The organism is Streptomyces sp. NPDC056296 (assembly GCF_042268605.1).
GTDB lineage: Bacteria > Actinomycetota > Actinomycetes > Streptomycetales > Streptomycetaceae > Streptomyces.
In genome coordinates this window covers 1-56947 of sequence record NZ_JBHJRX010000056.1, presented here as the reverse complement: position 1 = coordinate 56947, position 56947 = coordinate 1, and the positions used below count along the sequence as shown (strand labels likewise).

The 56947-nt window shown below is 70.0% G+C and carries 50 protein-coding genes, 1 tRNA gene, 2 pseudogenes and 1 riboswitch (1 of these 54 cut by a window edge); of the genes and pseudogenes, 28 read left to right on the top strand and 25 right to left on the bottom strand.

Going from position 1 to position 56947, the window contains the following annotated elements:
* Both ACFCZF_RS32465 and ACFCZF_RS32460 read left to right on the top strand, forming a co-directional pair.
* Positions 1-41 carry the 3' end of a Gfo/Idh/MocA family oxidoreductase gene (locus ACFCZF_RS32465; protein ID WP_376674679.1) on the top strand. 1063 nt of this gene lie to the left of the window's left edge, so only the last 41 of its 1104 coding nucleotides appear in the window; its start codon lies beyond the left edge, outside the window; the stop codon is at positions 39-41.
* Positions 38-520, top strand: a complete 483-nt coding sequence (locus ACFCZF_RS32460; protein WP_376674678.1) for a heme-degrading domain-containing protein — start codon at positions 38-40, stop codon at positions 518-520. The genes ACFCZF_RS32465 and ACFCZF_RS32460 overlap by 4 nt, the downstream gene beginning before the upstream one ends.
* 57 nt (positions 521-577) lie before the next feature.
* On the opposite strand, the gene ACFCZF_RS32455 is transcribed toward ACFCZF_RS32460, so the two are convergent.
* A complete protein-coding gene (locus ACFCZF_RS32455; protein WP_376674677.1) occupies positions 578-1801 on the bottom strand; it encodes an RNA-guided endonuclease InsQ/TnpB family protein in 1224 nt (407 codons plus the stop codon).
* A gap of 294 nt (positions 1802-2095) precedes the next feature.
* Between ACFCZF_RS32455 and ACFCZF_RS32450 the strand changes: the two genes are divergently transcribed.
* The gene (locus ACFCZF_RS32450; protein WP_376674676.1) at positions 2096-2968 is read left to right on the top strand and encodes an LLM class F420-dependent oxidoreductase; all 873 of its coding nucleotides are present in this window, start codon (positions 2096-2098) and stop codon (positions 2966-2968) included.
* Between the two features lie 86 nt (positions 2969-3054).
* Here ACFCZF_RS32450 and ACFCZF_RS32445 read toward each other — a convergent pair whose 3' ends face one another.
* From ACFCZF_RS32445 to ACFCZF_RS32435, 3 genes are all read right to left on the bottom strand, one after another.
* The gene (locus ACFCZF_RS32445) at positions 3055-3912 is read right to left on the bottom strand and encodes a fumarylacetoacetate hydrolase family protein (RefSeq protein ID WP_376674675.1); all 858 of its coding nucleotides are present in this window, start codon (positions 3910-3912) and stop codon (positions 3055-3057) included.
* Positions 3913-4086: 174 nt separating this feature from the next.
* Positions 4087-4809, bottom strand: coding sequence for a YidC/Oxa1 family membrane protein insertase (locus ACFCZF_RS32440; RefSeq protein ID WP_376674674.1), 723 nt, complete (start codon positions 4807-4809; stop codon positions 4087-4089).
* 100 nt (positions 4810-4909) lie between these two features.
* Positions 4910-5224, bottom strand: coding sequence for a DUF6412 domain-containing protein (locus ACFCZF_RS32435; RefSeq protein ID WP_376674673.1), 315 nt, complete (start codon positions 5222-5224; stop codon positions 4910-4912).
* A 178-nt stretch (positions 5225-5402) separates the two neighbouring features.
* Here ACFCZF_RS32435 and ACFCZF_RS32430 point away from each other — a divergent pair, with 178 nt between their 5' ends.
* The 7 genes from ACFCZF_RS32430 to ACFCZF_RS32400 all read left to right on the top strand — a co-directional run bounded on the left by ACFCZF_RS32430 (position 5403) and on the right by ACFCZF_RS32400 (position 14511).
* Complete coding sequence (locus ACFCZF_RS32430; RefSeq protein WP_376674672.1) at positions 5403-6449, top strand: SEC-C domain-containing protein; 1047 nt, start codon at positions 5403-5405, stop codon at positions 6447-6449.
* 97 nt (positions 6450-6546) lie between these two features.
* Positions 6547-6999 carry an SRPBCC domain-containing protein gene (locus tag ACFCZF_RS32425; protein ID WP_376674671.1) on the top strand — a complete coding sequence of 151 codons (453 nt, stop codon included), beginning with the start codon at positions 6547-6549 and terminating at the stop codon, positions 6997-6999.
* A 175-nt stretch (positions 7000-7174) separates the two neighbouring features.
* Positions 7175-8755 (top strand): ATP-binding protein, encoded by a 1581-nt coding sequence (locus tag ACFCZF_RS32420; RefSeq protein ID WP_376674670.1) that lies wholly within the window; start codon positions 7175-7177, stop codon positions 8753-8755.
* Between the two features lie 121 nt (positions 8756-8876).
* Positions 8877-11753: a Z1 domain-containing protein gene (locus tag ACFCZF_RS32415; RefSeq protein WP_376674683.1), complete on the top strand. Its 2877-nt coding sequence runs from the start codon at positions 8877-8879 to the stop codon at positions 11751-11753.
* A gap of 54 nt (positions 11754-11807) precedes the next feature.
* On the top strand, positions 11808-12218 hold the full coding sequence (locus ACFCZF_RS32410) for a very short patch repair endonuclease (protein ID WP_376674682.1): 411 nt from the start codon (positions 11808-11810) through the stop codon (positions 12216-12218).
* Positions 12206-13201: a DNA cytosine methyltransferase gene (locus ACFCZF_RS32405; protein WP_376674669.1), complete on the top strand. Its 996-nt coding sequence runs from the start codon at positions 12206-12208 to the stop codon at positions 13199-13201. The genes ACFCZF_RS32410 and ACFCZF_RS32405 overlap by 13 nt, the downstream gene beginning before the upstream one ends.
* An 11-nt stretch (positions 13202-13212) precedes the next feature.
* Positions 13213-14511 (top strand): DNA cytosine methyltransferase, encoded by a 1299-nt coding sequence (locus tag ACFCZF_RS32400; RefSeq protein WP_376674668.1) that lies wholly within the window; start codon positions 13213-13215, stop codon positions 14509-14511.
* Positions 14512-14526: 15 nt separating this feature from the next.
* On the opposite strand, the gene ACFCZF_RS32395 is transcribed toward ACFCZF_RS32400, so the two are convergent.
* Genes ACFCZF_RS32395 through ACFCZF_RS32385 form a run of 3 tightly spaced genes read right to left on the bottom strand, consistent with a single transcriptional unit; the run spans position 14527 to position 18533 of the window.
* The gene (locus ACFCZF_RS32395) at positions 14527-15390 is read right to left on the bottom strand and encodes a DUF6339 family protein (RefSeq protein ID WP_376674667.1); all 864 of its coding nucleotides are present in this window, start codon (positions 15388-15390) and stop codon (positions 14527-14529) included.
* Complete coding sequence (locus ACFCZF_RS32390) at positions 15387-16382, bottom strand: hypothetical protein (protein WP_376674666.1); 996 nt, start codon at positions 16380-16382, stop codon at positions 15387-15389. The genes ACFCZF_RS32395 and ACFCZF_RS32390 overlap by 4 nt, the downstream gene beginning before the upstream one ends.
* 3 nt (positions 16383-16385) lie before the next feature.
* Positions 16386-18533, bottom strand: a complete 2148-nt coding sequence (locus ACFCZF_RS32385) for a helix-turn-helix domain-containing protein (protein WP_376674665.1) — start codon at positions 18531-18533, stop codon at positions 16386-16388.
* A 498-nt stretch (positions 18534-19031) separates the two neighbouring features.
* On the opposite strand from ACFCZF_RS32385, the gene ACFCZF_RS32380 reads away from it, so the two are divergent.
* The 5 genes from ACFCZF_RS32380 to drmB all read left to right on the top strand — a co-directional run bounded on the left by ACFCZF_RS32380 (position 19032) and on the right by drmB (position 31170).
* Positions 19032-19238, top strand: a complete 207-nt coding sequence (locus ACFCZF_RS32380) for a hypothetical protein (protein WP_376674664.1) — start codon at positions 19032-19034, stop codon at positions 19236-19238.
* Positions 19239-19395: 157 nt separating this feature from the next.
* A complete protein-coding gene (locus ACFCZF_RS32375; RefSeq protein ID WP_376674663.1) occupies positions 19396-24162 on the top strand; it encodes a DEAD/DEAH box helicase in 4767 nt (1588 codons plus the stop codon).
* Positions 24159-26063 carry a UvrD-helicase domain-containing protein gene (locus ACFCZF_RS32370; protein WP_376674662.1) on the top strand — a complete coding sequence of 635 codons (1905 nt, stop codon included), beginning with the start codon at positions 24159-24161 and terminating at the stop codon, positions 26061-26063. The genes ACFCZF_RS32375 and ACFCZF_RS32370 overlap by 4 nt, the downstream gene beginning before the upstream one ends.
* Positions 26060-29305, top strand: a complete 3246-nt coding sequence (locus ACFCZF_RS32365) for a helicase-related protein (RefSeq protein WP_376674661.1) — start codon at positions 26060-26062, stop codon at positions 29303-29305. Before ACFCZF_RS32370 ends, ACFCZF_RS32365 begins: the two co-directional genes overlap by 4 nt.
* Positions 29302-31170 carry a DrmB family protein gene (gene drmB, locus ACFCZF_RS32360; protein ID WP_376674660.1) on the top strand — a complete coding sequence of 623 codons (1869 nt, stop codon included), beginning with the start codon at positions 29302-29304 and terminating at the stop codon, positions 31168-31170. Before ACFCZF_RS32365 ends, drmB begins: the two co-directional genes overlap by 4 nt.
* Before the next feature lie 16 nt (positions 31171-31186).
* Here drmB and ACFCZF_RS32355 read toward each other — a convergent pair whose 3' ends face one another.
* On the bottom strand, positions 31187-31825 hold the full coding sequence (locus ACFCZF_RS32355; RefSeq protein ID WP_376674681.1) for an ATP-binding protein: 639 nt from the start codon (positions 31823-31825) through the stop codon (positions 31187-31189).
* A gap of 214 nt (positions 31826-32039) precedes the next feature.
* Here ACFCZF_RS32355 and ACFCZF_RS32350 point away from each other — a divergent pair, with 214 nt between their 5' ends.
* The 3 genes from ACFCZF_RS32350 (at position 32040) to ACFCZF_RS32340 (ending at position 33487) form a co-directional block, all read left to right on the top strand.
* On the top strand, positions 32040-32888 hold the full coding sequence (locus ACFCZF_RS32350) for a helix-turn-helix domain-containing protein (protein WP_376674659.1): 849 nt from the start codon (positions 32040-32042) through the stop codon (positions 32886-32888).
* A complete protein-coding gene (locus ACFCZF_RS32345) occupies positions 32885-33124 on the top strand; it encodes a DUF397 domain-containing protein (protein ID WP_376674658.1) in 240 nt (79 codons plus the stop codon). The genes ACFCZF_RS32350 and ACFCZF_RS32345 overlap by 4 nt, the downstream gene beginning before the upstream one ends.
* A gap of 66 nt (positions 33125-33190) precedes the next feature.
* Entirely contained in the window at positions 33191-33487 is a 297-nt protein-coding gene (locus tag ACFCZF_RS32340) for a DUF6247 family protein (protein ID WP_376674657.1), read from the top strand.
* A 394-nt stretch (positions 33488-33881) separates the two neighbouring features.
* Here ACFCZF_RS32340 and ACFCZF_RS32335 read toward each other — a convergent pair whose 3' ends face one another.
* Positions 33882-34370 carry a hypothetical protein gene (locus tag ACFCZF_RS32335; RefSeq protein ID WP_376674656.1) on the bottom strand — a complete coding sequence of 163 codons (489 nt, stop codon included), beginning with the start codon at positions 34368-34370 and terminating at the stop codon, positions 33882-33884.
* A 157-nt stretch (positions 34371-34527) separates the two neighbouring features.
* Between ACFCZF_RS32335 and ACFCZF_RS32330 the strand changes: the two genes are divergently transcribed.
* Together ACFCZF_RS32330 and ACFCZF_RS32325 are read left to right on the top strand one after the other, a co-directional pair.
* Complete coding sequence (locus ACFCZF_RS32330) at positions 34528-35124, top strand: TetR/AcrR family transcriptional regulator (RefSeq protein ID WP_376674655.1); 597 nt, start codon at positions 34528-34530, stop codon at positions 35122-35124.
* Positions 35125-35218: 94 nt separating this feature from the next.
* On the top strand, positions 35219-36439 hold the full coding sequence (locus ACFCZF_RS32325) for an MFS transporter (protein ID WP_376674654.1): 1221 nt from the start codon (positions 35219-35221) through the stop codon (positions 36437-36439).
* Between the two features lie 49 nt (positions 36440-36488).
* On the opposite strand, the pseudogene ACFCZF_RS32320 reads toward ACFCZF_RS32325, so the two are convergent.
* Positions 36489-36834: pseudogene (locus ACFCZF_RS32320) on the bottom strand (SAM-dependent methyltransferase); the annotation flags it as partial.
* Positions 36835-36874: 40 nt separating this feature from the next.
* Here ACFCZF_RS32320 and ACFCZF_RS32315 point away from each other — a divergent pair.
* From ACFCZF_RS32315 to ACFCZF_RS32305, 3 genes and pseudogenes are all read left to right on the top strand, one after another.
* On the top strand, positions 36875-37546 hold the full coding sequence (locus ACFCZF_RS32315; RefSeq protein ID WP_376674653.1) for a pentapeptide repeat-containing protein: 672 nt from the start codon (positions 36875-36877) through the stop codon (positions 37544-37546).
* A 55-nt stretch (positions 37547-37601) separates the two neighbouring features.
* A pseudogene (locus ACFCZF_RS32310) lies at positions 37602-37778 on the top strand (cytochrome P450); the annotation flags it as partial.
* Between the two features lie 11 nt (positions 37779-37789).
* A complete protein-coding gene (locus tag ACFCZF_RS32305) occupies positions 37790-39016 on the top strand; it encodes a cytochrome P450 (protein ID WP_376674652.1) in 1227 nt (408 codons plus the stop codon).
* Positions 39017-39082: 66 nt separating this feature from the next.
* Here ACFCZF_RS32305 and ACFCZF_RS32300 read toward each other — a convergent pair whose 3' ends face one another.
* From ACFCZF_RS32300 to ACFCZF_RS32290, 3 genes are all read right to left on the bottom strand, one after another.
* The gene (locus ACFCZF_RS32300) at positions 39083-39910 is read right to left on the bottom strand and encodes an SAM-dependent methyltransferase (RefSeq protein ID WP_376674651.1); all 828 of its coding nucleotides are present in this window, start codon (positions 39908-39910) and stop codon (positions 39083-39085) included.
* 194 nt (positions 39911-40104) lie between these two features.
* On the bottom strand, positions 40105-40578 hold the full coding sequence (locus ACFCZF_RS32295) for a carboxymuconolactone decarboxylase family protein (RefSeq protein WP_375909992.1): 474 nt from the start codon (positions 40576-40578) through the stop codon (positions 40105-40107).
* Positions 40579-40719: 141 nt separating this feature from the next.
* Positions 40720-41601, bottom strand: coding sequence for an alpha/beta fold hydrolase (locus tag ACFCZF_RS32290; RefSeq protein ID WP_376674650.1), 882 nt, complete (start codon positions 41599-41601; stop codon positions 40720-40722).
* A gap of 228 nt (positions 41602-41829) precedes the next feature.
* Between ACFCZF_RS32290 and ACFCZF_RS32285 the strand changes: the two genes are divergently transcribed.
* Positions 41830-42132, top strand: a complete 303-nt coding sequence (locus tag ACFCZF_RS32285) for a hypothetical protein (protein ID WP_376674649.1) — start codon at positions 41830-41832, stop codon at positions 42130-42132.
* 9 nt (positions 42133-42141) lie between these two features.
* Here ACFCZF_RS32285 and ACFCZF_RS32280 read toward each other — a convergent pair whose 3' ends face one another.
* From ACFCZF_RS32280 to ACFCZF_RS32270, 3 genes are all read right to left on the bottom strand, one after another.
* Positions 42142-42501: a VOC family protein gene (locus tag ACFCZF_RS32280; RefSeq protein WP_376674648.1), complete on the bottom strand. Its 360-nt coding sequence runs from the start codon at positions 42499-42501 to the stop codon at positions 42142-42144.
* Positions 42502-42571: 70 nt separating this feature from the next.
* Positions 42572-44062: an MFS transporter gene (locus ACFCZF_RS32275; RefSeq protein WP_376674647.1), complete on the bottom strand. Its 1491-nt coding sequence runs from the start codon at positions 44060-44062 to the stop codon at positions 42572-42574.
* A gap of 162 nt (positions 44063-44224) precedes the next feature.
* Positions 44225-45613, bottom strand: a complete 1389-nt coding sequence (locus ACFCZF_RS32270) for a DUF445 domain-containing protein (protein ID WP_376674646.1) — start codon at positions 45611-45613, stop codon at positions 44225-44227.
* A gap of 196 nt (positions 45614-45809) precedes the next feature.
* Between ACFCZF_RS32270 and ACFCZF_RS32265 the strand changes: the two genes are divergently transcribed.
* Positions 45810-47174, top strand: coding sequence for an SGNH/GDSL hydrolase family protein (locus ACFCZF_RS32265; protein ID WP_376674645.1), 1365 nt, complete (start codon positions 45810-45812; stop codon positions 47172-47174).
* 356 nt (positions 47175-47530) lie between these two features.
* On the opposite strand, the gene ACFCZF_RS32260 is transcribed toward ACFCZF_RS32265, so the two are convergent.
* From ACFCZF_RS32260 to ACFCZF_RS32245, 4 genes are read right to left on the bottom strand one after another with little or no spacing between them, the layout of a single operon-like run.
* Positions 47531-48283: a DUF1707 domain-containing protein gene (locus ACFCZF_RS32260; protein WP_376674644.1), complete on the bottom strand. Its 753-nt coding sequence runs from the start codon at positions 48281-48283 to the stop codon at positions 47531-47533.
* Between the two features lie 33 nt (positions 48284-48316).
* Positions 48317-49330 carry an ATP-binding cassette domain-containing protein gene (locus ACFCZF_RS32255; protein ID WP_376674643.1) on the bottom strand — a complete coding sequence of 338 codons (1014 nt, stop codon included), beginning with the start codon at positions 49328-49330 and terminating at the stop codon, positions 48317-48319.
* Between the two features lie 12 nt (positions 49331-49342).
* On the bottom strand, positions 49343-50194 hold the full coding sequence (locus tag ACFCZF_RS32250; RefSeq protein WP_376674642.1) for an ABC transporter permease: 852 nt from the start codon (positions 50192-50194) through the stop codon (positions 49343-49345).
* A complete protein-coding gene (locus ACFCZF_RS32245) occupies positions 50187-50993 on the bottom strand; it encodes an ABC transporter permease (RefSeq protein WP_375914685.1) in 807 nt (268 codons plus the stop codon). The genes ACFCZF_RS32250 and ACFCZF_RS32245 overlap by 8 nt, the downstream gene beginning before the upstream one ends.
* Positions 50994-51233: 240 nt before the next feature.
* Here ACFCZF_RS32245 and ACFCZF_RS32240 point away from each other — a divergent pair, with 240 nt between their 5' ends.
* The gene (locus ACFCZF_RS32240) at positions 51234-53693 is read left to right on the top strand and encodes a transglycosylase domain-containing protein (protein ID WP_376674641.1); all 2460 of its coding nucleotides are present in this window, start codon (positions 51234-51236) and stop codon (positions 53691-53693) included.
* Between the two features lie 21 nt (positions 53694-53714).
* On the opposite strand, the gene ACFCZF_RS32235 is transcribed toward ACFCZF_RS32240, so the two are convergent.
* From ACFCZF_RS32235 to ACFCZF_RS32225, 3 genes are all read right to left on the bottom strand, one after another.
* Positions 53715-54035, bottom strand: coding sequence for a DMT family transporter (locus tag ACFCZF_RS32235; RefSeq protein WP_375914679.1), 321 nt, complete (start codon positions 54033-54035; stop codon positions 53715-53717).
* Positions 54036-54065: 30 nt separating this feature from the next.
* A riboswitch (guanidine-III (ykkC-III) riboswitch) is annotated at positions 54066-54132 on the bottom strand.
* Between the two features lie 77 nt (positions 54133-54209).
* Complete coding sequence (locus tag ACFCZF_RS32230; protein WP_121747202.1) at positions 54210-54566, bottom strand: co-chaperone GroES; 357 nt, start codon at positions 54564-54566, stop codon at positions 54210-54212.
* A 23-nt stretch (positions 54567-54589) separates the two neighbouring features.
* Complete coding sequence (locus ACFCZF_RS32225; RefSeq protein ID WP_375914676.1) at positions 54590-54922, bottom strand: DUF3618 domain-containing protein; 333 nt, start codon at positions 54920-54922, stop codon at positions 54590-54592.
* A gap of 93 nt (positions 54923-55015) precedes the next feature.
* Between ACFCZF_RS32225 and bcp the strand changes: the two genes are divergently transcribed.
* Together bcp and ACFCZF_RS32215 are read left to right on the top strand one after the other, a co-directional pair.
* Positions 55016-55483 (top strand): thioredoxin-dependent thiol peroxidase, encoded by a 468-nt coding sequence (gene bcp / locus ACFCZF_RS32220; RefSeq protein WP_376674640.1) that lies wholly within the window; start codon positions 55016-55018, stop codon positions 55481-55483.
* A 42-nt stretch (positions 55484-55525) separates the two neighbouring features.
* Positions 55526-55612 (top strand) — tRNA-Leu (locus ACFCZF_RS32215).
* Between the two features lie 17 nt (positions 55613-55629).
* Here ACFCZF_RS32215 and rdgB read toward each other — a convergent pair.
* On the bottom strand, positions 55630-56232 hold the full coding sequence (gene rdgB, locus ACFCZF_RS32210) for an RdgB/HAM1 family non-canonical purine NTP pyrophosphatase (protein WP_376674639.1): 603 nt from the start codon (positions 56230-56232) through the stop codon (positions 55630-55632).
* Positions 56233-56287: 55 nt separating this feature from the next.
* Positions 56288-56695, bottom strand: coding sequence for a hypothetical protein (locus ACFCZF_RS32205; protein ID WP_310873149.1), 408 nt, complete (start codon positions 56693-56695; stop codon positions 56288-56290).
* Positions 56696-56947 lie beyond the last annotated feature (252 nt).

Sequence of the window (56947 nt, the reverse complement as noted above, 5' to 3'; positions counted from 1 at the left end):
CCCGCCGGTCCGCCCGCGACGGAGTGGTGGTGACCCTGTGAGCCCCGCCCCCGACGCGGCGGTCCCGACCGTGGAGGAACTGGAGGAGCAGGAACGCCGCCTGGTCTTCCGCCGGTTCACGAACGACGACGCGTGGGCGCTGGGCTCCCTCCTGGTCGAGCTGGCCCGGGAGCGCCGGGCGCCGGTCGCCGTCGACATCCACCGCGCCGGCCAGCAGCTCTTCCACGCGGCCCTGCCCGGCTCGACCCCCGACAACGACGCCTGGATCGCCCGCAAGCGCCGGGTGGTGGAGCGGTACGGCTCCGCGTCGTACCTGGTCGGCTCGCGCTTCCGCGCCAAGGGCACGACGTTCGAGGAGTCCTCGCGGCTCGACGCCGACACGTACGCGGCGCACGGCGGCTCGTTCCCGATCACCGTGGCCGACGTCGGTGTGGTCGGCTCGGTGACGGTGTCCGGGCTGCCGCAGGTGGAGGACCACCGGCTCGTGGTGGAGGCGCTGGAGCGGTTCCTGGGCGATTGACTTGCTCCTCGGGCTGAAGCCCGAGGGTTCTGGCCTTCTCGACCTGTTGCTGTGCCGCTACGCGGCACGGGCATCGGTCGGGAATCCGTGGCTTCCTGTTTCTTCGCGCTGTGCCGGGATTGCTCCCGGTCTTACCGGCGCTCCGCAGGCCGATGCCGCCAGTCCGGCGGCCTGTTTGACGTTGATCGCGGCGTTGTGGTCCCGGTCGTGGACGGTGCCGCAGGCGGTGCAGGTCCATTCCCGGACGTTCAGGGGTTTGGGTCCGTCCACGGTGCCGCAGGTGGAGCAGGTCTGGGAGGTCGGTTCGAACCGGCCGATCGTGACCAGGGTGCGGCCGTACCGTTCTGCTTTGTACTTGAGCATGCCGGTGAACGAGGACCATCCGGCGTCGTGCACCGACTTGGCCAGCCGCGTGCGGGCCAGTCCCTTGACCGACAGGTCTTCCACGGCGATCCCTTGGTTCTCGGAGATCAGCTTTGTGGAGAGCTGGTGGTGGAACTCGCGGCGCGCGTCGGCGACCTTGGCATGGGCGCGGGCGGCCTTCAGGCGGGCCTTGTCACGGTTCTTCGATCCCTTCTGTTTGCGGGACAGCTCCCGCTGGGCCTTCTTCAGCTTCTTCTCCGCGCGCCGCAGGAAGCGCGGGGAGTCGATCTTCGTGCCGTCGGAGAGGACGGCGAAGTGTGTGAGGCCGAGGTCGATGCCGACGGTGCGGTCGGTTTCGGGCATACGTGCCTGGTCGGCGGCGGGATCGGTGTCGATGACGAAGGAGGCGAAGTACCTGCCGGCCGCGTCCTTGGTCACGGTGACGGAGGTGGAGGTGGAGGGCAGGGTGCGGGACCATTTCACCTTCACTGCGCCGATCTTCGGCAGGCACAGACGGCCGTTGCCGGTGATGCTCCAGCGCGCGTTGGCGGTGAACCGAACCGACTGCCGGGTACCTTTGCGTGACTTGAAGCGGGGCGCGCCCACCTTCGGTCCTTTGCGGGTGCCCTTGAGGGAGGCGAAGAAGGTGCGGTACGCGGCCTCAGCGTCCCGCAGGGACTGCTGGAGCACCACTGCGGACACCTCACCCAGCCAGGATCGCTCGGCTGTCCGCTTCGCCTCGGTGATCAGCTTCCGGGACAGTTCGGCGGCCGTCGGGAACGGCTGTCCGGCCTTGCGGGCGTCCTCGCGGGCACGGACCGCGTCATTGAACACGACACGGGCACACCCGAACGCCCTCGCCAACGCGACCCGTTGACCGGCATCCGGGTACACCCGAAACGCGTACCGAAGCTGCATGCGAAGACCGTACAAACAAGCCACCCCAGCCGTAACCCGGAACATGCGTTCCCCATCTCACCCCACCGATGACAGTCCTGACCTGCCCGGCTCCGCCGGAACGCCACTGCGGCGCTCCGCGCTGCAGTCCCGAGATTCGCTTCACCACCGGGCTGAAGCCCGACGCACTGCGAATGAACCTTGGTAGCCCGACCGGCCCCGAACGGGCGCGCTCGGGGAATCACCGGTGGGTACCCGTGGTTGGCAGGCAGGTACGCAGGATGATCACGGCGCCCACCGGAGGGATCGCAACCGATGAACGACGCGACGGCTTCTCTGAAGGAATCGGTCGGACGGTACGGCGTCTGGAGCGCGCAACTGCGCGCCGAGGACCCTGACCGGGCCGGCGAACGCGCCGAGGCCGCCGCCGAGTTGGAGCAGCTCGGGTTCGGCGCCGTATGGCTGGGCGGCAACAGCGCCGCCCGGCACGCCGCCCCGCTGATCGAGGCGACCTCGCGGATCGTCGTCGGCACCAGCATCCAGAGCATCTGGGAGCACGAGGCGTCCTCGGCGGCGGCGAGCTTCGCCGAGCTGGAGGTGTCCCACCCCGGCCGCTTCGTGCTCGGCCTCGGCGTGAGCCACGGCCCGCGGGTCGAGGGGTACAGCCGCCCGTACTCGACGATGGTCGGCTACCTCGACGACCTGGACAAGGCGGGCATGCGGGCCGGCCACCGGCTGCTCGCGGCGCTCGGCCCGAAGATGCTGGAGCTGTCCCGGGACCGGGCGGCCGGCGCGATCCCGTACCTGGTCACCCCCGAGCACACGGCGCAGGCCCGCGAACGCCTCGGCGAGGGCCCGCTGCTGGCCCCGGAGTTCAAGGTCGTACTCGACTCCGACCCGGCCCGCGCCCGCGCGACGGCCCGCGCCTACCTCGCCATGTACCTGAAGCTCCCGAACTACACCAAGAACTTCATCAACCTCGGCTTCACCGAAGCCGACGTCACCGGCGGCGGCAGCGACCGCCTCATCGACGCCGTCTTCGCCTGGGGCGACGAGGCCACGATCCGCACCCGCATCGACGCCTTCCACGCCGCGGGCGCCGACCACGTGGCCCTCCAGGTGGTGGAGGACGACATGACCCACCTCCCGAGGGAGGGCTGGCGCCGGCTGGCTTCGCTACTGGGCTGAGCGGAAACGCCCCTCAGGGGCGCGGGGAACTGCGCGAGCAACCACAGCGCACGCGCAGCCGCCGGACAACCCGCGCCCCCCACCCCTTAGGCGTCCTTGAATTCCTGCCGCTGGCGCCCCAGCCCCTCAACCTCCAGCTCGACCACGTCACCGGCCCGCAGATACGGCTTCGGCTCGGGCTGCCCCATCGCCACCCCCGCGGGCGTCCCCGTGTTGATGACGTCACCGGGCCGAAGCACCATGAACTGGCTGACGTACCGCACGACCTCCCCCACCGGGAAGATCTGGTCCGCCGTCGTCCCGTCCTGCTTCAGCTCCCCGTTCACCCACAGCCGCAGCGACAGCCGCTGCGGGTCGGGCACCTCGTCGGCGGTCACCAGCCACGGACCCAGCGGGTTGAACGTCTCGCAGTTCTTGCCCTTGTCCCAGGTCCCGCCCCGCTCGATCTGGAACTCCCGCTCGGACACGTCGTGCGCGACCGCGTACCCGGCGACACACGCGAGCCCCTCCTCCGCCGACTCCAGGTAGCGGGCAGTACGCCCGATCACGACCGCCAGCTCCACCTCCCAGTCGGTCTTGACGGAGCCGCGCGGCACGAGCACCGTGTCGTCCGGCCCGACCACCGTGTCCGGCGCCTTGAAGAAGACGACGGGCTCGGCGGGCGGCTCGGCCCCGGTCTCGCGGGCGTGGTCGTGGTAGTTGAGCCCGATGCACACGATCTTGCCGATGCGCCCCACGGGCGGTCCGACGCGCAGCCCCGTGCCGTCCAGGGCGGGCAGCTCACCGGCCTCGGCGGCGGCCCGTACCCGGTCGAGCGCGGCGTCGTCGCCGAGCAGCGCTCCGTCGATGTCCGACACCACGCCCGACAGGTCTCGCAGGGTCCCGTCGGCGTCGAGCAGCGCGGGTCGCTCCGACCCCGCCGTACCGACTCGCAACAGCTTCATGATCCCCAACTCCTCGATCGCGGGCAGCCCGCCCGATGAGCTGCGACCTGGGTGCGGCAGGGACGCAACGAACCATCGGAGGACTGTTCGATCGTCCAAGGTCGGGGTCCACTCCGCAATACCCCGTTCACGTACTGGACCGTAGCCAGGCGCCGGCCGGCCCGCTCACCGGTGTCAGCGGTAGAGGACGGCCCGCTCCACGGCACTCCAGGTCGTACTGGTGACGACGTACAGCGCGGCGGCCAGCGGCACCACGGCCACGGTGACGAGTGTGAAGAAGGACATGAACGGCATGACCTTCGTGATCGCGCCGAGCCCGGGCACCTGCTCCCCACCGGCGCCCGCACCGGCCGGCAGCATCGGCCGTTCGGCCATCGTCCGCTTGGTGAGCCGGTAGCTGAAAACGGCGACCCCGGCGACGAACGCGAACAGCACGACGTACACGAGCCCGGCACCGCCCACCGGCCCGCCGTCACCGAGCGCGTCGGCCCACCGCCCGCCGAGCGGGGCGGCGAGGAGCTGGTGCGAGAGCAGTTCGTTGGGCTGCCCGCCGATCGATGAGCTGGAGAACAGGTAGTAGAGGAGGAAGAAGGCGGGCACCTGGCACAGGCTGGGCAGGAAGCCCGACAGCGGCGACACCTTCTCCGCGGCGTGCAGTTCGAGCACGGCCCGCTGGAGCTTCTCGGGGTTCCTGGCGTGCTTGCGGCGCAGTTCGGCGATCCTCGGCTGCAGCTCGGTGCGCGCCTTCTGCCCGCGGGCGGCGGCCCGGGACAGGGGGTGGACGAGGAGCCGTACGAGGGCGGTGAACAGGACGATGGCCGCGGCCGCGGCGGAGGCGCCGAAGAACGGCTGGAGCAGGTCGGCGAGGTGCTCGACCAGGCTGGCGAAAACGGACATGGGTGGGTGAGCCCTCCGGGGGTCTCGTCGTGCCGGGGTGAGGGGAATGACGGCATGACGACACGACCGGCGCGGGGCCAGGTGGAAAGGAAGCTGTGCCCTACGCGGTGGTCGCCGGGAGGGCGTGCCCGGGTGCTCGGGGCCGGCGACGGCCAGGGGCGTCGGGGTCGCGTTGGGGCAGGAAGGCCGTACGCAGGTCCCGGTCCCTGATCGCCGTACGGACCCGGGTGGGCGGCACGGCGGGCGCGCAGCGCGCGGCGATGACGGCGCACACGGCGAGCGCGGAACCGACCGCGGCGGTCGCGGCGAGCGCGACGGTGGCGGAGAGGAGGCTGCCGACGTCGACGAGCGCGACGGGAAGGAGCACGAGCAGCAGCACGAGCAGAGGGCGCAGGGCGCCCCGACCCCGTCTCATCGGCCACTCCCCCTCTCGCCCTCTCGTACGCGCGTTTGCCCCAGTTATACAGGAGCCGTACGACACCCGGTATCGGCATCGCGAGGCCATCGGCCCCCTCGGACGCCCGCACGGTGGCCCGGGTCGCCGCCCAGCGGGTACCTCACCTTCGTCACCTCTCGGCAGTACGGTGTCCACCATGCGCCCCGACACGCCCGCCGAAAACGTCGACCACACCGCCGAAGCGGCACGCCTGGAGCGGACCGCCGGCCTCTACCCCGAGGACGCCGAGGCCCTGCTCCTGCGCGCCGCGGCCCACCTGGAGCTGTCCGGCGACCGCCCCGCCGCGACCAAGCTCTACGACCGCCTGCTGTCGCCCTCCGACACCGGCCCTTCCGGTCTGGAGAACCCGTCCCTGGTCCGCGCCCTCAAGGCGTCGAACCTCTGGGAGTACGGCCACGAGGCGGAGGCCAGGGCGATCATCGACGGCGTCCGCGCCGCGTCACCGCGCGACCCGGCCCCCTGGGTGATCGTCGCCGAGGCCCTGGAGGCCCACGACGAGCTGGAGGCGGCGCACGAGACGTTCACGGAGGGCGCCCGCCTGCTCCTGACGGACGTGGCGGAACCCCCGTACTCGACCCACCCCCTCCTCTACGGCCGCCACCGCGTCCGCAGGATGCTGGGCCTCCCCCACGACGAGTGGGACACCTTGGCCGACACCCTCCACACCATGCCGGTCTCCCTGGACGAGCTGCACGACCCGAAGCGCGTGTGGTCCCTGGGCTCGGACAACCCGGCGGACCTGGAGGCGGAGATCTCCCGCCTGCGCGCCGAACTGGGCGCCTACCGCGAGGCCCTGTCCCGCCCCTTCCCGGTGGCCATGCTCCACTGGCCGGCCGACGAACTGACGGAACTGCTCGACGCGTACCCGCCCCTCGCCGCCGAGTACCCCTCCTACGACGACCACCTGGCGACCATAGAGTCCGCACTGCGCGAGCTGGCGTCGTCCGGCACCCCGAACCTTGGCGTGGTCCGGGGCACGGTCCCCTCGTACGAGGCCTTCGCGGCCTCGGAGGGCGCGTCCCCGGCCGACCCTTCCCTCCTCCCCCAGTACGCGACGACGCTGGCCGCCCGGGGCCGCGCGGTGGCCTGGCCCCCGCAGCGCGGAGCGGCGTGCTGGTGCGGCTCGGAACAGCCGTACGCGCAGTGCCACGGCCTCGGAGGGCCCGCCGCGACGGACCGATGAGTTTCCGCCCCGCCGGACGTCTACAGGTGCAAGAGCCTTACGAACCCACGAGGAACGCAAGGCGTCGAGCCAAGTCACCCCGAGGAGACAGGACGACATGACCACCGCGCAGACAACCCCGGCGAACGGCTTCTCCTACACCCTGACCCGCGCCCTGGACGCCCCCGCGGCACAGGTCTGGCAGGCCTGGACCACCCCCGACCAGTACGCCCAGTGGGCTCACGCCGCCCCCGGCTCCGTCGAACTGGACGTCCGCCCGGGCGGCGCCTGGAAGGCCACGATGGTCACCCCCGACGGCGCCGAGTTCCCCCTGACCGGCACCTACGTGGAGGTGGACGAGCCCACCCATCTGGTCCTCGGCATGGACATCCCCGGCCGCCCCACTCCCGAGACGATGACCATCGAACTCACCGAGCAGGGCCCCCGCAACACCGTGATCGTCCTCCGCCAGACCTGCGACACGGCAGAGGCCCGCGACATGGCGGAACAGGGCAGCGGGATGCTGCTGGACGGGTTGGAGGGGTTCCTGGCGGACGGGGGGAAGGGCTGAGCCCCTCCCCGTACCGTCGGTTTCGCCGCCCGGTACGGCTTTCGGCAGGGCTGGAGCCCTTTCTTCCGATCCCGCTACTCCTTCACAACCCGCACGCGCTAACGTCACACGCGACCAGCTGAACTGGCATGCCCACTCGCCCCGGGCATGTCCCGGCCCCGCGAGGAACACCTGCATGCCGCCCTACCAGCCGTCTTCCGACTGGCAGTTCGACGTACCCACCAGCGGAAGCAAGCGGCTTCCTCCGGCGGCCAGGTCGTTCGAGTCGCTCGCGCACCAGGGCTACAGCTTCGAGGCGGCCATCGCCGACCTGATCGACAACTCCATCGACGCCGGTGCCCGCAACATCGTCGTGAGCTTCCTGCGGGACACCGGCGAGCGAGGCGGCCGTGACCGCCTCGTCGGACTGCTCGTCATCGACGACGGCCACGGAATGGACGAGGCGGGCCTGGACACGGCGATGACCGTGGGCGGACGTGAAGGGTACGCCGAGGGAGCCCTCGGACACTTCGGCGCCGGCCTGAAGGCCGCCTCGCTCTCGCACGCCGACGCCCTCACTGTGATCAGTCGGACCAGGCGCAGTCCGTCGGCAGGCCGCCGTTGGCTCACGGCCCGGGCGCAGGCGGATTTCACCTGCGACATCGTCGATGCGACGTACTGCCAGAACCTCGTCGACCGCTACGACGGTGTCATCAGCTGGCAGGGCACCATCGTGCGCTGGGACCAGGTACGCGCGTTCGAGACCATCACGGACGGCCAGACCGACCGGTATCTCAATGACGCGATCGAACGACTCGAGACCCACCTGGGTCTCCACCACCACCGCTTCCTCGCCCGCGAAGGTTTCCACGTCGACATAGTCGTCGAGGACGTTCACACCCGTGAGGAACTGGATCACCGGGGTGTGGAACCCATCGACCCGTTCGGCTACCGGGTGCCCGGCCGAGTCGGTTACCCCCGTACCTACGTGGCGCCCGTCGAGGGCGTCGGCGATGTCCCGCTCGTCGCGCACATATGGCCGCCCAAGTCACCGCTCGTCGCCTACCGCGGCATCGGGGCGCTCGCCGAGCGCCAGGGCTTCTACCTCTACCGGAACGACAGGCTCGTGCAGGCCGGCGGCTGGAACGACACCCGGAGCCCAGAGGGCCACCTCGCTCTCGCGCGCATCGCCGTCGATCTGCCGCCCGAGCCGAACGACGTGTTCGCCCTGACCGTGAAGAAGGACGGCGTCCAGGTGACCCCGGCCTTCGCCCGCGGGCTCGAGAACGCGACGCACTCGGCGACCGGCCACTCCTTCGCCGCCTACGTCCAAGAGGCCGAAGCCACCTACCGCGAAGCCGCCCGACGTCGGACGGAGGTCCAGCGCAAGGCCGTCATCCCTCCAGGAAAGGGTGTCGACCCGAAGGTGAAGCGGACCTTGCGGGACGAGCTTCCGCAGTTGGAGGGCGAAGAGCCGATCACCTTCACCTGGGCCCGGCTCGATGTGCCGAACGGCGTCGAACCCGCCGACCTGCTCTTCACGATCGACCACAAGGAGCGCCACGTCGTTCTCAACAAGGACTACCGGCAAGTCTTCAACGGCACCCGCCGTGGCGGCTCCAACGACGCACCCGTCCTCAAGAGCCTCCTCTTCCTGATGCTGAACGAGATCTTCCAGAAGGAGCGGGTCTGGGCCAACCAGACCGACCGGATCGCCATGTGGAACAGCGTGCTGGTCACCGCGGTGCGCGCGGAACTCGCCCGCTCCGAGGAATAGCTACTGCCCCCCGCCCCCGCTCCCGTCCACCCACCGAAGAGAGCCCCGCACGCCTGTGACCTCCGAGAACCAGCCCGCTTGCGACCACGTCACCGACCTCCATGGCGCGATCCTCGACGCGATGAGTCGGCGCGGTCCCAAGCACTTCGCCAAGCTCGCCTTCATGCTCGCCGACAGTGACGAACCGGCGGACACGGACCTGTCCCACTTCAGGGACCGCTTGCTGTCCGCGGGCCCCGGCGACGAGCTGCTCGACCTCTGGCGTCGCAAGTTGACCGCTTGGGATTTCGAACAGGGCCCCGCATGGTCGGCCACCGCTGCCCGCACGCCGGAGCGCCGGGCGGAGATCTACGACAAGCTCGCGTTCGGACCCGAGCTCCGCAAGGTGCTCGATACCGCCGTTCCCGTCCACACGGAGACGGGCCCGGTCACCATCAGCCGCGAATTCCAGCCCTGGTACACCCGGGAGGGCGCGGCCAACCGCTCCTTCTACTGGGCCTCGTACGAGCGGCTGCTGCGCCGCAAAGGATGGAGCGCCGCGGCGGTCGCCGGACTGGACGAGGCCGCCCACGCCGTGGTGGAACGGCTCGCCGACCCGACCCGCGAGGATCCCTACGGCGCACGCGGGCTGGTCGTCGGCTACGTACAGTCCGGAAAGACGGCCAATTTCACCGGCGTCACGGCCAAGGCCGTCGACGCAGGCTATCGACTGGTGATCGTCCTCGCCGGCACCCTGAACCTGCTGCGCGGCCAGACCCAGCGCCGGCTCGATATGGAGCTGATCGGCCAGGAGAACATCCTGGGCGCCGCGGACCCGAACGACCCGGACGCACTGGTCGGCATCGACTACCAGGACGACGAGGACTGGCCCTCGAAGTTCGTCTCGTTCGGTGCCCGGCCCTCCACGCTCGGCGCCTTCGACATCGAGCGCCTGACCTCCCGCGACCGTGACTACATGGCGCTGGAGCGCGGCATCAGTGCTCTGGAGTTCGACAAGGCGGACCGTACCCGCCCCCTCCACGACCCGGCGAACCTGCACGCGTCCCGCGCCCGCGTCATGGTCGTGAAGAAGAACAAGTCGGTGCTGGAGAAGCTCGTCAACGACCTCAAGAAGATCGGTCCGATCCTCGGCGAGATCCCGACACTGATCATCGACGACGAGTCCGACCAGGCATCGGTGAACACCACGGATCCGAAGAAGTGGGAGGCCGACACGGTCACCCGCACCGCGATCAACGGTCAGATCACCAAGCTGCTCGAACTGCTGCCGCGCGCGCAGTACATCGGCTACACCGCGACTCCCTTCGCCAACGTCTTCGTCGACCCCGGCGATGAGGCGGACATCTTCCCGCGCGACTTCCTGATCTCCCTGCCCCGTCCCGCCGGGTACATGGGTGTACAGGACTTCCATGACCTGGACGGTGCCGGCGAGGCCGAGAAGAGGCACGTCCGAGGCATCTACGAGTCCACCGACGACCGCCTCCAGGAAGCCCTGGACTCCTTCGTCCTCACCGGAGCGCTGAAGCTCTACCGCGCCGAACGCGGTGTCCCCGAAGGTCCGTTCCGTCATCACACGATGCTCGTGCACGAGTCGGTCCGCATGGCCGAGCACGACGCCCTCGCGCAACGCATCACCACCATGTGGCACAACGCCGCGTACACGGGCCCGCAGGGCCACACCCGTCTGGCGTCCCTCTTCGAGAAGGACTTCCACACCCACGCGGACGGCCCCCTGCCCACCCCCACGACGTACGCCGAGCTGAAGCAGTACGTCGCCGGATCCCGCCGTCTCATCAACCAGGGCGGTAGCCCGGTCATCGTCGTCAACGGAGACAGCGAGCGCGATTACACCCAGCCCGCCCTGGATTTCGATCGCACCCCGAACGTATGGAAGATCCTGGTCGGCGGCACCAAGCTGTCCCGCGGTTTCACGGTCGAGGGTCTGACCGTCACCTACTACCGCCGTACGACGCAGCAGGCCGACACCCTGATGCAGATGGGCCGCTGGTTCGGGTTCCGCCCCGGGTACCGGGACCTGGTCCGGCTGTACATCGGCCGGGAGGAGCAGCTCGGCAAGGGCCGTACCGCGAAGACGGTCGATCTGTACGAGGCTTTCGAGGCCATCTGCCGGGACGAAGAACTCTTCCGCGCCGAACTGGCCCGCTACGCCCCCTTGGTGAACGGCCGCCCCCAGGTCACCCCTGCCCAGATCCCGCCCCTTGTGGCCCAGCACCTGCCGTGGGTGAAGCCGTCGGCCCGGAACAAGATGTTCAACGCCGAGCTGGTGGAGGTGAGGTCACCGGGCGTCTGGGAGGAGCCCACGGCCTACCCCGAGGATCCCGATGCCCTGCGTCACAACACGGAGTGCTGGGCGCCGGTCCTCGAAGCCCTGTCGTACACTCCGGTCCCGCTCGGCGTGGACGGCGGTGTCCAGTACGACGCACGGGTGGGCACGGTGTCGCACAAGGATCTGCTCGCGGTCCTGTGCGACCTGCGTTGGTCCGCGCCTGCGCAGTTCTCTCCCCACCTGGAGTTCCTGCTGGACGCCGGGCGGGAAGCGGACACGATCGACGACTGGTGCGTGATCGCTCCGATGCAGACGTCCGCCCGCCGGAACGAGGCGCGCATCCTGGGGCACGGCCCCTTCTCCCTCGCTCGACGTACGCGTCGACGCGGGCCCCTCTTCGGTGCCATCCGGGACCCCAAGCACGTCGCGGCGGCGAGGCGCCTGGCAGGAGCCACGGACCTGATCGGGAACGCGACCGTCGAACAGCACGTCCGTCCCCGTCGGGGGGCGCTGGTGCTCTATCCCGTGGTGGAATCCGAACCCCGGATCACGTCCGACGGTTCGGTCGATCCGCGCGACCTCGTCATGGCTTTCGCCTTCGTCGCCCCGCCGTCCACCGCGCGTGGGGACCGGCCGTTGGTACGGTTCCGCGCGATCGACTCGACCAAGGCGGAAGCGGCGATCATCGACCGTGGCGACATGCGTTCGTGAGGATCGACGACAGTGAACAGCGTGCCCCCCTCCTCTCCCGGTGTCTCGGCCCGCATGCGCAGGCAAGCGAGCAAGGACACGGGGGTCGAGCTGGCCGTGCGACGGCTCTTGCACGCGGACGGGCTGCGTTATCGGGTGGAGTATCCGGTGCCGGGCATGGCGCGGCGCCGTATCGACGTGGCGTTCACCCGTGCCAAGGTGGCCGTTCTGATCGACGGCTGCTTCTGGCACGGATGCCCCCAGCACGCCACGCAGCCGAAGTCCAACGCCGAGTGGTGGCGCAACAAGTTGGACCGGAACATGGCTCGCGACCAGGAGACGACGGAGCATCTGACCGCTCTGGGGTGGACGGTGCTGCGCTTCTGGGAGCATGAGGATCCAGTAGAGGTGTCCGCTCGGGTGAGAGCGGCTGTGGAGCGGCGCCTGGCGGAACGGGCGGGAAAGCGGGAGGCGTGGGGGGACTGACCTTCGTGGACGTGTGCTCGGGGGCGGGCGGGCTAGCCCTCGGCCTGGAGCAGGCCGGGTTCGAACCGCGTCTGCTCCTGGACGACGACGATGACGCCGTCGCGACCCTGCGGGCCAACCGGCCGCACTGGAACGTGCTCGGCACCGACCTGCTCGACTTCGATCCGTCCGAGCACCGCGAGAGTTACGACGTGGATCTCCTCTCGGCCGGGCTGCCCCGGGTGAAGTCGAGTGCGACCGTCCGACGGTCCGAATCGGGGCTGGAGGAACGCCTGTTGGAGACCACGGTCTACCTGGCCCATGCCATCAGGCCGCGAGCGGTGATCATCGAGAACGTCCCCGATCTCGCCCACTCGGACAGGTACCAGCGCTTCCGCGACTTCGCACGCGCCGAACTGGCTCACCTGGGGTACGAGTTCAGCTGGTTCGTCGTGAACGCCGTCGACTTCGGGGTGCCGCAGAGCCGTAAGCAGGGCGTGCTGGTGGCCGTCGAGCGGCGTTGGGCCGGGGCCTTCCGGCCACCGACACCCACGGTGTCGGAACCGCGGACGGTCGGTGCCGCCCTGGCGCAGTCCATGGCGGCGCGCGGTTGGCCGGACGCCGCCCGGTGGGCCGCCCAGGCCGACCAGCCGGCTCCGACGCTGGTCGGAGGCTCGAAGAACCGAGGTGGCGCCGACCTCGGGCCGACCGGAGCCAAACGGAAGTGGGCGACCATGGGCGTCAACGCCCACACGGTGGGCAACGAGGTTCCCGGCCTCGACTTCGAGTGGGACCCTCGACTCGGCAGGGACAACATGGTGAAAATCACAGTCGAGCAGGCGGCGCTCCTCCAGGGGTTCCCCGGGTCCTGGGAGGTCACGGGCCTGAAGACCGCCCGGTACCGCCAGATCGGCCACGCGACACCGCCGCCCGTCGGCCGGGCGCTGGGTCGGGCCATTGCCGATGCTCTGCGCGGGGAGCCAGAGACCCCCGCTGCCGGCTAGACTTCCGCCACATGACCAGCACGCCGCCCCACCAGTCCATCCTCGACAAGCCCTTTGTCCTGGACCTCTTCGCGGGGCCCGGTGGGCTGGACGTGGCCGGGCACCGGATGGGCATCCCGAGCCTAGGCCTCGAATGGGATCGGAGCGCGTGTCTGACGCGGTACGCGGCCGGGTTGGACACCCTCCACGCCGACGTGAGCGCGATCCGCAGGGACTCATTCGAGTCGCTCCCGCCGGAGATCAACGTGCTCGCCGGCGGGCCACCGTGCCAGACGTACTCGGTGGCGGGGCGCGGGGCAGGGCGCAAGGCGCTGGAAGACGTCAAGACGTTGATCAACGAGCTGGCGGCGGGCGCCTCTGACGAGGACATCGACAAGAAGCTCAAGGCGCTGGAGGCGCGCGGCGGTGATCCCCGCACCGCGCTGGTCCTCGAACCCCTCCGGTACGCGATCCAGGCGACCAGGAGCCCCAATCGTGGGAACCGGCCGTTCGACGTCATCGTGCTGGAGCAGGTCCCCGCGGTCGCGGAGGTCTGGCGGCACTACGCCAGAGCGCTGCAGGAGAGAGGTCTTCCCGACGGCACCAGGTACAAGGTCGTCGTCGCGGTCCTCGCCACCGAGACCTACGGGGTACCTCAGACCCGGTCCCGCGCCGTCCTCATGGCTCGGCGTGAGGGCCTCGGCGCACCCTCGCTTCCCACTCCGACGCACCGTGCGTACGAACCGAGGGAATGGAAGCGGCGCAACGGCCTGCCCGAGGCCCGGCTCCGTCAACCGACCCTGGACGAGGAGCCCGAGGCAGACCGGGAGAACGGTGACGGACGTGCTCCCTGGAGGTCGATGCGTGATGCGCTCGGCACTCCGGTAGGCACGCATCCGGGGCGCGGCCCCTTCCTGGTGCGCTCGAACTACGGCAGCTCGGGTGTTCCGGGACGGCGCGGCGTGAGAACCGACCAGCAGCCCGCCACCACCGTCACCGGCCGCATCTCCCGCTTCGTGGTCTTCGAGCACCTCACCGACGACATCGTCTACGAAGGCCGTCGGTTCAGCATGAACGAGGCGGGGATGCTGCAGAGTTTTCCACCGGACTATCCATGGTCGGGCACAGCGCAGTCGCAGCAGGTGGGCAACGCCGTGCCTCCCCTGTTCGGGGCGCACCTCCTGAGCGCGGCGCTCGACCTTCCCGCGCCTACCCCGGAGACGTTGCGCAAGCCGTGGGTACCGGCCACGGAGGAGCAGCGGGCCAAGCTGCGGAGCCACGGCTGCGGGACGGCGGACGACTGCACCGCCCGCTGCCCACGCCCGGAGTAGCTCGACGCCGCCGTGTCAGTCCTCGCTCTTCCTGCCTCTGACCGGGGCGGTCTCGAACAGGTCGGTGAAGTAGTCGGTGAGCGCTGTCACGGACTCCTCCGGAGCGGGATCCTCGTCGGGCCCCTCCGGGAGGACGTGACGCGACACCGGTGGAGCCGTCTGCGCCTCCTCGATCCAGTCCCGCAGACGGGCGGGGTCCCGGGGCTCGTCCGGTGCGAGAACGTCGTAGATCAAGGTCGCTCCGGCCGCGTTGATGGCAACGCTCAGTCCATTGACTTCCCGTCCAGTGGTGATCTTTCCGTCCTTCAGAAGGCGGACGACGGCCTGGGCTGTGGGGCGGTGGTCGAGCAAGCCCAACCGGAGGACGGTGTGAATGAGGTCCTGGTTTCCACAAGCAATCTCGACCGGCCCGTAGTCAAGCCCGTTTCGGAAAATCTCGGCTGCCCACCACAGGCGGGAGAAGCACTGCCGGTCAGAGGGGCCCTGGAAGCGCTCCGCGGCAACGCGTCCCTTCCGCTCCGAGAAATGCCGCCACACGACATAGTCAGGGGCGACAGCGAGCGCCAGGTGGTTCCACAGCCGCTTGTCCGCAGCTTCCTGCCGCGTCAGACGCAGCGTGGCGTGGAGCCGTGGGGCGAGCCAGGCGTCGGCCGGGGTGCGCTCCTTGTCGAAAGCGAACATCGCGTCGTCCACCAGACTGCGGATCGGCTCGACCGACCACCTGGCGTCGCCCTCGGGAAGAGGCTCGACGACCTTGGCGAGGTCGATCCCGCTGTGAACCTGTTCGCCCATGAGCAGGCCCTCGGTGAGGAAGGTGTCCGCGGCCGAGCCGGAAAGCAGCGCCAAGCGCTCCGGTACGTGGTGGGGCTGGGTGATCACGTCTCGCTCTCCCTGTTCGTCCGTTCCAGACTGCGGATCATGTAGCCCACTGCCTTCGCGGCATCGGCACGCCGGACCGCCGCGTAATGGATGCGTGTCTGCAACTCGCCCCAACCCGAGTCACCGGTGCGTCGGCGGTGGACCTGGCGCAGGGCCTCCTCGACGTGCACGCCGGGGACGACGTCCGGGAGCATCTCCCGCAGCACCTCGCCCTGCCAGTCGGTCGGGAAGACCGGGCCACCGTCCGGTTCCACCTCCAGGTCGCCGATGGCGCCGTGGAAGACCGCCGTCCACACGTCCGTGGCCATCTGTGCGACGAGGAGGTCTCTTACCTTGCTCTCCACGCCAGATCCGTTGCTGTCCAACAGTCCGACGATGCCGTCGATGTCGCTGTTGACGTAGACCGTGGGGACCCGCGCCGTGGTGTCCACGAGCCAGGGCGCGTCGGCGTAGGCGCGCAGCCACTCCCTGGAGCTCTTGCTGAAGGACGCCTTCCGGACGTCCAGTCGCAGCCCTCTGACCGGCTCGTCGGAGACGGTGTCGACGACCCAGCTCCGGTCGGTCTCGGTGATCGACCGGCCCCGCACTCCGTCGACCGTCCCGACGGCGTACGCGCTGAGGAAGGCTCGTCCCAGGTGGTCGTCGCGTACCAGCTCCAGGGAGCCCGACCAGTCGCGGCTGTCCTCCGTGTCCCGCGTGAGGACCGTCGAGGTGCGGACGTTGGTCTTCCCATCGGTCAGCACGGCAAGAACACACAGATCCGACCAGGCCGCGTCCGGAGCGTCGGCGCCGGGTGGCAGCGTGGCCGAGAGACCGATCGTGGCGCTCACCCAGTCCGCGTGGCCCGCGACGCCGAGCGCGACGGCCTGCTCCTGAGTCGAGTAGGCACTGGTGTCGAGTGGGTCACGGGTACGGTCGGGCAGAGTGAGCGAGACCGACGTCACCCTGAGCGTGATCGGGCGGCTGAGTCGCTTGTACGGGTAGATCTTCACGCGTCACGCCTCCTTGCCGGCACGCAGTTCGACGACGAGACGGGTGAGCGTGGTCCTCACAGGGTGGCTGGAGACGTCGGTGGCTCCTCGGAACTTCGCGCGGCGCGTGCCGGGCGGGAAGCGCAGGACCCCGTTCTCCGCCTCGCAGCCCTCCACGGCGACGAGCTCCGCCCAGTCGAGGCGCGGGCGTCCCCCGGAGCGGACGTCCAACTGGGCGACCGGCACCATCGGGACGATCTCGTCACCGCGCGGGATCTTCACCTCGGCCGTGATCAGCCACTCCCCCTGGTCACCGATCGTCGCCTCGAGCGCGTCCAGCACCGGGACCACCGGGCCGGAGGGCACCTTGGCCTTGGGTCGGCTCTTGACCGTCAGCGCCTTGCGCAGGGCCTCACCGCCCTCGCCCTTGCCGCGCTTGGGGCGCGCGACGAGTTCTCTGATGGCGCTGTTGACCTCGGTGGTCAGATTCTGGATCCGCCGGTAGGCGGAAGGAGACCAGCGAAGGGTCAGCTCCTCTGTCTGTCCCCAGCGGTCGTGCTCAGGCGGTTCCGCCGCGCGCAGGAACTCCTCGGCGTCCCTCGCGAAGGGCGCCGACGCGCCGGCGGCCTCGCCGACCAGGACGACGGCCTGGAAGGGGTTGGTTCCGAGCGGCAGGTTCGGGACCGTGGCCTTCCTGACCGTCATGCGATTTCCTCGCAGCGAGTGCACCTGGTTCACGGGGGTGTCCCGGTCGCCCGCGGCTTCGGTGACCAGCAGGACCGCTTGGTGGGTGCCGAGCGTCGCCCCTCTGGCGCCACCGGCCAGTGGCAGCTTCAGCGGAACGTTTCTGGACGCCACCTGGCCCGACTCGGTGAGCCGATCCACCGTGGTGCCCTCGTAGTGGGCCTGCAGGGCGCGGGTGCGGGAGGGCTGCTCGACGGACGGGTCCACCTTCGTCTCGGCCACGACCTCCTCGCCGTTGCGCAGAGCGCGGACCGAGGCTTCCATCAACGGGAGTCGGCCGCCGCCACCGACCATGGCCGCCCAGAAGTCACGGCCAAGCGCCTCGACCAGGCGGCGGTGCATCCTCTCGATGTCGCGTGTGTCCTCGGGGCCCTCTTCGTCTCGAGTCCTGCCGTCCTGGTCCGACGACTCCCCTTCGAGACTGGCCACGTCGTGCGCGCCCACGATGAGGAAGGACGTACCGGGTTCGTCGTTCTCTCGATTCAGGTGGAGGCGGGCCACGGTCTCCTCGTCCGCCCACCAGGACCGTGCGACTTCGGCACCCTTCGAGTCGGGGTCGGGGCGCCCGAACCAGGCGGGGCCCGCCCAAGGACGCCCGTTGACCTCCCGCCAGGGCAGTTCGAGACGGCCGATTACCCGTCGCTCGGTACGCCCCTCGTGCGGCACGGACAGGGTGGAGTTGATGAGTACCAGCCCGAGAGCGCTGGTGGCCCACAGCGTGGCCTTGCCCAGGCCGTACGAACCACCTGCGGCGGGACCGGACTTCAGGCTCTCGAGCTGGCGCCGGACGACGGCTGCGAACTTGCCGTCCGCGTAGTCGTCGCCGGTGAGCCCGGATGCGTTGTAGTCGTCGACCCGCAGCAGGACCAGACGGCCTCTCTCGTACATGTCGCGCACACCGGCATCGACAACCCGCCCGACCTTCTGGTTGCCGGCGACCTCCGAGACGGCGGAGTAGTGAGGAAAGAGCTCGTTCCAGAGGATCGCCTCGCGGAAGGCGTCCAAGTGCTCGCCGGTCAACTCGTGCAGGGTGTACCGGACCCGCACCGGGCGGCCGTTCTCCGTCAGGCGCTCGTCGAGGCTGTTCTGACAGGTCTCGCGCGCGAGGACCTGCACGTCGGCGTCGAAGGCGAATGCGGCGGCATTGCCCAGATCACGGCCGCCGTCGGGATATCCGGGACGGTGGTACCAGGTGAGCGGGAGGCCGGCTTGGGTGTCGGTGGTGCGGGTGTGCACCGTGCCGACGTCCGTACCGAGCGCATTGGCGATGTCCGTCATGACGGTCGGGCGGGGGGTCGAACGCCCGGCGATCCACGCGGAGACGGCGGCTCGGGTCAACCCGAGCTCCTTGGCCAGTTCGGCCTGCGTCTTCCCCGCGAGCTTGAGCTGCCGGGCCAGCCACGGCCCGAACTCCTCACCTGTCTCCACGCGCCACCTGCTCTTCCTCGGGTCGTAGGAGGGAGGCTAATTTGACGATCGCGATCATGTCAACCAATAGTTAACCGAGCGAGGGTCGCACCCGACTCAGTCGGCCTGCCCGAATCGTCCAGTTCGCAACCTTCGCCCACCTTTGCTCGATTCATGCAAGCGGAAGCCTCCAACTCCTCTCCTACGAACATGCGTTGGGGCTTGTCTGGACCTCAAAACCTCGCTACGTTCGCCATGTTGGAAAAGCCAACTCGCTCGCGAACCGCTTTACCCGGGGGCCGACCGATCTGGCCACTGGTATGTCCTCATGCACTCGATGAACGTTTCGACGAACGTATGGGGAAACGTTTTTCAAACGTCTGGCGGCCGGGGGGAACCAGCCGCTACCGTGATCGACGGGAGTTAATCCCGCAGCAGGAAACATTCGCTTCATGGGGCGTTATCCGATTACACCCCTGCGCGAATTTCAGGACATCAATCGACAGGGGTGGGGAATCGATGAACGAGGACGACTGTTTTCCGTTACTGCTCTCCCAGCGGGAGCGCAGCACGCTTGAGCTGGGTATCCAGCGGGTGGTGAGCAAGGCCGAAGTCACGGACTTCCCGAACCGTCATGACCTGTCCGAGGGCGAAGCCCTCGCGGGATTTCCTGACTTGCCCGAGGCGATTCCGGTACTGCCGGACGAGAGCCCTCCTGCCGCCTGACTTCGCACACTCCGCCCGCATGACCTGCGCACTCGCCCATCGGAGAGACGCTCCGACCATCGTTGCGCGACGAACCATGGGCCGGCTCGCACCCAGCCGGCGAGCCGGCCCGTCACCCAGACTTTCACCCACCTTCGACATCAGGAGCGCTGCAACCGTGTCGTCCTCGTCCTCACCGGTGATCGAAACCGTCCTCGAACAATCCTCCCGCGTTCTGCAGACATATGCGGTGGATCCCGGCCTCGTCGCCGAGCATGCCAATGGCGAGCGTCGTATCACGCAGGGCGGATACGGCGACCGGCAGCTTTTCGAGCTCGTTCAGAACGCGGCCGACGAAATTGCGAACGAACCCGGCGGACGCGTCCATGTGGTCCTCACAGATACCCACCTGTACTGCGCCAACGAAGGAAGTCCGGTCACCCCGGAAGGGGCGGAGACCATCCTCCGAATGAGCATGTCGAAGAAGCGCGGTGGGCAGATCGGACGGTTCGGGGTCGGCGTGAAGTCGGTCCTCGTGGTGACCGACGCTCCGGAATTCTTCAGCCGCACCGGGAGTTTCGGATTCGACCGCGCCTGGTCCTACGAGCAGATCAAGTCCGTGCCCGGTGTGACGGAGCGCTACGGCCCGGAGTTCGACGCCCCCGTCCTGCGGACGGCTCGTACGCTCGACATGCGGGCCGAACGCGCCTCCGACCCCGTACTGGACAAGCTGTTGACCTGGGCGACCACGGTCGTCCGGCTTCCGCTGCTCCCGAAGGCCGACGACCGGCTGGGCATGGACATGCACGGCAATCGCGGCAAGGACCACGGTGAGCCCCGCGAGGAGTTCCCGGTCGGGTTCCAGCTCTTCTCGCCGCACGTCGCCAAGGTTGTACTGGAGGACCACCGCCCCAGGCCCATGGCGCGCCGGACGCTGACCGCCCAGCACTCCGGTGACCTGCACACCGTGACCGAGGAGCGCACAGGGAAGGCGCTCTCCACGGAGCGGTGGCGCGTGTTCACCACCACGCACGAGCCGGGCCTCGCGGCCCGCGCGGACGCCGGAGAACTGCACGACCGGGTCGCGCTCGACCTCTCCTGGGCCGTCCCCGCGCTGGAACGGGACGCCGAGAGCGGCCTGTACGTCAGCCCCCGCTCTCGCGGTCGGGGCAAGTTCTGGTCCTTCTTCCCCACCAAGTACGAGATGTCGCTGAGCGGCATCCTCAACGGGGCGTGGAAGACCAACGAGGACCGACAGAACCTGCTCGACTCCTCCCCGTTCAACCAGGAGATGATCAGGGTGTCGGCGAAGCTGGTCGTCGACTCCCTCCCCGGGCTGGCCCCGGCCGAGGACCCGGCCGCTTACCTCCCCCTGCTGCCCGGTCGTGTCAAGGAGTCCATCAGCTGGGCGGACGAGTTCCTGACCCGGGAGATCTGGACCCGCACCGCCACCAGCCCTTCGCTGCCCGACCAGGACGGTGTCCTGCGTGCCCCGAAGCAACTGCGCATCCACCCCAGGCTGGACAAGGACCTGAAGCAGCTGACGCGATGGCTTCGGATGTGGCACGAGTGCCCCGGACGGCCTTCGAACTGGCTGCACCCGAGCGTCGAAGCCGATGCCCTGCGTTCCGGCAAGGTCGAGCACATCCTCACCGCCGCCGGACACGAGCGGGCCGGGGTCCGTGACTGGCTGGAGGCCCTTGTCGCGAACGGCACCGCCGAGGCGTCGGCGGTGGCCGTCCGCGTCCTGGCCGACATGCTCGAGAAGCGCTCCCCTTACGCCGACGAGGCCCGCAAGGCCCGCGTCGTGCTGACCGAGGAGCACGGGCTCGTCGCCCCGGTCCACGGCAAGGTGTTCCGCCGGGCCGAGCACCAGGACGGGCTACGCGAGTCCACGGTGTACGTCGTCGACGAGCTCGCCCAGGACCCGTCACTGGCGCACGCGCTCAACGTCCTCGGTATCCGCGAGGCCGACGTCGAGGGGCGGTTCGCCAGCGTCCTCGATCAGGGATTCGATCACTACGGGGAGTCGGACTGGGAGCGCTTCTGGGAACTGTTCCGTCAGGCCGGCATCCGTCGACTGGCCCACAAGGTCCTGGAGCGCGTGCCCGACCCGCGCACGACGCTCCGGGTACGGACCGCCGACAAGCACTTCCGGTCGATCGCCGACTGCATGCTGCCCGGCGACGTCGTCGATGCCGAGCGCGACCCGAGTGTCACCGTCGACATGACGTTCCACTCCGACGACGCGTCCTTCTTCTCGCTGATCGGCCTGCGGGAGCGTCCGGCCGGCGGCGTGCAACCGCAGGCCGAGGAGCCCTGGTTCGAGGAGTACCGGGCAGCCGTCCACGCGTCCTATCTGCGCTCGCTGGACAGCCGTGCCCCTCGCCCCGCGCTGAACCGGATGAAGGTCGAGGGCGCCGCGATCGGTGGTCCTCTTCATATCTTCCGCGCCCTGTCCGAGGAGTCCCGCGCCGCTTTCCTGAAGGCGCTGCCCGACGACGCCGTGGTGGACAACTGGACGCGTCAGTTCGGCGCTCAGACCGGCACTCGGCAAGCGGTGACTTCCCCGATCCGCTGGATGCTGCGCAAGTACGGCAGGGTCGCCACCTCCCAGGGGATCAAGCCGCTGACGGAGGCCGTCGGCCCCCAGCTCGCCGCCTACCGCGATGTGCTGCCGGTCGCCGACATCTCTCCCGAGAAGGCCCGCAAGCTGCGGTTGCCGATCACCGTCGATGAGGTTCCCGCCGACCGCTGGGACGCGCTCCTCGACGAGGTGTCCCGCAGCGAGGACGACTCCTTCGTCGGCGCCACCTACGTGATGCTGACCAGGTTCGGGGCGGACTTCCCCGAGGACTCCCTCACCCGCTGTCGGATCGGTGACACCTGGGGCACCCGCCCCGACGACGAGATCACGCTCGCCGTCGGCGCCGCCGAGTACCGGGCCCTGCGTGCCGAGCAGCTCCCCGCCCTGCTCGTGCCGACCGCCGAGGACGCCGAGCTGATGGTCGAGAAGTGGGGCATGCTCCGCTACGCCGACGTGATCAGTCGAGAGACCCGTGAGGTGCCCGAGGGCGACCCTGTCCTCCTCGTCGAGCTGTTCCCCGCCCTACGACAGCGCCTGAACAGCGGCAACCGGAACAGCAAGGTGCAGCGGTGCACGGAGCTGGAGGAGGTCACGCGTACCCCCAACGGCACGCACGCCTCTCCCCTGGACTCCGTGCGCCAGGACAACACGGTCAAGGTCCGTGTGCCGCAGGAGCCCGAGCCGATGCTGCGGCTGATCGACCACGAACTCGGCCTCGGCCTGGGCCCCGCCGGCTGCCGCGCGGTGCTGGAGCACCAGGACCGCATGGCCAAGGACAGCGCCCTGAAGGCAGCGCAGAAGGCCGTGCGCGATGCCGAGGACGTCGTGGCCAAGCTCGAGCTGCTGATCGGCGCGGACGCGCTCAGGGCCGGCCTGCCCGAAGGGCTGATGGACGCCGAGCTGCAGGCGACCGGTGGCGCGGAGCCGTCCGGGCGCCGCATCGCGCAGATGGCGTTCAACGCGCACGGCGACGGGGTGCTCCAGCAGCACGCCCGAGACATCCAGGCGCGCTTCCCCAACGCTCCGGTGGGGTACGGAGGTTCGTCGGCCGCCATCGCGTTCGTCTCCGACTTGCGCCTGCCCGCGACGTTCGCCGGTTCCAGGACTCCCTCGCCGCCTTCCTCCGAGACGATCGAGGGTCCCCGGGACTTCCCCAGGCTCCACGACTACCAGGAGGACTTGGTCCGTAACATCTCCACCCTGCTCGACCGGCTCGCCCCGCAGCGCGGCATGCTGTCCCTGCCCACCGGCGCCGGCAAGACGCGGGTCACCGCCGAGGCAGTGATCCGGTGGGTGAAGCGGGTCGGCGATCTCAAGGGTCCTCTGCTGTGGATCGCGCAGACCGAGGAACTGTGCGAACAAGCGGTGCAGAGCTGGAAGTTCGTCTGGGGAAAGGTCGGCGCCGAGCGACCGCTGACCATCAGCCGCCTGTGGAGCAGCAACGAGGTCGGCAACATCGTCGACCACCCCCACCTGGTGGTCGCCACGGACGCGAAACTGGAGCGGTGCCTGGGCACCGACCAGTACGCGTGGCTGCGCGAGCCCGCACTGGTTATCGTGGACGAGGCACACACCGCGATCTCCAAGCGGTACACGGAGATCCTCGGCCTGATGGGCCTGACCCAGTACGAGACGCATCGGCATCTGCTCGGCCTGACCGCCACCCCGTTCCGCAACACCAACGAGGACGAGACCCGCCGGCTGATCACCCGCTTCGGCAACCGGCGGCTCGACGAGGGCGTCTTCCCCTCCGGCGACCCGTACCGCGACCTGCAGGAGTGGGGGATGCTCGCCGAGGTCGAGCACCGCACGCTCACGGGTGGTCGGATCGAGCTGAGCCAGGACGAGAAGACCCACGCCGATCGCATGGCGATGCTGTCCCGTGCCGCCGAACAACGGCTCGCCGACGACCACGAGCGGAGTCTGCGCATCGTCGAATCGGTGGCCGCGCTGCCGTCGGACTGGCCGACCCTGCTCTTCGCGACCTCCGTCGACCACGCCAAGTATCTGGCGGCCATGCTCAACGACCGAGGTGTCCGGTCCGCCGCCGTGGACTCGACGACCAGTCCGCAGGACCGTCGGACGCGGATCGAGAATTTCAGGAACGGCCGCATCCGTGTGCTCACCAACTACGGTGTTCTCACCCAGGGGTTCGACGCACCCGCGACCCGGGCCGTGGTCGTGGCCCGACCGGTCTACAGCACCAACGTGTACCAGCAGATGATCGGGCGCGGCCTGCGCGGCCCCAGGAACGGCGGCAAGGACACCTGCCTGATCCTGAACGTCGACGACAACATCGCCAACTTCGACACCGCGCTGGCCTTCACCCAGTTCGAGCACCTCTGGAGCCGCACGTGACCGATGTCTACCTCGACAGTCCGCCGCTCACCGCCGAGCAGCGGACCGTGGTCGAGCAGCCCTGGGACGCACGGGTCCTGGTCACCGCGGGGGCCGGCGCCGGGAAGACGCACACGCTGGTGCGTCGACTCGACGCCCTGTGCGGACACGAGGACCCGGACGAGTCGCTGGAGGCCACCGACATCCTGGTACTCACCTTCTCTCGGGCGGCCGCCCGGGAGTTGCGTGAGCGCATCACCCGGCACGGGGATCGGGCGCGCCGGGTGCGCGCCCAGACCTTCGACGCCTGGGCGTACGGCGTGCTCGTCCAGACGTACCCGGACCGGGAGTGGGCCACGACGTCCTTCGACGAGCGGATCAGAGCCGCCGCGGAAGCTGTCGAGGAGGGCGCGCTCGAGTCCGGTGACTCGGTCCCGCCGTCCCATGTGGTGATCGACGAGGTGCAGGACCTGCTGGGCGACCGTCGGGAACTGGTGGAGGCCCTGCTCGACCGCTACCAGGAAACCTGCGGTTTCACCGTGGTCGGTGACGCGGCCCAGTCCGTGTACGGCTTCCAGATCGAGGATCCGGCCGAACGCAACGACGAGACCGGCCGGTTCTTCGAGTGGTTGCGCCGCTCGTACCCGGACGACCTGGTCGAGCTGCGCCTCAGCGAGAACTTCCGGGCCGTCACGCCGGAGGCACGTACCGCGCTGTCGCACGGACCTCGGCTCCAGCGGCTCCGCGACGCGGATGAGGCGGCCACGCTCTACGAGGAACTACGCGACCTCCTCGTGGACCCGGTGAACACACTGGCCGACCTCACCGACGAGTACACCCTGCAGGGTCTGCGGGACCTCGACGACACCTGCGCCATCCTCACCCGCGACAATCGGCAGGCCCTGGTGGTCTCCCGGCTGCTCCACGAGAACGGCATCGGACACCGGCTGCGCCGCCCTCTCGAGGAGCGGCCGGTGCCCTACTGGGTGGCCGAGCTGCTGCGCCGTACCGAGGCGACCGGCCTGTCCGAGGACCGGTTCCGCTCGCTGCTGGAACAGATCCCGCTGGCCCACGAACCGAACGCGGGCGCCTTGTGGACGGTGCTGCGACGCGCGACCCGCTCGCCCGGGCGCACCGCGCTCGACCTGGACCGGCTGCGCCGTCTGGTCGCCGACGGCCGATTCCCCGACGAGGCTGCCGACCCGGAGACGGCGCGGATCGTCGTCTCCACCGTGCACCGGGCCAAGGGGTTGGAGTTCGACAGAGTGATCGTCCTGACCCCGCCGACCGTCGCCGAACTCCACAAGCAGTACGGCACCGAGGTGGACCTTCCCGCCGAGGCCCGCGCCCTGTACGTGGCGATGACCCGCGTCCGACAGGACCTCTACCACGTCCGCTCCCCCGAGTTGCCGATCATCAAGAGGGCGGGGAACCGCGGGACCGGTCGGCGGTTCGTCGGCGGGTGGCGGTCGTACGACAGGTTCGGCGTGGTGGCCGAGGCCGGCGACGTGTGCTGGGACAACCCGCCCGGTCACGCGAGCGAGGCGGTGGCGACCCAGACCTACTTCCTGCACGAGGTCGGCCCCGGGCAGGAAGTGCTGCTGCGCAAGCGTCACGACCTGCCGGTGGGTGAGGCCCAGAGCCCGCCGTACGCCCTGCTGCACCGAGGGCGGGAGATAGGCGAGGCGTCGGAGCGGTTCCGGCAGGAGCTGTTCCGGGTGCAGAAGGTGAGCCGGACCTGGGACCCGTGGTGGCCCGACGAGATCCGCGGCCTGCGGATCGACACCTTGGAAACGGTGACGGGCAGCGTCGCGGCCGGCGCCAACGCGGGCCTCGGCGACCGAGGTGTGTGGACCGTGCCGCGGATCACCGGCATCGGCATGTTTCGACGGGCTGACGACGAAGAGGAGCAGGGCGCATGACGCACGTGGCAGGTCGGCACTCCGAGCACTATCGGGTGCGGGACGAGGAACTCCTCGTGGGACTGCGCAGGGAACTCTTCGGCCCCGCCGAGGACGCGGCACCGGAAGACCGGGGCGAGGTCCTCGCCCAGGACGCGCCGATCGACCGTTACCTGACCGGCGTGCTGTATCCGCGTGCCTCGCGGGAGCGGAGGGTCGAGAACGCCGCCGAGCAGGACGGCATGGACGCGGTGCCTGTTCTTGCCCGGGAGGACGCCGAGGAGTCCGGTGCCGCGCAGGAAGCGGGTGTCTCGGGTGACAAGCGTCCATCCTCCATGGGCCTGACCTTCGCGGTCGCCCCGGCCATAAGCGACACGATCGTGGTCTCGACGCGCGCGGCGGCCTACGAGCCCACCGACGCGGACGGCAACCCGGTCCCGGCCCGCCGTGCCGAGGCCAGGACCGTCGCGGAGCAGCGAGAGCGGTGGCGGCGCAAGGAGCTCCAGCTCCCCGAGAAGAGTATCGACGTGACCGCCCCCACCCCGGGTGAGCTGATCGACCTCGTGCCGGACAAGGTCGCCCTGCACGTCATCGTCCGCCGCCCCGATCCGGTCAGCGGCACGGTCACTGTGACGGTCACGCTGATCAACAGGCAGAAGGTCGGTGAACGGGACCTCCAGGACGCCTTCGCCCTGTTCCAGTGCGGCCTGATCGTCTGGGCCGCCGACGGCTCCAGCGCATTTGTCGAGCGCCCCGCCCAGGACGCCGCCCACGACCCGGAGATCGCCACCAGCCGGCTGCTGCACCGCCATGCCCCGACCTTCGCCATCGGCCACGGCTGCGCCGCCGCCTGGGACTGGGTTCCGTCGCCGATCGGCGTGACCGACACCATCCCCGCCGCCGTGCCCGAGGTACGCAGCGAGTTCGTGCCCAGCGTGGAGGTGCTGCTGACCGACTCCAATCCGGAGATCGACAGCTCGTCGTTGTCGATGCTGGGGCTGGCCGAGAAGCCCGACACCGAGGTTCTCGCCGCCCTGGAGGCACTGGCCACGGGGTACGAGGACTGGATCGCCCGCAAGTGGGCGGAAGCCGACGCACTGGCGGGCGGCCCCCACGAACAGCCCGCCCGGGACCAGGTGGACGCCTGTCGCGAGGCGCTCGGCCGGATCCGCGAGGGCATCGAGCTGCTGCGAGCAAAGCCCGACCTGATGCGGGCGTTCCGGCTCGCCAACCGTGCCATGGCCGACCAGCGGGCCCGCAGCGCCTGGGTGAAGGGCGGACGCATCGGCAGCCCCGACCCGTCCTCCGGACGCTGGCGCCCCTTCCAGATCGCCTTCCTGCTGCTCTGCATGGCCGGTATCGACGACCCCGAGCACGACGACCGGGAGATCTCCGACCTGCTCTGGTTCCCCACCGGTGGTGGCAAGACCGAGGCCTACCTCGGACTGATCGCCCTGACGTCCTTCCTGCGCCGCATCCGCAAGGGCGCGAACGGCGGCGGTGTCACCGTTCTCATGCGCTACACACTGCGGCTGCTCACCCTGCAGCAGTTCGAGCGCGCGGCGATCCTGCTCTGTGCCATGGAGCACATGCGGCCCCACACGCCCGAGCTGGGCGACGAGCCCTTCTCGGTCGGTATGTGGGTGGGACGCTCAGCCACCCCGAACACGCTGGCCGAGGCCGCCGGCAGGCTCGACGAGCTGCGCGCCGACCTCGACAAGCGGCTCGCCACCGAGAACCCCGTCCAGTTGCACGCCTGCCCGTGGTGCGGGACCCGGCTCGACGCCCGGGACTACGAGGTCGACGAGGACGCCAAGCGGATGTACGTCCGCTGCCCCGGCGCGGACTGCGACTTCTCCGGCGGTCTGCCCGTCCACCTGATCGACGAGGCGGTGTACCACGCCCGTCCGACGCTGGTGATCGCCACCGTCGACAAGTTCGCCTCGATGCCGTGGCGTCCCGCGACCTCCGCGCTGTTCAACCGGGACGACCCGGCCGACAGCACTCCTCCCCCGGAGCTGATCGTCCAGGACGAGCTGCACTTGATCTCCGGCCCCCTCGGCACCCTCACCGGCCTTTACGAGACCGCTGTCGACGCGCTGGCCGACCAGCCGAAGGTGATCGCCTCCACGGCGACCATCCGCCGCGCCGCCGACCAGGGCCGCCACCTCTTCGCCCGCGATGTGCGGCAGTTCCCGCCCGCCGGCCTGGACTCCCGCGACTCGTGGTTCGCCGTGGAAACCCCGCGGGAGGAGAAGGCGAGCCGCCGCTACGTCGGCCTCCTCGCTCCCGGCACCAGCCAGTCCACGCTGTTGATCCGCACGTACGCCACGTTGCTGCACCGGGCCATGCACGCGGACACCGACGACAAGGTGCGCGACGCGTACTGGAGTCTCATCGGCTACTTCAACAGCCTGCGGCTCCTCTCGGCGGCCGAACTGCAGGTACACGACGACGTGATGGCCTATCTCGAGCTGCTCGCCGACCGCGAGGGTGTGGCCGTGCGCTCGGTTGCAAACTACTCGGAGCTGACCAGTCGGATCGACGCCAGCGAGATCCCCACGCGCCTCAAGGGCATCGAGAAGAGGCTCCCGGACGAGGACACCGTGGACGTCCTGCTCGCCACCAACATGATCGCGGTGGGCGTGGACGTGGACCGGCTCGGGTTGATGGCCGTGATGGGCCAACCTCAGACGACCGCCGAGTACATTCAGGCAACGAGCCGCGTCGGCCGCGCCCATCCCGGCCTGGTCACCGTCATGCTCAACTCGGCGCGGGCCCGCGACCGCTCGCACTACGAGAATTTCCAGCACTACCACTCGGCCCTCTACCGGGAGGTCGAGTCCACCTCCGTGACCCCGTTCTCCGCCCGCGCGCGAGAACGAGGACTGCACGCGGTGATCGTCGCCCTCGCCCGCACCCTGATCCCGGCCGCCCGCCCGAACGAGGGCGCCGGTCAGATCGAGTCGTACGAGCACATCCTTCGGGACGACATCAAGGACCTTCTCCTGGACCGCGTCCGCGCGGTCACTCCCTCGGAGGCCGAGGCCGTGGAGCAGGGCTTCGACGAGTTCGTCGACTGGTGGTGCCAGGAGGCCGACATCCACGGCGCGTTGCTCTTCGAGCCGAAGCGGGGCAACCGTGCCCCTTCGATCCTGAAGTCGTACGACGACGAGTCCGAGGACCGCGAGGCGTGGCCCACCCTGTGGAGTCTGCGCGACGTCGACGCCGAGTCCGCCCTGTTCATGGAGGGAAACCGATGACCCCGCCTCCCGCCCGCCGCCGTCGGGCCGCGTCGAACGGCACCGCTCCGGCCCACAACCTGCCCCGCCGCGGCACGGTCCGCCGGGCCCAGGCGATCAGCACGTACGGCGTCGGGTCGCTCATCGCCGTGGACCACGAGTCCTTCGTCGTATCGGGCCTGGACGAGGCCGACCGAAGCTGGCGCGGGGACGAGTCGCCCGTCGTCCATGAGCGGCGGCTGGCCCGGCTGCTCGACGTCGACTTCTTCCGGTTGCCGCCGGCGTCCGACGACACCAGCAAGGACGGCGTTCGGGTCCGCCGGTTCCCCTTGATGCACTCGTGTCCGGAGTGCAACGACCTCCAGCCGCACCGCGACTTCTCTCCGCCGGCCGGTCGAAGCGTCTGCGGCACGTGCGAGGTGAACCTCGTTCCCTCCCGGTTCGTCGTCGCCTGCGAGGCCGGGCACCTCGACGAGTTCCCCTACTGGCAGTGGGTGCACCGCTCGCCCGACCGTGATTCCACGAGGATCGGGAAGTGCGGCGGCAGGCTGAGGATGCGCACGACCGGACGCACCGCCTCGCTCCGCTCCATCGTCATCTCCTGCACCTGCGGTCAGGTGCAGGAGGTCTCGATGGAGGGTTCCTTCCGCAGGAACGCGCTGAAGGACCTCCGCCTCACCTGCCGAGGCGCCCGCCCCTGGCTCGGCGCCTCGGCCGCGGACCCTGCGGGATGCGGGCTTCCCTTGCGCACCCTGCAACGCGGTTCGTCGTCGGTGTGGCAGCCGGTGCTGAAGTCGGCGCTCTCGATCCCCCCGTGGAGCAGCGGCCGTGCGGATCCGCTCGCGGGCCACTGGGCCGCGCTGCGCCAGTACGACGACCGCGAGCACATCCGCATCTACCTCCAGGGGGCGTTCCAGGGCGCATGCCCGGTCCCGTTGGACGAGGTCATGGCCCTGCTCGACGCGGAACGCGAGGAGGATCCGCAGGACGACAAGGCGCCCGCCTTCGACCACCGTTACCGCGCCCTCCGCAACAAGGAGTACGAGCGCCTGCGCTCGGGCAACGACGAGAGCGAGCAGTCCCGTGACGAGCAGTTCGTCTGCGAGACGCCGCTCGGTGATCCGGGCGTGCTCCAGCCGCTCGGGATCACCGGACCGATGCTGGTGAAGAAGCTTCGCGAGGTGCGGGCCTTGAAGGCGTTCACCCGCCTCGTCGACGCGGAGTCGACGACCGATGTGAAGGAGATGCCGCTCTCCTCGCAACCTCTGCGCTGGTTGCCCGCGATGGAGGTCCAGGGCGAAGGAGTCTTCCTGCGCCTGGACGAGAGCCGTCTGGACAGCTGGGAGAAGGCACCGGCCGTGGCGGCCCGCGTCGAGCGCATGCGTACCGCTCACCAGCGGGTGCTCGAGCAGCGGGCCGACGACCCGAGCCAGGCCGTGGCGTCCCCGGCGACGCCTCGCATGGTGCTGTTGCACACCTTGGCCCACGTCCTCATCAACGAGTGGAGCCTGGAGGCGGGCTACCCGTCCGCCTCCTTGCGCGAGCGCCTGTACGCCGCGGACGACATGGCCGGGGTGCTCGTCTACACGGCGACGAGCGACTCCGCGGGCAGCCTCGGCGGTCTCGTCGCCCAGGGCGAACCGGAACCCCTGGACCGCGCGGTGCGTTCGGCGGTCCGTCGGGCCGAATGGTGCTCCTCCGACCCGCTCTGCATGGAAGCCGAGGCGGCCGGCTCGACCGGTACGAACCTCGCTGCCTGTCATGCCTGCGTGATGCTCCCCGAGACGAGCTGCGAGCACAACAACATCCTGCTCGACCGCGCACTGCTGGTGGGCACGCCGGACGAACCCGCCTTGGGATTCTTCGCGGCCCTCACCGAGGGCTGACACCTGGCGCCTGGGCCTACCGGCGCGGCTCGAAGATCTCGGCCTCGAACCGCACCTGAGCCCGGTCCAGCACGTCGTCCGCGTCGCGGCCGTACGCACTGAGCCAGTGGAGGAGGTCGGTGATCACGGAGATCGCCGCCTCCTCCCCCTCGGAGATGCCGAGTCTCCCGGACCGTGGTCCGGGCTCGGCTCCATGGGCGCCGTAGAATCCGATCATCGCCTCGACGCGGGTCATCCTGAGACAGCCGTCGTGGCCGCTCACCGGCGGGAGTCCCGTCGCGAGTTCGCACCAGGTGACCTTCCGGTCCGCGCCGAGCTGCACGCCCCACCGATCCGTGATCGCCCCTACGAGAGCCATTCCGCGGCCTCCTTCCGACTCGACGTCCGCGGCCACGAGCGTGGGCAGGGCACGAGTGTCGGGGTCGTGGACCTCGATGCGCAGAGAGGTGCCGTTCAGCTGCACCGCCAGCGTCGTCGGGGTACCGGCGCCCACGTGAGTGATGACATTGGCCACGAGTTCACTCACGCAGAGCTGTGCCTCGTCCACAAGGTCCTGCAGTCCCCACGCTCCGAGACACGCCCGTACGTTCCGTCGTAGCGTCGCCACCTCCTCCTCGAAAGCCGCGAACTCCACAACCCACGACGGCTGCGTCATGCATGCGGTTGCGATCACTTCCGACCTCCCACACTCGTAGGTCCGTGCAGACGCCAGTGCGCCGCGCCGGTCCCGCACCGGTCGTGCTGCTTGCCAGCATGGCCGGCACCCATCCCCCCGTGCAATGTGCACGAAGAGAATCCCACCATCGGGTGATTGGCGGACTGAGCCCTTGGCACAGAGACTGAACGCCGTTCGGACAAAGGGGGCCCAGATGGCCGGATCACCGACGGCACGCCGCCGTCGCCTCTCCATCGAGCTGAAGAAGCTGCGGGAGAAGAACGCATTGACCTGCGCCCAGGTAGGGGCGGCTCTGGACTGGAGCGGTTCCAAGGTCAATCGCATGGAGACAGGCAGCGGGCGCGTGCAGCCGTCCGATGTGGAGGCGCTGTGCCGCTTCTACGAGACCACCGACGAGCTGCGGGAGTTTCTCAAGTCGTTGGCTCGACAAGCCAAGACACGCGGCTGGTGGCAGGCTCACGGGTCGGGAGTGCCCGAGTGGTTCTCCATCTACATCGGCCTCGAACAGGACGCTTCGACGCTCCGGCAGTATCAGTGCGAAGTGCTGCCCGGACTCCTGCAGAGCGAGGCCTACTCCCGCGAGCTCCACACTTGCGGCTCCTACATGCCCCAGGAGGACATCGACCGGGCTGTACGGGTGAGGATGGAGCGTCAGGCGATGCTCAGCGGCCCCGAGGCTCCGGACTGCTGGTTCATCGTGAGCGAGGGCGCCGTGCGCCGAGTCATCGGTGATCGACAATTGATGCGCGCCCAGCTGGAACACGTGCTCGAAGCCATGGAGCAAGCGAGCGTGACGCTTCAAGTGCTCCCCTTCGACGCCGGTACCTGCCCCACGACAGGCCCGTTCACCATGCTGGGGTTTCCCGATCCGGAAGACCCGGACATCGTGTACCGCGACGGCATCACCGATGCGATGTACTTGGAAGGTGAACCTCATGTCCGGGAGTACACCCGGGCGTTCGACGAGTTGCGGGCGTCGGCCCTGAGTCCGCGGCGAACCATTCTGCTGATCAGGAACGTTGTGAAGGAACACACACGGTGAACAACACCTCACACGGCTGTGAGCCTCCACTCACATGGACCAAGTCCTCCTACAGCAACGGCGCGGGGGGTGAATGCGTGGAGTGCGCCCGTGTAGGCGACGTGGTGTTCGTACGTGACACGAAGGTCGGCGACGGACTGGTCGCGGACCTGGGGGCCCAGGCCTGGCTCTCGTTCACACACGCGACAGCGCAGGGTTGGCCGGAGCTTCGTCGAGGCAGCGGAGCGCAGGCATAGCCCGCGACGAGCGGCAACCTGTAGGAGACTCCAGGTAGGACTGAGGAGACCGAGGAGTGGATGATCGTGAGCGCACAGCACGCGGAGACCGGCATTCCCGCACCGCTGCCGTTGAAGACCATCGGTGACATCAGAGCCGCTCTGCGTTCCGGACATGGGTTTCCCGGCGACCGGGAAGCCTTCGAGGCCGATCTGCAGCGCGCCCTGGAGACGTCGACGGAGACGGATCTCAAGGCTGTCGCGGCGGTGATCGTCGATTACCGGGGCAGGATCCGCCTGTACCAGGACCCTGACTTCGACATCGCCCTCCAGGAGGGCATCGACCTCGCGACGCGACTGAAGCGAGAGGCACGAGGCGAGTGACCGGTGTAGTCGCTGCCGTAACAGCGCGAGCGGCCCAACGGGCGAAGGAACTCGGCGCGGAGCAGGCGTTGGAGGCCTTACGACAGGAGCTGGAGCTGGTACCCCGACTCGGAGTACTGCTCGGCCCCTTCCGCCAGGATGGCCTGGAGGTGCGCAAGACGAGGATCGAGCCCGCGGGAGACGTGCCGGGACTCGCCGTGGCCTACGTTTACACGCCGGCGCCTCCGCCTCCGGCGGTCGCGATCACGTCGGTCACTCCGGACGACGGAGTGCCTGAGTAGTCTCGCGAGAGCCGTGGAACAGGTCGCCGACCCAGTGAATCCCGACGACGCTGTGGCACAGCGCCCCAGCTGAGAAGCCGTCTTGGTCCAAGGGCGGCAGCTGCCGTCGCTGCTCACCAGGTCACGGTCAACGAACCCCCGACCGGCAGCGCGTGCCAGCGGTCCGCGTACTCGTCGAACCGGGCCACGATCCGGTCGACCACCGGTGGGATCGCACCCGCCGTCACGTACGCCGGCAGCTCCCGCGCGTGGCCGTGCCGTACCTCCCACACGGGTACGGCGATGCCCGCCAGCTCCTCCGACCTGGCCATGTCGGCACTCGCCTCGGGGGTCGGCCGGGTTCGCTTCGTCTTGCGGCGGCGGTTGGCCCTGGCGCGTTCCGTGGGGTCGGCGGGCCAGAACATGCCGTTGTCGCCGGTGGCCAGCCGCCCGTAGACGCCGAGCTCGATGCCCGCCTCGGCCTCGACGAGGAAGTGCACCAGGTCGTGCGGAAGGTACGGGTGGCCGCCGGGCCCGTTGCGCGGGGCGAGCGCGGCGCCCGTGTCGCGGTGCACGGCGATGTCGTAGCTCGTGCCGGGGCCCTTGGTGAAGACGACGTGCATGCCCGGCACGGTAGGTGGCGTGTCCGAACACACTCACCTTGTTTTCCAGCGCCACAAAGCCTCACGGATGCGACCTCGGGTACCAGGCCGCCGCAGTGACAGGCGGGGGCGCGGAGACGTATTGCAACGGGCAGTCCAAAACAGCTAGGGTCGCGTCATGGCCCGACCGCGGAAGTTCGACGAGGAACGGGCCCTGGACGCGGCCATGCACACGTTCTGGGAGAAGGGCTACGAGGCCACCTCCACGCAGGATTTGTGCGAGGCCACGGGACTGGGGCGGAGCAGCGTCTACAACACGTTCAAGAGCAAGCACGACTTGTTCGAGCGTGCGCTGGCCCGCTATATCGAGACCACGACGACCACGCAGCTGGCGATCCTGGACGACACGCGTCACCGTGCCGCCGATCGCATCCGCTCTCTGCTCACCCTGATCATCGACGGCGAGATGGAGCACCGGACGGATGGCCGGAGCCTCGGTTGCCTGACCGTGAACACCACGGTCGAGCTGACGGCTCGCGACGCACGCGCGGCGGGGATGCTGGAGCGTGACACGGCCCGCAGACTGGCCGCCCTGCGAGGGGTGATCGAGGAGGGTCGGCGGGACGGCAGCATCACCTCGACCCGGGACGCCGGAGCCTTGGCCCGGTTCGTCAACGCGGCCATCGGCGGCATGCGCGTCTCGGGCCAGGGGGGCGCCGACCGGGTGGCGCTGGAATCGATCGCCGAGATCACCATGGACGCGCTCACCCACTGAACCACTTGCCGGCCTTCGCCGCTTTCTCGCATGGCCAAGTTTTGAACTGATCGATTCATAACCGGACGACACGCCACTCTAAGGAGATCGACTCGTGCCTCGGGCCGTATACATACTCGCGCTCGGCATCTTCGCCATGGTGACCAGCGAATTCGTGGTCGCCGGGCTGATGCCGCAGATGGCGGACGGACTGGACGCGACCATCCCGCAGATCGGGTACCTCATCACCGCGTTCGCGGCCGCCATGGCGGTCGGCGGACCGTTCCTGACCGTCGCGCTCCTGAAACTCGCGCCCCGCACAGCCTTGTTGGTGCTGTTCGCCGTCTTCCTGGCCGGCAACATCCTGGCCGCCACGGCGACCGGCTACGCCACCATGATGGCCGCCCGCGTCATCACCGGCGTCGCCTCCCAGGCCTTCTTCGGCGTGGGTATCTCGATGTGCGCCCGGATCACCCGCCCCGAGGTCCGTGGCCGCGCGATCGCCGTCGCCATGAACGGCCTCATGCTCGGCACCCTGCTCGGCCTGCCCCTGTCCACGGTGGTGGGTGAGCGTTTCGGCTGGCGTGCGGCGTTCTGGACCATCTCCCTGATCACCCTGATCGCGGCCGGGGCCACGCTGTTCGGGGTGCCCCGGATCGAGCGAGCCGAGGGCGGCGGCGGCTTCCGGCAGGAGATCGGCGTCTTCAGGAAGCCCCGGCTGTGGCTGGTGATGTCCACCAGCACACTCGTCATCGGCGCCACCTTCTCGGCGTTCAGCTACCTCAACCCGATCCTCACCGGCCTCACCGGCTTCTCCTCCGGCACCGTGCCCCTCCTGCTGATCGCGTACGGAGCCGCCACCGTCGTCGGCAACACCGTCGTCGGGCGCTTCGCCGACGGCCACGCGGTTCCCGTCCTCGCCCTCGGTCTCGTGCTCAACCTGCTCTTCCTCAGCGGCTTCGCCCTGTTCGCGGGCATGCCCGCCCCGGCCGTCGTCTGCATGATGGGCATCGGTCTGGTCGGCGTCACCATGAATCCCGCCATGGTGACCCGCGTCCAGCGCACCGGCAACGCCGGCCCGCTGGTCAACACCGTCCACTCCTCGTTCATCACTCTCGGCGTCATCCTCAGCTCGTCCATCGGCGGCGTCGTGATCGATGCGTGGGGTCTGCGGGCGCCGCTCTGGATGGGCGCGGTCATGGCGCTGGGGGGACTGGCCACCGTCCTGCCCGCCCTCCGCCGCCGCGACCCCCTCAGTACCGGGCCCACGCCGCCGCTCACGAAGGTCGCGTGTACGGCGGGTCAAGCCGGAGGCAGCCGTACGCCGGGAGCCTGATCGGACGGAGCGGTACCCCGTCCCGAGCCACGGCTCGCGCCCCGCGGCGGGCGTCGACGGAGACGGCGGCCGGGTCGGTCGGGGTGTCCGGGTCCGGGCGCCAGGACGGGACCTGGGTGATGCCGGGGGCGACCAGGTCGAGTCCTTCGAAAAAGCCGGCGATCTCCTCGACGCCGACGCAGCCCTGCCATCAGGCGGCGTACCAGATCGCGGGCCTGGTCGTAGTCGGCGACGTGGCCGAGGGTGTTGAGGGTGATCAGTACGATCGGTCTGCCCTCCGGGGTGCTGGTGAGCAGCGCGTTGGCGTGGGTCGGCACGATCGGGTCATCGTCGTCCCCGGCACCGGTGGCGTCCGGAAGGAACTGGGCGTACACAGTGACGTGAGGTTCCGTTGGCGGCTGGGGGATCGGGATGTTCGGTCGGCGGGTCGGCCCATTGGCTCTGTGGCCGTGGATCAGACCGGGCGCGGGGCTGGTCTCCGCGGACCTGCGGGGTGCCTGGCTGCATTGGGCGCGGTTGCGGGGGGCCAACCTGCGGCTGGCCCGGATGCGAAGGGTCCACCTGTCCTGGGCGGACTTGTCGGGTGCGAAGCTGGACGGCGCCCACATGTACGAGGCGAGGCTCCGGCGCGCGAATTTGCGGGGCGCGTCCCTGACCGGCGCGTTCCTGAAGGGCGCGGATCTCACCAAAGCGCGGTTGGCGGACGCCGACTTGACGGGCGCCGATCTCTCGGGCGCGAGGCTGGTGGGTGCGGACCTGCGGGGCGCGAATCTGATGCGGGCGAACCTGTTCCAGGCGGACCTGACCGGAGCCGACCTTTCCCGTGCCGGCCTGCGCGGCGCGACCCTGTTCAGCACGCACATCCAGGTCGCGGACATGAGGGGCGCGGACCTGAGCGGCGCCTCCCTGGACTACCTCGGGTCTCGCATCGTGACCCTCTTCGAGACACACGCCCGCACGGGCATCCTCATGTCGCTGCGCTGGTCGTCCAGCACGCGCTGGCCGGGATCGTGGAGCGCCGAGAGGATTCGCGAGTGCTCGGAAGAGACCGCGCCGGGCAAGTGGCAGGTGACGCGCGGGAGCGGCGAGTCCGGTCACCACGACTGATGGGGCCGGTGCGTGAGTTGGCCGCACATCGAGTACGGCGACTCGGGCATCGGATGCCGAGACCGCGGCGACCCGCCTCTTGAACGCGCTGCCGGAGACCGACCTCGCTCGTCCCCTCGCCGAGCTGACGTGGCGTCCCGGCCCGTTCCACCGCGCCCTGGAATCCCTGCCCGTCACCTTCCCGGCCGCTCAGCAATCCGCACAGCAAGCAGCTCACCAAGCCGCACACTAAGGAGCCAGGCCATGGCGACCCAGCAGCCCGCCCTCGTCCTCGACCCCACCGGCGCCGGTCACCACGCCGAGCACCGCGCCCTGCGGGAGGGCGGACCGGCCACACGGGTGGACGTCCTCGGCGTCCAGGCCTGGTCGGTCAGCGACCCCGCCCTTCTCAAACGGCTGCTCACCAGCCCCGATGTCTCCAAGGACGCCCGGGCGCACTGGCCGGCCTTCGGCGAGGTGGTCGGCACCTGGCCGCTCGCCCTGTGGGTGGCGGTGGAGAACATGTTCACCGCGTACGGACCCGACCACCGCAAGCTGCGCCGACTGGTGGCGCCCGCCTTCAGCGCCCGTCGCATCGCCGAGATGCGGCCGGCCGTCGAGGAGATGGTGACCCGGCTCGTCGACCGGCTCGCGGACCTCCCCGCCGGCGAGCCGGTCGATCTGCGGCAAGAGCTGGCCTACCCGCTGCCCATCGCGGTGATCGGTCACCTCATGGGGGTGCCCGAGGACCGGCGGGAGGGCTTCCGGGCCCTCGTGGACGGCGTCTTCGACACCACGCTGACTCCCGACGAGGCGCAGGCCAACACCATGCGCCTGTACGAGGTCCTGGACCAGCTCATCGCCACCAAGCGCGCCACCCCGGGCGACGACATGACGTCGCTGCTCATCGCCGCGCGGGACGACGAGGGGGACGGTGACCGCCTCTCCCCGGCGGAACTGCGCGACACCCTGCTGCTGATGATCAGCGCCGGTTACGAGACCACCGTCAACGTCATCGACCAGGCCACGCACACGCTACTGACCCGTCCCGACCAGCTCGACCTGGTCCGCAAGGGCGAGGTCACCTGGGCGGACGTCGTCGAGGAGACGCTGCGTCATGAACCGGCGGTCAAGCATCTGCCGCTCCGGTACGCGGTCACGGACATCCCCCTGCCGGACGGGCGGACCATCGCCCGCGGGGAGGCCATCCTCGCCTCGTACGCCGCCGCCAACCGCCACCCGGACTGGTACGAGGACGCCGACACCTTCGACGCGACCCGCACGGTCAAGGAGCACCTCGCGTTCGGCCACGGCGTCCACTTCTGTCTGGGCGCGCCGCTGGCCCGCATGGAGGTGACCCTCGCGCTGGAGAGCCTGTTCGGCCGCTTCCCGGACATCCGCCTCGCCGACCCGGCGGAGGAACTGCCGCCCGTGCCCTCCCTGATCAGCAACGGTCACCAGCGGCTCCCCGTCCTGCTGCACGCCGGCTGAACGGCGGGCCGGCTCGCCCGTCGATCGGGCGAGCCGTCAGGGCGGCGTCGGGGAAAACCCCCCGAGTCACGGCTTGCGCGCCACCCCGCAGTACGCGTCCACGGAGACCGCGGCCGGGTCGGTCGGGGTGTCCGGGTCCGGGCGCCAGGACGGGACCTGGGTGATGCCGGGGGCGACCAGGTCGAGTCCTTCGAAGAGGCCGGCGATCTCCTCGACGCTGCGCACGTAGTACGGCGTGGCACCGCTGGCGTTGTACGCGTTCGACGCGGCGATCATGCCCTCGCTCGTCGCCGTGCTGTCGCTGATCACCAGGTAACTGCCCGACGGGAGGCCTGCCATCAGGCGGCGTACCAGGTCGCGGGCCTGGTCGTAGTCGGCGACGTGGCCGAGGGTGTTGAGGATGATCAGGGCGATCGGCCGGGAGAAGTCGAGGGTGCCGGCGGCGGCCTCCAGGACGGTGTCGGGGGCGTAGAGGTCGGCGTCGAGGTAGGCGGTCCTGCCCTCCGGGGTGCTGGTGAGCAGCGCGTTGGCGTGGGTCAGCACGATCGGGTCGTTGTCGACGTACACGATGCGGGCGTCGGGAGCGACGCGCTGGGCCACTTCGTGGGTGTTGTCGGCGGTGGGGAGGCCGGTGCCGATGTCCAGGAACTGCTGGATGCCCTGCTCCCGGATCAGGTGGCGGACGGCGCGGCCCAGGAAGAGCCGGCTGGTGAGTGCCACGTCGACGAGGCCGGGGAAGATCTCCTTGATCTGGTCACCGATCTCCCGGTCGACCTCGTAGTTGTCCTTGCCCCCGACGAAGTAGTTCCAGAAGCGGGCCGAGTGCGGTGTGGCGGTGTCGATCCGGGCCCGTATCTCCGCGGTGGCCGCGAGCTGGGAGTTGGTGTCCGACACGGCAGAGTCTCCTAGGGGTGGGTCGGGCGTGGCCTGATCAGGATCAGGATCCGGATCAGGATCAGGACACCAACCTAGTGCGGACGCGGCCTGCGCGGGGCGTGAAAAGGGGTCTGTGGGCAGGGAGTTGGCGGCAGGGGTGGTGGCTCGCCCCTGTTTCGGGGCGAGCCGGCCGTCGGGGCGTCAGGGGGAGGTCAGCCGAACATGCCCGGCTCGTAGTCGCCCGCCGGGTTCTGGAGCATGACGTTCACGCGGTTGTACGTGTTGATGAGGGCGATCAGGCCGACCAGGGCGGCGAGCTGGTCCTCGTCGTAGTGCTTGGCCGCTTCCGCCCAGGCCTCGTCGGTGACACCCCCGGCGGAGTCGGCGATGCGGGTGCCCTGCTCGGTCAGTTCCAGGGCGGCGCGCTCGGCGTCGGTGAAGACCTTGGCCTCCCGCCATGCCGCGATCAGGTTGAGGCGCAGTGCGGTCTCGCCCGCCTTCGCCGCGTCCTTCGTGTGCATGTCGAGGCAGAAGCCGCAGCCGTTGATCTGGCTGGCGCGGATCTTCACCAGCTCCTGGGTCGCGGTCGGCAGCGTCGAGTCCGCCACGACCTTGCCCGCCGAGTTGATGTGCCGCACGAGCTTGCCCGCGATCGGGTTGGCGAACATGTTGAGACGAGCTTCCATGGTGGGTTCCTCCGTCGTGGCCGTCGTGGCCGTCGTGGTCATCGTGCTTGTGAGTCGTTCGCCCTTCGGCGTACACAGCTACGACGGAGCGCGCGGGTGGGATGTGACAGGCTCGGGGAGGACGTGGGTGTGACCTGCGTCTCAGCTGTGCGGGGTGGCTCGTGACAGGAGTCGGCGCAGTGCCGCCGTCACCTCGGCCGGGCGCTCGTCCATCACCCAGTGGCCGGTGCCGTCCAGCATCGTCAGTTCGGCTCCGGGGACGGCCTCGGCCAGCTCCGTCGCGATCGTCGGGCGCAGGTACTGGTCGGCGCGGCCCCAGATGACCGCCGTCGGGCAGGGGATGTCCTGGAGGCGTCGGCGCAGCTCGGGGCGGGACGGGGTGCGGTAGTCGCCGAAGTAGTGGAGCAGCCAGCGGCGGCCCTCCGGCGTGTCCATCCAGTCGACGTAGCCGGCCAGGACGCCGGTGTCGAGGTGGCCCGCGCGGACCAGCGGGGCGAGGGACCGGCGGTGGATGGCGGCGTAGGGCAGGCGCATCGCCGCCGGTCGGAGGGCGGGAGTTCGTCCGGCGAGGCTGATGAGGCTGAAGACGGCGTACCAGCGGCCGGTGAAGGTGGCGTGGGCGCGGCTGTTGAGGACGGCCAGCCTGCGGACTCGCTCGGGGTGGGTCTCGGCGAAGCCGAGGGAGAGGAAGCCGCCGTAGTCGTGGCCGACCAGGTTCACCGAGTCCAGGCCCAGAGCGTCCAGCAGCCTGCCGAGCCGGGCGACCTCGGTGTCGTAGTCGAAGGGCAGGTGCAGAGGGCGGTCGGACTCGCCCCAGCCGAGGAGGTCCGGGGTGATCACCCGGTACCGGTGCGACAGGGGTGGGACCTGGTGGCGCCAGCAGTGGTGGTCGGCGGGGTAGCCGTGCAGGAGGAGGACCGGCTCGGCGTCGGGGGGTCCCGACTCCCAGCAGGCCACGTGGGCGCCGTCGACCGTCACCGACCGGGCGCGGGACCGGTCCGTGCCGGGGCTCTGCGTACTCATCGGTTCCTCGCTCCGCTCGTCTTCGGGGGCGCGTCGTTCTGGCCGTCTTCCGCCCTAACTCGGCGGATACCCGGAAGTGTCGCGGCGAGGGCACGACGTTCGGCCAATGGGCGGTACTCGGCCACTGTCGAGGGGCAGAGCGACGCTCACCCCGGCGCGTGCGCCGTGCACGGCGCGGATTAGCCTCGGCTTCGGTAGTCGGCACGGCAGGAGACGGAGGAGACGGACATGGCGAAGGTTCCCAGCGCGGTGGTCGCCGCGGGTGGTCTCGTCGGCGGGTACGGCGTGGCCCGCTGGACGAAGAAGCGGCAGCTCGGCGGGGCCGTGCTCGCCGTCGCCGGGGCCGCTGCCGCGCGGCAGTGGCGGGAGCGGGCCGGCGGGAAGGCGGCGGGGGCGCTGACGGCCGCGTACGTCGCGGGCTTCGCCGGGTCCCACCCGCTGGCCAAGAAGGTGGGCGCCTGGCCCGCCGTCCTCGGTGTCGCCGGTGCCGTGGCGCTGGCCTCGTGGGCGGTCGCCGACCGGCGAGGATGAGCCGCCGGCCTACGTCAGGTGGGTGAGTACGTTCACCACCCGCCCGTTCGGGTCCCGTACGAAGAAGCGCCGTACGCCCCACTCCTCGTCCCGTAGCTCCCGTACGATCTCCGCGCCCGACGCGGACACCTGTGCGTACACCGCGTCGACGTCCTCGACCTCCACGCTCAGGTCGGGGACGAGGGGCGCGGTGCGTTCCTCGGTGAAGAGGCTGATCTGGGCGGTGGGGTTGGACGGGGAGGCCAGGGTCGTCACCCAGCCCATGTTCATGACCTCCTCGAAGCCGAGCAGGCCGTAGAAGTCGCGGCTCGTGCGCAGCTGTTCCTCGCGCTCGACCTGGATGTTGGGGACGATCCGGCGGATGGTCATCGGGCGGCTCCTCGCGGTCGGCCGGTCGGGTGACGGGGCGTACGGAACTTACGGGGCGTACGGGGCGACGCTACGCGCCCGCCGAATCCGCCCGCACCGTCGACAGCGGCTCCGCGATGTCCTCCAGCGACCGGCGCTCCGCCTTCACCGCCAGGAACACCGCCACCAGGCCGGCCGCGCACATCAGCCCGGCGCCGATCTGGAAGGCCAGAACGGTGTCGCCGACCACGCCGGACTCGGTGAGGTTGGCGAAGAGCAGCGGGCCGCTGATACCGCCGGCGGCGGTGCCGAGGGCGTAGAAGAAGGCGATGGCCATGGCGCGGGTCTCCATCGGGAAGACCTCGGAGACGGTCAGGTACGCGCTGGATGCGCCCGCCGACGCGAAGAACAGCACCACGCACCAGCAGGCCGTCATCGTCGTGGCCGTGAGCGATCCCCGGTCGAAGAGGTAGGCCGTGCCGAAGAGCAGGATGCCGGACAGCAGGTACGTGCTGGAGATCATGATGCGGCGGCCGACCGTGTCGAAGAGCGGGCCGAGGAGCAGCGGGCCCATGAAGTTGCCGGCGGCGATGACGGCGAAGTAGTAGCCGGTGCTGCCGGTCGGCACGTCGAAGAAGGTGATGAGGATGGTGCCGAAGCCGAAGGTGATGGCGTTGTAGAGGAAGGCCTGGCCGATGAAGAGGGAGAGGCCGAGGACCGCGCGGCGCGGGTAGCGGCGGAAGACGGTCTTGGCGATCAGACCGAAGCCGATGCTCTTGCGCTGGTGGATGGTGATCTCACGGGCCGGCGGCGGCAGTTTCTCGCCCTTCTCCTGCTCGATCTCCCGTTCGACGGACGACACGAGGGTGTCGGCCTTCTCGCCGTGGCCGTGGATGAACTGCCAGCGTGGGCTCTCCGGGACGTGCCGTCGTACGAGCAGGATGACCAGGCCGAGGACCACGCCGAGGGCGAAGCTGAGCCGCCAGCCGAGGTCCTTCGGGAAGATGTCGGTGTCCAGCATCACGATGGACAGCAGGGCGCCGCCGATCGCGCCGAGCCAGTAGCTGCCGTTGATGATGAGGTCGACCCGGCCCCGGTACCGGGACGGGATCAGCTCGTCGATCGCGGAGTTGATGGCCGCGTACTCGCCGCCGATGCCGAAGCCGGTGAGGAAGCGGAAGAGGAAGAACCACCAGGACTCGAAGGAGAGCGCGGTCAGCGCGGTCGCCGCCAGGTAGACCATCAGGGTCACCATGAACAGCTTCTTGCGGCCGTAACGGTCGGTCAGCCAGCCGAAGAACAGGGCCCCGGAGCACGCACCCGCGACGTACAGGGCGGCGGCGAGGCCGGTGATCTGGGCGGCGCTGATGTCGAGGCCGCTGCCTTCCTCGGCGATGCGGCCGGCGACGTTGCCGACGATCGTGACTTCCAGGCCGTCCAGGATCCAGACGGTGCCCAGGCCGATCACGATCATCCAGTGCCACCGTGACCAGGGCAGCCGGTCCAGGCGGGCGGGGACGGCCGTGGTGACGGCGCCGGTGGAGGCGGGCGTCGAGCCCGGCGACGACGATGCTGCTGTCATGGCTCCCTCTCCGTCGAGCGAACGCCTCCCGTGTGCCCGGAGCCGGGAGGGACACGCCCACCGCTCCGGGAGGGACACGCCCACCACTCCGGGAGGGACACGCCCACCACTACGGAGGAACACGCCCGCCGAACCCGCCGCGCCGGGAGGGCGGGGCCTGCCCTACGCCCCCAGCATGCGGGAGACCGTGTAGATCAGCAGCCCGGCCAGGGAGCCGACCACCGTGCCGTTGATGCGGATGAACTGCAGGTCGCGGCCGATGTTCGCCTCGATCTTCTTCGTGGTGTGCTCGGCGTCCCAGCTCGCCACCGTGTCGGTGATCAGGGAGGTGATCTCCTTGCGGTAGGTGGTGACGACGTAGACCGCGGCGCCCTCGACCCACCCGTCGACCTTGCCCTGCACCTTGGGGTCGGAGGCCATCCGGGCGCCCAGCGACAGCAGCGAGGCCCGTACCCGCATGCGTAGTTCGCTGCGCTCGTCCTCCGCCGCCGAGACGATCATGGATCGTACGGCCGTCCAGGCGGACGCGATGAGGTCCTGGACCTCGCCGCGGCCCAGCACCTCGGTCTTCAGCCGCTCCACGCGCGCGCGGGTGTCCGTGTCGGACTGGAGGTCGGAGGCGAAGTCGGTGAGGAAGCGGTCGAGGGCGCCTCGTGCGGGGTGGGCGGGCATGTCGCGCATCTCGGTGACGAAGCGCAGCAGTTCCTTGTAGACGCGCTCGCCGACCCGCTTGTCCACGAACCGGGGCGTCCATCCGGGTGCCCCGCCCTGTACGGCGTCCATCACGGAGTCGCCGTGCAGGATCAGCCAGTCGTGGGCCCGCGAGACGATCAGGTCGACGGCCCGTTTGTGGCCGCCGTCGGCGACGATCCGGTCCAGCAGTTTGCCGATGCCGGGGGCGATCTCCTGCGCGTCGGCGCGGCGCGTGATCGCCTCCCCCACCACCGCCTGGACGTCGGAGTCCCGCAGCACGGTGAGGGCGCCGCGCAGGGCGGCGGACAGCTCCGCCGTCACCCGGTCGGCGTGTTCGGGCACGGCGAGCCAGGCGCCGAGCCGGCTGCCGATGCCCACGGCGCGCAGCCGCTGCCGTACGACGTCCTCGGAGAGGAAGTTCTCGCCGACGAACTCGCCCAGCGAGACGCCCAGCTGGTCCTTCTTCTTGGGGATGATCGCGGTGTGCGGGATGGGGATGCCGAGGGGGTGGCGGAAGAGAGCGGTGACCGCGAACCAGTCGGCGAGCGCGCCGACCATGCCGGCCTCGGCGGCGGCGGCGACGTAGCCCGCCCAGGCGCCCGCGCCCCGGTGGGAGGCCCATTCGGCCAGGACGTAGACCACGGCGACGAACAGCAGCAGGCCGGTGGCGGTGAGCTTCATGCGGCGCACGCCGCGGCGCTTCTCCTCGTCGGCCGGGCTGAAGGACGTCATCGCGCGGTCGCGGACGGTGCGCCCGGCCCCCGCGGCCGGCCGCCCTGCACCCGCCCCTTCACTCACCCCTGCGCCCTCCCCGGTATCTCCCGAACCGTCAGGAAGTTCCGACTTCGTGCGTTCCATCCACTCCACCGTTCGCTGATCCGTCCCGCACACATTGTCCCTTCCTGACCGACTCCTGGAACGGAACACAAGTTCCCGGCGTCTGTCCGGGAGGGGGAACGCCCGGGGGTCGTACGGCCTTTCCCCCGCCCATGACGCATCATGGGTTCATCCCACCGGAGCCTCGGGCTCCCTCGCCCGAGGAGAACAGCACAGCATGACCCGGGGTCGTGACGGGGGCGCGGGGGCGCCTTCCACCAAGCACCGTGCCCTGCTCGCGGCGATCGTCACCCTGATAGTGACGATTTCCGCGGCCATATACGCCGGAGTGTCCGCCGACGGCGGCGCGAAGGACCGCACACCGCTCGCCGGCGGCCGTTTCCCGCGCGGCGACGCCGCTCCCGCCTCGGCCGGCACGTGGGTCGGCGCCTGGTCCACTTCACCGGCAGCCGCCGAACCGGGCACCGAGACGACAGGCATGGCGGGCCGTTCGGTGCGCAACATCGTGCACACGAGCATCGGCGGCACCAGCGCGCGGATCACCCTGTCCAACCTCTACGGGCAGTCCCCGCTGACCATCACGCACGCCTCCATCGCCCTGGCCGCCGGCCCCGACACCGCCGCCGCGCTCGCCGACACCATGCGCCGGCTCACCTTCGGGGGCAGCCCCCAGGTCGTGATCCCGGCGGGCGGACAGGTGATGAGCGACATCGCGCGCATCGCCGTCCCCTACGGCACGGACGTCCTGGTCACCACGTACTCCCCCGTGCCGTCCGGCCCGGTCACCTACCACCCGCGCGCGCAGCAGATCAGCTACCTCGCCGACGGCGACCGCGCCGCGGACGTCACCGGCGTCCCGTACACCACTCAGACCCGGTACTGGCGCTATCTGACCGCGCTGGACGTGCTGAGCCACGAGGCCGACGGCACCGTCGTCGCCATCGGCGACTCGATCACCGACGGCTTCGGCTCCGAGACGGGCGCCAACAACCGCTGGACCGACGTCCTCGCCGAGCGCCTGCACCAGGCGGCCGAGGCCGGGCGGGACGCGCCCCGCTACAGCGTCGTCAACCAGGGCATCAGCGGCAACCGGATCCTGACCGGCCGGGCGGGCCGGCCCGCCGACAACCCCAGCGCGCTGAGCCGGTTCGAGCGGGACGTACTGGGCCGCACGAACGTCAAGGTCGTCGTCATCGTCCTCGGCGTCAACGACATCCTGCACAGCCCGGAACTCGCCGACCGGGACGCCATCCTCGACGGCCTGCGCACCCTCACCGACCAGGCGCACGCCCGGGGACTGAAGGTCGTCGGCGCGACGATCACGCCGTTCGGCGGCTACGGCGGTTACACGCGGGCCCGCGAGACGATGCGGCAGCAGATCAACGAGGAGATCCGCTCGGGCCGGGTGTTCGACGAGGTCGTCGACTTCGACAAGGCCCTGCGCGACCCCTACGACCCCCGCCGGATGCGCTCCGACTACGACAGCGGCGACCACCTGCACCCCAGCGACAAGGGGTACGCGCGCATGGGCCGCCTCCTCGACCTGGACGACCTGAGGGGCGCGGCGCCGATCCAGCTCTGAGAGCCGGACACCGCCCCGGACGGGACACCGCTGTGCGCGGCACCTCTGCGCGCGGCACCTCTGCGCGCGGCACCTCTGCGCGCGGCAGCGCTGGGCGCGGCACCTCTGCGCGCGGCACCGCCGGGCGCGCCACCTCTGCGCGCGGCACCGCCGGGCGCGCCACCTCTGCGCGCGGCACCGCCGGGCGCGCCACCTCTGCGCGCGGCACCGCCGGGCGGGACACCGCCGGACTGCGGAGACTGCTGTGCGCGGCACCGCTGGGCGCGGCAGCACTGTGCGCGGCACCGCCGGACGGTGCACCGCCGGGCTGGACACGGCTGTGCGCGGCACCGCCGGGCGGGACACCGCTCGGCCGGTCAGCCGTCCCGGCGGCGGTCCCGTTCCTCCTCGCGGTGCAGGTCGTGGAAGCCGTGGCGTGAGCCGTCCAGTTCCTTGCGGCCCTTGCGCTCCAGCTTCTCCTGCCGGCGCTCTTCCTTGATCCGCAGCTTCTCCGCCCGCGTCAGCTTGCGCTCGATCCCGACCCCGCCCCAGAAGGCGAAGCCCGTCACGACGACGCGCGGGGCGCCCGGGTCGCCGGGGACGCCCTCCTCGCGGTGGTCGAAGCCGCCCATGATCCCGATGCCGCGCACGATCACCTCGACACCGGGCGGCACGATCACGTTCATCCCGCCCATGATCGCGACGCAGTTGATCACGACCTCGTCGTGCGCGAAGTCCGCCTCGCGCAGGTCGATGTCCCCGCCGCCCCAGAACGCGAAGGAGTTGAACCGCCTCGGCACCGTCCAGCGCCCCTTGCGCTGGAACCCGGACATCACCGCGACCGCCCACGTCGACGACGGCTCGCCCCCGGTGATCCGGCCCGCCCAGCCCCCGGCGCGCTCGGGCTCCTTGGTCATCGACACCCGGGGCGGCCCGTCCACCGGGCCGACCGGCAGGTCCCGGGTGATCGGCGTCAGGTCCCCGTACGTCCGCGCGCTGTACGTGGCGTCCAGCCGCTCCTCGAACTCGGTCATGTCCAGGCGCCCCTCCGCGAGGGCGTCCCGCAGGACCTCGGCGACTCGTTCACGGTCGGCGTCGGATGCGCGGAGTTCCGGGGCGTCGTCGGTCATGTACAGCAGCCTACGAGGTCGCCGCGCCGGACACTACGCGCCCGCGCGTTCCGCGTACATCTTGGCGATCACCGACTCGATGTCCGGCTCCCGCACCGACAGGTCCACCAGCGGATACTCCGCCGCGATCCGCGCCACCAGCCCCGCCGCCGACGCCGACGCCGGGAACGCCAGCCACTGCCGCGGCCCCTCCACCCGCACCACCCGCGCGGGCGCCGGCGCCTCGATCGGCGGCAACTCCCGCTCCAGGTCCACCACCAGGGTGCGTTCGCTCTCCCCCGCCTCGTGCAGCCCGTCCAGCGGGCCGTCGTACATCAGCCGCCCGTGGTCGATCACCATCACCCGCGAGCAGAGCTGCTCGATGTCCTGGAGATCGTGCGTGGTCAGCAGCACCGTCGTGCCGCGCTCCGCGTTCAAGTCCCGCAGGAAACCCCGCACCTTGGCCTTCGACACCACGTCCAGGCCGATCGTCGGCTCGTCCAGGTACAGCACCTCCGGGTCGTGCAGCAGCGCCGCCGCGATGTCGCCCCGCATTCGCTGGCCCAGCGACAACTGCCGCACCGGCACGTCCAGCAGCTCCTGGAGCTGGAGGAGTTCCACGCAGCGGTCCAGGTTCTCCCGGTAACGGACGTCCGGGATGCGGTACATGCGGTGCATCAGCCGGTAGGAGTCGATCAGCGGCAGATCCCACCACAGCGTCGTCCGCTGCCCGAACACCACCCCGATGCGGTGCGCCAGCCGGATCCGCTCCCGGGACGGATCGATGCCCGCCACCCGCAGCCGGCCGCCGCTCGGCGTCAGGATGCCGGTGAGCATCTTGATCGTCGTCGACTTGCCGGCGCCGTTCGGACCGATGTAGCCGACCATCTCGCCGCGTGCCACGGTGAACGACAGCCCGTCCACGGCCCGCACCTGCCGCCGCTCCCGTTTGAGGAAGCCCGTCTTCCTGCGCACGTCGAAGACCTTCTCGACGCCGTCGAGCTCGATGAAGGCCCCCGCACCCGGCCCCACGGTGTCCACCTCGGCCAACGCCCTCAACTCCCTCACTCCCGCACTCCCTCAACTCCCGGTACTCCGATACGTGCGCAGCCCCGCCCGCCAGGCCAGCCCCGCCAGCGCGCAGCAGGCCACGGCCACCAGCGGCGGCGCGAACGCCACCCACTCGGGCAGGTCCAGCGGATAGGGCCGGTCCAGCACATAGCTCGCCGGCAGCCAGTTGACGAAGGCCAGCGGCATCACGAACGTCACCCCGCGCACCAGGTCCAGCGCGAACACCGTCGGCGGGTACTGCAACATCGTCGTACCGCCGTAGGTGAAGGCGTTCGACACCTCCGAGGCGTCCTGCGCCACGAACTGGAACGCCGCCGCCGCCACGAACACCGCGCAGAAGATCCCCGCCCCGCTGAGCAGCATCACCGGCATCAGCAGCAGCTTCGCCGCCGTCCAGTCGACGTCCACGACCGTCAGCGCGTACCCCAGCACCAGCACCCCCTGCGCCACCCGGCCCAGCCGGCGCAGCGCGAACCGGTCCGCCGCCACCTGCGCCAGCACCGGCGCCGGACGCACCAGCAGCGTGTCCAGCGTGCCGTCGCGCACCCGCCGGCCCAGCCGCTCCATCGAGCCGATCGCCAGGTCGGCCAGCCCGAAGCAGACACCGGACACCCCGTACAGGAACGCCACCTCGGCCAGCGACCAGCCGCCCAGCGCGTCGACGCGGGAGAACATCAGCAGGATCGCCACGAAGTCCAGCGCGGTCGCCGCGAAGTTCCCGAACGTCGTCAGCGCGAAGGACGTCCGGTACGCCATCGTCGACCGGATCCACATCGCCGCGATCAGCCGGTACGCGCGCAGCCCCTCGGCGACCCGGCCGGGTCGCTTCGCCCTCCCCGCCGCGTGAGCCGTCTCAGCCACCCTGGACCACCACCCGTCGCGTCGCCGCCGACTGCATCAGCCGGCCCACCGCCAGCAGCGCCACCGCCCACCCCGCCTGGAAGAGATACGTCCCCAGCGGATCGGCCTCCCCCAGCAGCACGTCCGCCGGCGCCTGGAGCAGCGACGACCACGGCAGCATCCGTACGACTTCGCCGAGCGCACCGGGGAACACGTTCAGCGGCAGCAGCATCCCCGAGCAGAAGAACCCCGCCAGCCACGCCATCTGCGTCACCCCCATGCCGTCCATCAGCCAGAACGCCGAGAGCGCCACCAGGTACCGCAGCGCGAAACTCACCGCCGCCGCCAGCACCACCGCCACCAGGAACGCCGCCCACGTGGACACCTCCCGCGGCAGCGCCACCGGAAAGAACAGTGACCCGAACGCGAACGGCACCACCCCGCGCCCCAGCAGTTGGAACAGCGCCCGCCCCACATCCGCCGCCAACCACCACAGCTGGAGATCCGCCGGCCGGTACAGATCGACGGCGATGTCACCCGTACGGATGCGCTCCATCAGCTCGTCCTCGAACCCGCCGCCCCCGATCGCCAGCGCCGCCAGCAACGCCTGCCCCAGCCACACGAAGGTGACGGCCTGCGCCTGGTCGTAGCCCCCGAGCTGCGGTTTCTCGTCCCACAGGGCCAGATAGGTGTATACCAGGATCAACCCGAAGACCGTGTTGGTGAACACCCCGGCGGCGGTGGCCGCCCGATAGGTCGCGTACCGTCGGAATCCCCCCGCCGCGACGGCCGCGTACAACCGCCCCGAGCCCACATCCACGACTCCCACCCTCCGAATGGCACCGAAGCGCAGGAGCCTAGTGCGACGGCGACCGCACGTGCCACGGAATTTCACGGGTGTGCCGCCGAGTGGGAACGGAACGCCCGGTGCGAGAGTCTTCTTCAGAGGGCGTCAAAGGCGTGAGAAGGCGCCAGAGGACGCAGAGGCGTACAAGGCCGTACGAGACCAGACCGTACGACGCGAAAACCGTACGACGCGAAACAGGAGTCCGTGCACGAGATGAGCGACGAGCCGCAGCCGCAGCAGCCGAACCAGGGCTGGGCCCCGCGAGAGCCCCAGGCGGCCGGCGAGGGAACGGCCGGCGAGGGGAAGGCCGGCGAGGGGAAGGCCGGCGAGGGGAAGGCCAAGAAGCCCAAGCGGCCGGCGCGCACCGGCTGGCGCCGGCTGATCCCGACCTGGCGCATCGTACTGAGCACCTGCCTCATCGGCGTACTGCTGCTGATCGGCGGCTTCTTCCTCGGCTACCACCTGGTCCAGATCCCGGCCGCCAACGCGCTCGCCACCAAGCAGTCCAACGTCTACCTGTACGCCGACGGCAGCGTCCTCGCCCGCGACGGCGAGGTCAACCGGGAGAGCGTCGGCCTCGCCCGCATCTCCAAGGACGCCCAGCACGCCGTCCTGGCCGCCGAGGACCGCGACTTCTACACCGAGTCCGCCATCGACCCGGGGGCCATGGTCCGCGCCGGCTGGAACACCGCCACCGGCAAGGGCAAGCAGTCCGGCTCCACGATCACCCAGCAGTACGTCAAGAACTACTACCTGGCCCAGGAACAGACCATCACCCGCAAGGTGAAGGAGTTCTTCATCTCGATCAAGCTCGACCGCGAGACGAGCAAGAGCGAGATCCTGGAGGGCTACCTCAACACCAGCTTCTTCGGCCGCGGCGCCTACGGCATCCAGGCCGCCGCCCAGGCCTACTACGGCATCGACGCCAAGGACCTCACCGCCGCCCAGGGCGCCTACCTCGCCTCCCTGCTCAACGCGCCCAGCCAGTACGACGTCGTCGCCCACCCCGAGAACAAGCCCGCCGCCGAGGCCCGCTGGAACTACGTCCTGGACGGCATGGTCGAGAAGGGCTGGCTCAGCCGGTCCGAACGCGCGAGCCAGAAGTTCCCCGCGCCCAAGGAGAGCACCATCTCCACCAACATGTCCGGGCAGCGCGGCTACGTCGTCAACATCGTCAAGGACTACCTGGTCCAGAACGACATCGTCGACGAGGAGGAACTCGACCGCGGCGGCTACCGCATCACCACCACCCTGCAGAAGGACAAGCAGAACGCCTTCGTCAAGGCCGTCGACGACAAGCTCATGTCCAAACTGGACAAGAAGGAACGCAAGGTCGACACCTACGTCCGCGCGGGCGGCGCCTCCGTCGACCCGGAGACCGGCAAGGTCGTCGCGATGTACAACGGCATCGACTACGTCAAGCAGTACACACCCAACGCCACCCGCCGCGACTTCCAGGTCGGCTCCACCTTCAAGCCCTTCGTGTTCACGTCCGCCGTCGAGAACCACTCCGAGACGCAGGACGGCCGCACGATCAACCCGAACACGATCTACGACGGCACCAGCGAACGCCCCGTCGAGGGCTGGAGCGGCGGCCGCTACGCCCCGGAGAACGAGGACCACCACGACTACGGCGACGTCACCGTCCGCGAGGCCACCGACAAGTCCGTCAACGCCGTGTACGCCCAGATGGCCGTGGACGTCGGCTCCGACAAGGTCCAGCAGACCGCGATCGACCTCGGCCTCTCCAAGAACACCCCCGAACTCACCCCCTCCCCCTCCATCGCCCTCGGCGTGGCCACCGCCAGCCCCCTCGACATGGCGGAGGCGTACGCCACCCTCGCCAACCACGGCAGGCACGGCACGTACACGCTCGTCGAGAAGGTCATGAAGGACGGCAAGCACGAGGTCGAGCTGCCCGAGCGGCGCGAGCGCCAGGCCGTCAGCCGCGAGGCCGCCGACACCACGACCTCCGTCCTGCGCAGCGTCGTCCAGAACGGCACCGCCACCGCCGCCCAGGCCGCGGGCCGCCCCGCCGCCGGCAAGACCGGCACCGCCGAGGAGGACACCGCCGCCTGGTTCGCCGGCTACACCCCCGAGCTGGCCACCGTCATCGCCGTGATGGGCCAGGACCCGGAAACCGCCGCCCACAAGTCGCTCTACGGCGCGATGGGCCTGCCCCGCGTCAACGGCGGCGGCGCGCCCGCCGAGATCTGGGGCCAGTACACCCGCAACGCCCTCAAGGGCGAACCGGTCACCGACTTCGACCTTCAGCTCCAGACCGGCGCCGACGTCACCGCGTCCCCGTCCGACGACTCCTCGGACGAACCCGGGACGGGCGACGAAAGCGGCAGCGGCGAGCCCGACGACGAGCCGACCGGCGACGAGGACGAGTCCGGCAACGAGTCCACCCCGGGAGGGAACGGCGGCGGCAGCACCCCGCCGGGCGGCGAAACCGGCACCGGCGACCCGTCGACCGGCGGCCCCACCACGGGCGGCGCCACCACCGAGCCCGGCCCCACCGGCGGAGGCGACGGCGGCGACGACTCGTCCAACGGCGGCGGCACCACAGAGGGAGCAGGAGGCGGCGGCGACACGACCGGCGCGGGCGGCGGAGGCGACTCGGACACCGGCACGGTCGCCGGCATCCCCGTCACACCCCGCCGCCAGTGACAGCACCCCGGTTCAGCCGGGTCAGTGCCCGGAGGTCGCCTTCAGACCCACCACGGCGACCAGCAGCAGACAGATGAAGAAGATCCGGGCGGCGGTCACCGGCTCACCCAGCACCACCATGCCGAGCACCGCCGCACCGGCCGCGCCGATCCCCACCCACACGCCGTAGGCGGTACCGATGGGCAGCGTCCGGGCCGCGTACGACAGCAGGATCATGCTGGCGACGATCCCGGCACCGGTGAACAGACTCGGCACGAGACGGGTGAACCCGTCCGTGTACTTCATCCCGATCGACCAGCCGACCTCGAGCAGACCGGCGACGAGCAACAGAACCCAAGCCATGACGGCACCTCCGTGAACGAACTGAACGGTGGTGCGTCGTCTTTTCCTTGGCCCGGTACGGCGCGTCTCGTCGGGGTACTTCCCAAGGTAGCAAAGACAGCCGAAAGGGGCTGGTGACCTTGATCACCAGCCCCTGAACGGCTCTGCGAACCCCTGTTTCAGAGGTACGAGGTCTCAGAGATACAGCCCGGTCGAATCCTCCGACCCCTCGAACCGGTCCGCGGCCACCGCGTGCAGATCGCGCTCGCGCATGAGCACGTACGCGGTACCCCGCACCTCGACCTCCGCGCGGTCCTCCGGGTCGTACAGCACCCGGTCGCCCGGCTCCACGGTCCGTACGTTCTGACCCACCGCGACAACCTCGGCCCAGGCCAGCCGCCGGCCGACCGCCGCCGTGGCGGGAATCAGGATCCCGCCCCCGGAACGCCGCTCGCCCTCACCGGTGTCCTGCCGCACGAGTACACGGTCGTGCAGCATCCGGATGGGCAGCTTGTCGTCCGGGGAACTGTGCTCGTTTCTCTTGGCGCTCACGCCCTGAACCTACCTGCCCCGGCTCAGCGCCTGCGCCGCCGGGTACCGCCCAGGGCGAGCAGCCCCACGACCCCGACGACCACCAGCGCGACGGGCACGACCCGCTCCATCCGGGGCGCGCCCTCCTCGTCCACGAACTGCGACTTCACATCGCTGACCACACGATTGACCCCGACGTACGCACGCCCGAGAGTGTGATCGACGCTGGAAGCGACCTTGGCCTTCGCATCGCCCACGATCGTCTTCGGGTGCACCCGCATCCCGATCTCGTCGAGCGTCTCGGCCAGCACCTCGCGGCGGCGCTTGATGTCCGCCTCGATCTGCGCCGGGGTTCTGATGTCCGACGTGTCCGCCACCGTACGGCCTCCGAAGTCTGCTGACGCTGTTCCGGACAGTCTGTCAGCTACTGGCCCCGCTGCACTGTCAGGACCCCCGGTTACGCTGGTTCGATGAGCGAGCGACTCCAGCCCGGGGACGTGGCCCCCGCCTTCACCCTCCCGGACGCCGACGGCAACGAGGTGTCCCTGTCCGACCACAAGGGCCGCAAGGTCATCGTCTACTTCTACCCTGCTGCTCTTACCCCCGGTTGCACGAAGCAGGCGTGCGACTTCACGGACAACCTGGAGCTGCTGACCGGCGCCGGATACGACGTGATCGGCATCTCCCCCGACAAGCCGGAGAAGCTGGCCAAGTTCCGCGACACGGAGTCCCTCAAGGTCACCCTCCTCGCCGACCCGGACAAGAAGACCCTCGACGCGTACGCCGCCTTCGGCGAGAAGAAGAACTACGGCAAGACCTACATGGGCGTCATCCGCTCCACGATCGTCGTCGACGAGGACGGCAATGTGGAACGCGCCCTGTACAACGTCCGCGCGACGGGCCACGTGGCCAAGATCATCAAGGATCTGGGGATCTGACGGCGCTGCCCGACCAGTAGCATGGCCGGGCAGCAGCGCCGGGCGGCCGTGGTGGAATTGGCAGTCACGCTGGGTTTAGGTCCCAGTGGGGTAACTCCCGTGAGGGTTCGAGTCCCTCCGGCCGCACCAGTACGTTCTTCGGCTGCTCAGCCGAGCAGCTCCCGCACCACCGGCACCAGCGCCCGGAACGCCTTCCCCCGGTGGCTGATCGCGTTCTTCTCCGCCGCCGTCAGTTCCGCGCACGTGCGGGTCTCGCCCTCCGGCTGGAGGATCGGGTCGTAGCCGAAGCCGCCCGTGCCGGCGGGGGCGTGGCGCAGGGTGCCCCGGAGTTGGCCCTCGACGACCCTCTCCGTGCCGTCGGGCAGGGCCAGGGCCGCCGCGCAGGCGAAGTGCGCGCCCCGGTGTTCGTCGGCGATGTCGCCGATCTGGGCGAGGAGGAGGTCGAGGTTGGCCTGGTCGTCGCCGTGGCGGCCCGCCCAGCGGGCGGAGAAGATGCCGGGGGCGCCGTTGAGGACGTCGACGCAGAGGCCGGAGTCGTCGGCGACGGCGGGGTGGCCGGTGGCCTTGGCGAGGGCGTGGGCCTTGAGGAGGGCGTTCTCGGCGAAGGTGACGCCGGTTTCCTTGACGTCCGGGATCTCCGGGTAGGCGTCCGCGCCGACGAGGTCGTGGGGCAGGCCTGCGTCGGCGAGGATGGCCCTCAGTTCGGTGATCTTTCCGGCGTTGCGGGTGGCGAGGATCAGGCGGGTCATGGGGTTCAGTATCCCGGCCCTCGCCGGCCCGCTCGCACCGCCCTTACGGCGTGCCTTACGGCGTGCAGACCTTCGTCAGTTCGCCGGCCGCGTCGGTGACGGGGCTCAGGTCCGGGGTGTTGTCACCGTTCTCGACCGAGGTGCGGACGTTGTCGACGGCCTTGCCGAGGTCGTCGACCGCCTTGTCGACGTCGGCGTTGTCGGTCTTGTCGCCGATCTTGTCGAGGTTCTTGTCTATGGAGTTGAGGGATTCCTCGAGCTGCGTCGGGTCGTTGGACGCGTTCTCCACGGCCTGCTGGAGTGCGGTGACGCTGTCGGCGATGGCGTCGGCGGTCTGGACGCAGTCGAGGGCCTTGTCGACGGCGTCGCATCCGGTGGTGAGTCCGGCCGTCAGGGCGATGGCCGCCACGGTGGCGGCGGTGACGGTGGTGCGGCGAAGGCGGCGGTGGCGGCTCGCGGCCATGGGTCTCGGTCCTCCCCTTGGGACAGGGCCGGGCGGCCCGTGTGCGGTGCGGCGCCGGACGTACGGCGGTGAACCGTACGTCCGTACTGCTAGTGACGCGGTGGCGGGCGGTGGAGTTGCGTGTCCGGGCCGCCTTTTCTTGATGCGCTCTTGGCGTTCCATACCTTTCTTCGTGGGTTGATCGCGGTCATTCGTAAGATCGGGACACCCAGGGATGCCGGGTGTGGCTGTCATGGCGTTGCCGCATTCGTG

Coding starts and splice junctions, on each gene's coding strand:
- ACFCZF_RS32260 (WP_376674644.1), bottom strand. CDS start 48,283: ATGACCGACGACGCCCCGGAACTCCGCGCATCCGACGCCGACCGTGAA.
- ACFCZF_RS32450 (WP_376674676.1), top strand. CDS start 2,096: ATGAACGACGCGACGGCTTCTCTGAAGGAATCGGTCGGACGGTACGGC.
- ACFCZF_RS32290 (WP_376674650.1), bottom strand. CDS start 41,601: ATGAGTACGCAGAGCCCCGGCACGGACCGGTCCCGCGCCCGGTCGGTG.
- ACFCZF_RS32400 (WP_376674668.1), top strand. CDS start 13,213: ATGACCAGCACGCCGCCCCACCAGTCCATCCTCGACAAGCCCTTTGTC.
- ACFCZF_RS32295 (WP_375909992.1), bottom strand. CDS start 40,578: ATGGAAGCTCGTCTCAACATGTTCGCCAACCCGATCGCGGGCAAGCTC.
- ACFCZF_RS32275 (WP_376674647.1), bottom strand. CDS start 44,062: ATGACAGCAGCATCGTCGTCGCCGGGCTCGACGCCCGCCTCCACCGGC.
- ACFCZF_RS32350 (WP_376674659.1), top strand. CDS start 32,040: ATGGCCGGATCACCGACGGCACGCCGCCGTCGCCTCTCCATCGAGCTG.
- ACFCZF_RS32435 (WP_376674673.1), bottom strand. CDS start 5,224: ATGAGACGGGGTCGGGGCGCCCTGCGCCCTCTGCTCGTGCTGCTGCTC.
- ACFCZF_RS32265 (WP_376674645.1), top strand. CDS start 45,810: ATGACCCGGGGTCGTGACGGGGGCGCGGGGGCGCCTTCCACCAAGCAC.
- ACFCZF_RS32280 (WP_376674648.1), bottom strand. CDS start 42,501: ATGACCATCCGCCGGATCGTCCCCAACATCCAGGTCGAGCGCGAGGAA.
- ACFCZF_RS32240 (WP_376674641.1), top strand. CDS start 51,234: ATGAGCGACGAGCCGCAGCCGCAGCAGCCGAACCAGGGCTGGGCCCCG.
- ACFCZF_RS32455 (WP_376674677.1), bottom strand. CDS start 1,801: ATGCAGCTTCGGTACGCGTTTCGGGTGTACCCGGATGCCGGTCAACGG.
- rdgB (WP_376674639.1), bottom strand. CDS start 56,232: ATGACCCGCCTGATCCTCGCCACCCGCAACGCCGGAAAGATCACCGAA.
- ACFCZF_RS32440 (WP_376674674.1), bottom strand. CDS start 4,809: ATGTCCGTTTTCGCCAGCCTGGTCGAGCACCTCGCCGACCTGCTCCAG.
- ACFCZF_RS32365 (WP_376674661.1), top strand. CDS start 26,060: ATGACGCACGTGGCAGGTCGGCACTCCGAGCACTATCGGGTGCGGGAC.
- ACFCZF_RS32305 (WP_376674652.1), top strand. CDS start 37,790: ATGGCGACCCAGCAGCCCGCCCTCGTCCTCGACCCCACCGGCGCCGGT.
- ACFCZF_RS32445 (WP_376674675.1), bottom strand. CDS start 3,912: ATGAAGCTGTTGCGAGTCGGTACGGCGGGGTCGGAGCGACCCGCGCTG.
- ACFCZF_RS32420 (WP_376674670.1), top strand. CDS start 7,175: ATGCCGCCCTACCAGCCGTCTTCCGACTGGCAGTTCGACGTACCCACC.
- ACFCZF_RS32235 (WP_375914679.1), bottom strand. CDS start 54,035: ATGGCTTGGGTTCTGTTGCTCGTCGCCGGTCTGCTCGAGGTCGGCTGG.
- ACFCZF_RS32415 (WP_376674683.1), top strand. CDS start 8,877: ATGAGTCGGCGCGGTCCCAAGCACTTCGCCAAGCTCGCCTTCATGCTC.
- ACFCZF_RS32430 (WP_376674672.1), top strand. CDS start 5,403: ATGCGCCCCGACACGCCCGCCGAAAACGTCGACCACACCGCCGAAGCG.
- ACFCZF_RS32380 (WP_376674664.1), top strand. CDS start 19,032: ATGAACGAGGACGACTGTTTTCCGTTACTGCTCTCCCAGCGGGAGCGC.
- ACFCZF_RS32270 (WP_376674646.1), bottom strand. CDS start 45,613: ATGGAACGCACGAAGTCGGAACTTCCTGACGGTTCGGGAGATACCGGG.
- ACFCZF_RS32355 (WP_376674681.1), bottom strand. CDS start 31,825: ATGACGCAGCCGTCGTGGGTTGTGGAGTTCGCGGCTTTCGAGGAGGAG.
- ACFCZF_RS32410 (WP_376674682.1), top strand. CDS start 11,808: ATGCGCAGGCAAGCGAGCAAGGACACGGGGGTCGAGCTGGCCGTGCGA.
- bcp (WP_376674640.1), top strand. CDS start 55,016: ATGAGCGAGCGACTCCAGCCCGGGGACGTGGCCCCCGCCTTCACCCTC.
- ACFCZF_RS32285 (WP_376674649.1), top strand. CDS start 41,830: ATGGCGAAGGTTCCCAGCGCGGTGGTCGCCGCGGGTGGTCTCGTCGGC.
- ACFCZF_RS32335 (WP_376674656.1), bottom strand. CDS start 34,370: ATGCACGTCGTCTTCACCAAGGGCCCCGGCACGAGCTACGACATCGCC.
- ACFCZF_RS32330 (WP_376674655.1), top strand. CDS start 34,528: ATGGCCCGACCGCGGAAGTTCGACGAGGAACGGGCCCTGGACGCGGCC.
- ACFCZF_RS32425 (WP_376674671.1), top strand. CDS start 6,547: ATGACCACCGCGCAGACAACCCCGGCGAACGGCTTCTCCTACACCCTG.
- drmB (WP_376674660.1), top strand. CDS start 29,302: ATGACCCCGCCTCCCGCCCGCCGCCGTCGGGCCGCGTCGAACGGCACC.
- ACFCZF_RS32205 (WP_310873149.1), bottom strand. CDS start 56,695: ATGGCCGCGAGCCGCCACCGCCGCCTTCGCCGCACCACCGTCACCGCC.